This is a genomic window from Coxiella endosymbiont of Dermacentor marginatus (assembly GCF_907164955.1).
Classification (GTDB): domain Bacteria; phylum Pseudomonadota; class Gammaproteobacteria; order Coxiellales; family Coxiellaceae; genus Coxiella.
The window spans coordinates 634,386-692,056 of sequence record NZ_OU015521.1; the positions used below are offsets into that span (position 1 = coordinate 634,386).

A 57,671-nucleotide genomic window follows, 5' to 3' on the forward strand; every position below is an offset into this window, starting at 1 on the left:
CTAATAATAAAAAACTTACACACAAACATAAATAATAATGAAATTCTCCGTGGAGTGAATCTAACCATTAATGCTGGCGAAGTGCATGCCATTATGGGTCCTAATGGTTCTGGTAAAAGTACGTTGGCATCTGTATTAGCTGGCCGAAATAATTATTCCGTTACAGCTGGTGAAGTGACATACTTTAATCAGAATTTACTAGAACTATTACCTGAGGATCGTGCTAAGGCAGGTTTATTTTTGGCGTTCCAATATCCTGTAGAAATTCCCGGTGTAAATAACTTTTATTTTTTAAAAACAGCTGTTAATGGCATTCGAAAAAAACGTGGCGAACCAGAATTAGATGCATTGGACATAATGGCTTTAGTTAAAGAAAAATTAGCCTTGACTGATATGGATGATAAGTTTTTGAAAAGATCAATTAATGAAGGATTTTCAGGAGGTGAAAAAAAACGTAATGAAATTTTGCAAATGTTAATGCTTGAACCCTCACTTGCCATTTTAGATGAAACTGATTCAGGTCTAGACATAGATGCTCTAAAAATGGTTGCTAGAGGAGTTAATAGTTTACGTAGCTCTAAACGAGCTATTTTATTGATTACCCATTATCAGCGTCTTTTGGATTACATTAGCCCAGATTTTGTTCATGTCTTAGTTGACGGACGCATTATTGTATCGGGTGGCCCATCGTTAGCTTGTGAGCTTGAAAAGAAAGGATATAGTTGGCTATGAAAGTGCTTAGTAAAGGCTGGTCTGAATTTTTTTCAAAGAGATTGAAAAATCGAAACAGTACTTCTTTAAAAACGTGGCAGCGTGAGCGATTAAAGATGTTTTTGTTGACAGGATTTCCTAGTTATAAATTAGAAAATTGGAGATATACGGATATTACTCCAATTGCATCTCGCACTTTTTCGTTTGAAGAAATAACTGATTGCGATATAGCCAGTTTTGTTATGGAGGATACCCATCGTATAGTTTTTATAAACGGGCATTTTTCACAAACTTTATCGAACTTAATACACCTGCCGCCGGAGGTTCAATTAACGTCACTAATGGCAACAGAACTAAAAGAAAATGAACAGGAGATTATGAATAATATTACGAGCTATCAAACTCCTTTTTCATTGCTGAATGATGGTCTTTTCCAAGACGGTATTTTCCTTCGTGTCTCGAAAAATTGTCAGCTTAAAAAACCTATTCATCTCCTTTACTTGATGAAATCAAATTTTCCGTTCAAAATGACCCAAACGCGTCATTTAATTTTCCTTGAAGAGAATTCTAACATTACTCTTTTAGAAGAGTATCAAGGAATCTGTCCTACAACTTATTTCAACAACATTGTAACTCAAATAAATGTTGGAGCTTCTGCTAATTTAGTGTTTTATAAATTGCAGGAAGAAAATGACTCTTCTTTTCATATTGCAAATACTCAAATTAGTCAAGCACGAGGCAGCAAAGTGACTTCCTGTTGTTTTTCGTTAGGAGGAGCTATTGGGCGTGAAGATTTGAATTATGCGTTAGAAGGTCATGAAGCTTCATGTCAATTGCTAGGATTTTATCATCTGAAAGGTGGGCAGCACATTGATAATCACACTCGTGTTGATCATAACGTTTCTAGATGTACAAGCCAACAAATTTATAAGGGAATTATTAGTGATAAATCTAGGGCTGTATTTAATGGGAAAATTCTCGTGCATCCAAAGGCTGAGAAAACAGTTGCACATCAGATCAATAAAAATTTAATGTTTTCAGATAAAGCTGAAGTTAACACTAAACCGGAGCTTGAAATTTATAACAACGATGTAAAGTGCACTCACGGCGCTACAGTAGGTCAGTTAGATGATGAAGTTCTATTTTATCTACGTAGTCGCGGCATTGGTAGATCTAAGGCTGAATATTTACTTGCCTATGCATTTGCTAGTGAAATTGTAAAAAAATTACCTCATAAGGTTATTGCTAATCGGATGTATCAACGAATTAAAAAACGCCTAGCGCTGTTGAATTACCTAGAGAACTTATTATGACTAATTCACTCAGTTCTTTGCGTGATGATTTTCCTCTCTTAAAAGAGAGGGTTTGGGGAGAATCATTAGTGTATTTGGATTCCGGGACGACAGCACAAAAACCGCAAGCGGTGATTGATGCTGTAAGTCGTTATTATTGCCATGACAATGCTAATGTACATCGAGGGATTTATACTATCAGTGAGCGTGCAACAACCGCTTATGAAAATACTCGCAAAAAAGTTAAAGCATTTATCAACGCTGCTCACTTACACGAAATTATTTTTACGCGGGGGGCTACAGAGTCAATTAATTTAGTTGCTGCGAGTTTTGGAACACTGCAAGTTCAGTTGGGTAACGAAGTTTTAATTTCAGCAATGGAGCATCATTCCAATATTGTGCCATGGCAACTATTATGTGAGCGAGTTGGGGCAAAGTTAAAAATAATTCCGGTGCATGATGATGGGACTTTAAATTTAGATGAATATCAAAGTCTTTTAACTACACATACTAAAATTGTAGGATTAATTCATGTTTCTAATGTATTGGGCACAGTTAACGCGGTTAAAAAAATGATTCATTTGGCGCATCAAAAAAATATTCCAGTTTTATTAGACGGCGCGCAAGCGATTCCTCATATGGCAATAGATGTTCAAGAGTTAGATTGCGATTTTTATGTTTTTTCCGGACACAAATTGTATGGCCCTACTGGGATCGGTGTCCTTTACGGAAAGACTACATGGTTAGAAAAAATGCCCCCATATCAAGGGGGTGGGAATATGATTCGCCAAGTCACTTTTGAAAAAACAGAATATAATTCGTTACCTCATAAATTTGAAGCAGGTACGCCTAATATAGCAGGCGTTGTTGGTCTTGGAGCAGCCATTGATTATCTCATGGCAATTGGTTTTGAAAAAATTAATATTCATGAAAAAGCCTTATTAAATTATGCGACGGAAAAATTACAGAAGATTTCTGGGTTAAAAATTATAGGTAACTCTCCGCATAAAATTGGTGTAATTTCTTTTATTATGAAGCAGGCTCATCCTCATGATATTGCTACTATTTTAGATAGCAAAGGTATTGCTATTCGAGCAGGTCATCATTGTGCGATGCCTTTAATGAAACGATTTAATTTACCTGCAACAGCGCGAATTACGTTGGGTGTTTATAATACGTTCAACGATATCGATAGATTGATTGATGGTTTAATTCAAGTGAATCAAATATTTAATGAACGCTTTTTAGCAGATTAAGAAATGAATGATTTACGTGATTTATATCAAGAAATAATTATTGATCATGGTCGGAAACCTCGACATTTTGGTCAATTAGCGAATCCAACGCATGTACATGATGGCTATAATCCATTGTGCGGGGACCGATTAACTATATATTTTCGAGAAGAAGAAGGTGTAGTAAAAGAAGCAACTTTTGAAGGCAGTGGTTGTGCTATATCTATTGCTTCAGCTTCACTAATGATGGAAACCTTAAAAGGCAAAACCATTAAGCAAAGTGAAGCTTTATTTTCTCAATTTCATGACTTAATGACAGGAAAAAGTTCTAATGTAGAAGAATTGGGGAAATTGGCTGTCTTGTCAGGTGTGGCTGAGTTTCCTATGCGAGTGAAATGCGCTACTTTATGTTGGCATACTATGCTTTCAGCTCTGCGTGTTCAGACTAATTTAGACTCCTATCCATGAGGATTGATAATGCATGAGGTAAAAATTATCGAGCTGACAGATACAGCTTATAAACATCTTCAGTCGTTAACAAAAAAACGTGGTAAAAAATCGCAATTTCGGTTGTCGGTAAAAAAAACAGGTTGTTCTGGCTACATGTATCAACCTGAGGTTGTAGAAATACCAAAAGAGGGTGACATTCTTCTTAAAACAACGTTAGGATTGATTATCCTAATTGATTCTCAATGTGTGCCTCTTATTAAAGGCACTCTAGTAGATTATATAAAAAAAGATTTTGGACAATATCAGTTGCATTTTAATAATCCAAATGCAATTAGTTCTTGTGGATGCGGAGAAAGTTTTTATTTAAGAGAAGATAAAGACACTGATGGTAATAAATAGTAAAAATGAAAAAGAGATTGTTGTATTAAATCGTGATACGACAGCGATGCTGATACCATTTGGGACGCCTATTAGAGTTCCTCAAGGAACCGAGGTAACTATTGTGCAAAGTTTAGGCGACACGTTTACGGTAAACGTTTTTGGAAATCTGGCTAGAATTGAAGCGAGGGATGCTGATTCTTTAGGAAAATCAGCTAAAAATCCTCTGGAATATTTATCATCTGATGCTACTGTGAAAGATAAAGTATGGGCTCAACTTAGTACTGTATTTGATCCGGAAATTCCTATCAATATTGTAGAATTAGGGTTGATATACACTTGTGATATTGAAAGATTAGCAAATGATATTTTTTGTGTGGTCATTGAAATGACTTTAACAGCGCCTGGTTGTGGAATGGGGTTGATATTGGTAGAAGATGTTAAACGTAAAATTTTAGCCATTCCCGAGGTAAATGATGCAAAAGTGGAAATTGTCTTTGACCCACCTTGGGACAGAGAAATGATGTCTGATGTTGCTAAATTACAATTAGGGATCTTTTATTAGTAATTAGCTAGATTGATAATAATAAAAAGTAAATTCTAGCTTCGAGCGAGCAGCTTTTAATTTTTGGAGATTAGAAAAATATAAATTTAAATTTTTAATCTGGAAATTAGTTGCAGTCAATAGGATCACTGAGATTATTAATCTCAGTGATCCTATTGACGCATAATTCTTGCTATGAATCTTTATATAGTTGTGCATCCGATTTCAAATTTCAAACGGTGGTTCTATTCAGAAAGATTTTAGCAAAGTAGAAATTTTTACAGGACAAATAGACCTTGTTATTTCCAATATGGTCCCAATATTTCAGGTATGAAGAGTTTTGATCAACTGAAGTCATGCATTTGGTTAAATTGTAGTGGAATTGTATTTAAAGATTTTTTATAACAGAGGAAATTCTTGACTAAAGTTTTCCGAGTCTACAGTTTGGTATTTGTCGACGGGTTGCGTCCATATTTTAAGCATGTCAGACTCTATTAAACCGATTGCCTCACGAGCTAGATCGAGTGAGTTATGTTGTACCCCCGCCAACTACGCTTCTGGGCTGTAATCAGCAGGTATGAGTAAAAATGAGGTAACACCTTGAATAGTATGATCAAAAATTTATTGATTTGGTTAGTCATTGCAGTAGTTCTTATAATGGTCTTTAGTAATTTTGGTACACGACAACTCGATGTTCAGCCTTACAGCTATTCACAATTTATCCAAGCAGTTAATGCTGACAAAATCAGCAGCGTCGTGATCCAGGGTCATGAGATTAAAGGTCTAACTAAAGATAACAAACATTTTACTACATATTTACCTATAGAAAATCAAGCTTTACTTAATCAATTAATAGCTAAGAGTGTGAATGTGAAAGGTGAACCACCAAAACAGCAAAGTATGTTTTTGCACGTACTTATCAGCTGGTTGCCTTTCCTTATTTTGATTTTTGTGTGGATTTTATTTATGCGCCAGATGCAAGGTGGGGGTCGTGGTGGTGGTCCCATGTCGTTTGGCCGTAGTAAAGCTCGTCTGCTTAATCAAGATCAAGTTAAAGTAACTTTTGATGATGTAGCTGGTGTAGAAGAAGCAAAAGAAGAAGTTAAAGAATTAGTCGACTTCCTGCGCGATCCAGGTAAATTTCAGCGCTTAGGTGGAAAAATGCCCTGTGGTGTACTGCTTGTTGGCCCTCCTGGGACAGGTAAAACCCTATTGGCTAGAGCTGTTGCTGGAGAAGCCAAAGTCCCGTTCTTTACTATATCTGGTTCTGACTTTGTGGAAATGTTTGTGGGTGTTGGTGCTTCTCGTGTTCGCGACATGTTCGATCAGGCAAAGAAGCAAGCACCATGCATTATCTTTATTGATGAAATTGATGCTGTAGGTCGTCACCGTGGTGCAGGTTTAGGTGGTGGGCACGATGAGCGAGAACAAACCCTCAATCAGCTCCTAGTGGAAATGGATGGTTTTGAAGGAAAAGAAGGTATTATTGTAATGGCGGCAACTAACCGGCCTGATGTACTCGATCCTGCTTTATTGCGTCCCGGCCGCTTTGATCGTCAAGTAGTGGTGCCACTGCCAGATATTAAGGGACGTGAACGTATTCTTCAAGTGCACATGAGTAAATTGCCTTTGGCATCTGACGTCAAAGCTTCTGTTATTGCTCGAGGTACTCCGGGATTTTCTGGGGCAGATTTAGCCAATATCGTTAATGAAGCTGCTTTATTTGCGGCACGTGAAAACAAGAAAGACGTTGGAATAGCTGAGTTTGAACATGCAAAAGATAAAATCATGATGGGAGCCGAACGGCGCTCAATGGTAATGAGTGATGAAGAAAAAAAATTGACAGCTTATCACGAAGCAGGTCACGCTATTGTAGGATTGCATATGCCTGAGCACGATCCTGTTTATAAAGTCACGATTATTCCAAGAGGTCGAGCGTTAGGGGTGACAATGTTCTTACCAGAACAAGATCGCTATAGTATGAGTAAGTATCGTTTAGAATGCCAATTAGCTGGACTGTTTGGTGGACGAGTTGCTGAAGAGCTTATTTTCGGTGAGAAACGAGTAACTACAGGTGCATCCAATGATATTGAAAAAGCGACTGAGATTGCGCGCAGTATGGTAACAAAATGGGGATTGTCGCCTAAAATGGGACCATTGACTTATCGAGAAGAAGAAGGTGAAGTTTTCCTCGGACGTTCTGTAACACAGCGTAAAGATATCTCTGACGCAACTAGTAAACAAATTGACTCTGAAGTGCGCCGTATTATTGATGCGGCTTATGACGAGGCGAAGAGAACGCTTGAAGAATATATGGATCAGCTTCACCTTATGGCTAATGCATTAATCAAATATGAAACTATTAATGAAGTTCAAATTAAGGAGATCTTAGCTGGTAAAGAACCTTCTCCACCACCTGGGTGAAAAGAGGACAATGAAATTGCTTTCTCTTCCCAGAACATACAAAAAAATTCGTCCTGCTGAAAGATGGTCAACTGTTATTAATTTTTATATTTCCCCTTTAATGAAAGGGCATCAATTTAAGGAGGGTACTTCATGTTAGAAGTGCAATTTCGTCTGGATCTAAGAGAAAATCGAACAGTCACCTTTTCTGGTCCTGCCATTATGGGAGTGATTAATGTTTCTCCTAATTCTTTTTATAATCCGCATCTCGATTTAAATTCTACTTTCTATACAGCAGAAAAAATGGTTCGTGATGGGGCTGATATATTAGATATTGGTGGTGAGGCTACAAATCCTTTAGTAAACGTTGATACAGATTCTCCTTCTCTTCAGGTAGAGCTTAATCGATTGATTCCTGCCATCGAAGGAATAAAAAAACGCTTTGATATTTTAATTTCTGTTGACACTAGCCGTCCTCAAGTTATGAAAGAAGCAATAAATTTTGGAGCAGATATTATTAACGACCAAAGGGCCTTGCAGATTGAAGGTGCATTGACAGTCGTGAAGGAGTTAAAAACTCCAGTATGTTTAATGCATTTCCCTAATTCAAATCGAAAGCCGGATTCTACTTCATGTGTTCATCTTTTAAAAACTATAAAGCAGGATTTACAATCCGCTATAGAACGTTGTGAAAGTCAAGGACTTTCACGAAATCAGATAATCATTGATCCTGGTTTTGGTCAAGGTAACTACGGAAAAAACTTGAATGAAAATTTTTATTTATTAAATCACTTTTCTGAATTCTTATCTTTTAAGTTACCTATATTATCAGGGTGGTCGCGCAAATCGATGATCGGTGATGTCTTAAGCCAATTGCCAGAAGACCGGTTATTTGGAAGTATTGCCGCTGATGTGTTAGCTGTCTATCAAGGTGCTTCTATTATTCGTACCCACGATGTTAAAGCCAGTAAGGAAGCAGTTCGTATCGCTGCCTATGCTCGCAAGGTTAATCTGATCACATGAGAATGAAAAAATAAGGAAATGAAAAAAAAATATTTTGGAACTGATGGAATTCGAGGACAAGTTGGAAAATCACTGATTAACGCTGAGTTCATGTTGAAGCTCGGTTGGGCAGTAGGGAAAGTCTTAGCGAATAGTCATCCGGCGACTGCTTTAATTGGAAAGGATACACGTATTTCAGGTTATATGATTGAATCGGCTTTGCAAGCAGGGTTATCTGCTGCCGGGGTCAATATTAAATTAACAGGTCCTATGCCTACTCCTGCCATTGCATATCTGACCCATTCTGTTCGTGCCGATGCGGGAATCGTAATTAGTGCTTCACACAACAGCTACCTTGATAATGGGGTAAAATTTTTTAATAAGGATGGTTATAAACTATCCGATGAACTGGAGTTAGCTATTGAAGAGCATATTAATAAACCAATGCGTACTATGTCAGCTAATTGTTTAGGAAAAGCAGCACGAATGAGTGAAGCTCATGGTCGGTATATTGAATTTTGTAAAAGTACCTTTCCCTCCAATTTGTCTCTGAAACAATTAAAGATTGTAGTCGATTGCGCTAATGGTGCTACTTATTCTGTTGCCCCCAGTATTTTTCATGAATTGGGTGCGGATGTGATCGCTATTGGTGATGAGCCTGATGGATTTAATATTAATCATAAATATGGAGCTACTGATACTCAAAAGCTTCAAAACAGTGTTCTTGAGCACAAAGCTGATGTTGGTATAGCTTTCGATGGTGATGGCGATCGTCTAATTATGGTAGATCATCATGGTATTAGAGTAGATGGAGACGAATTATTATGTGTTATAGCTATCGATCGTTTCCATTTCAAAGAAAGTTGTTCTTTAGGGGTGGTGGGTACTGTGATGAGCAATTTAGGATTAGAGCAGACATTAAAGCATCATCATATTGCGTTTGAACGTTCGCCAGTGGGTGATCGTTACGTTTTAGAATTAATGCAACAGAAAGGTTGGCTATTAGGAGGTGAATCTTCCGGCCATATTGTTGATCTTGGTTTTACCACTACAGGGGATGGTATTATCACCGCTTTACAGATACTAAGAATCAGACAACAAACAAATAAACCTCTAGCAGAGCTTAAAAAAGTAATGATTAAATATCCACAAATACTAATTAATGTTCCCATTAACGGTGTGTTTAATATGCAACATCTGACTATTAAAAAAGCATTGTTAGAAGCAGGAAAACGATTAAATGGTAAGGGTCGCGTGTTATTACGTCCTTCTGGGACAGAACCTGTAGTACGAGTGATGGTAGAAGGGCATGATGAAGAAATTATAAGAAAGACAGCTGAAATGTTAGTAATGGTAGTAAAGCAATCAATTACTTTACATAAAACTGGATGAAATGAATATTTTATGCTTAAAGTTCAAAATATTTTTACTTCTCTTTTGAGAGCTCCTATCATATACATATTGTATAAATAATGTCTTGTGCAGGTGCTAAATACATCAAGTTTAATAGATTAACCGTCATTTTAGCACTTGCTTGCAAATAAAAAGTTCTAATGAAGGTTCGGATTTACTAAGTTAATGAGTTTATGCAGTAGAGTCAGCGAACATTCGGTATATTTTAGTTTATCAGTGGTTAATCGCAGGATGGGTTTTCTGCGGATAATATACGAAATTTGCTGGTAATAGTCTTGCTTAGTGACTCATTAATTTTATTTTTTACCTTTATATGATCTTTTCTTATATAATCATTTTCTGCAAACATAAATAATTTGTAAACAGCTTATCCACGAGTGGTGTTCATTACGCTTTATTATTATTGTATTTACAGATCTTTATTAATCTCTATTACTTTACAGAGAAAAAAATCAGTTTGATAGATGAAATGCTAAGTGTTTGATATATTTTTAATGCTTATCACTCATATTAGATGCTTCTGATATTGTCATAGAAGTAATAATTTGTTTATTTTAAGACCATCTGCGATTTATCTTGTACTTTACAAGATATGTTAGGTAGATTCTCGTTACATTAAAACTCTCAATAAAAAAATCCAATCAGTTATGAGTAGTTAGAGTCCTATAATGGGGAGTCTTTTCAGATTTTTAAAGATGTTATAAATGATATTGAAAGAAACTTTAAGGAAAATCAATACTTGAAAATTTTGGGATTATAGTTCAAGTGAAAATTACCGGGACTACAGAGAATTCCACTTTATGTCAATAGCTGTTAATACATAAAATTAGCAAGAAAAAGTTTTAGTTCTATTTAATCTATATCGGTTCTCACACTGAACTGTTTTAATAGAATTTTTGATAGAATAAAAGCCAAGCTGTTTATCCCTTCCTGTTCTATTGGTTTGAAAATAGATTATTTTCTGGATGACGTCTAGATCCATATCCTCATTCTGAAGAAGCTAAATTCATTAAATCGGCTTCTGCTCGACAAATTGCTAAGAAGCGTCTACACTCCCAGGCTTATTGAAGGAGTACAATTATGATGAGGATTAACGAGGAAGCTATGACCTTTGATGACGTCTTGTTATTACCTGGCTACTCAGAAGTTTTGCCAAGAAATGTCTCGCTCACTACTCGTCTGACTCGCAATATAACTCTTAATATTCCTATTTTATCTGCTGCTATGGATACCGTGACCGAAGCACAATTAGCTATTGCATTAGCTGAAGCGGGCGGTATCGGGATTTTACATAAAAATATGAGCTTGGAATGTCAAGCGAACGAAATCCGAAAAGTAAAAAAGTTTGAAAGCGGTGTCGTGTTTGATCCTATAACTGTTTCTCCAGCTAGCACTATTGGGGAACTTAAAAAAATAACGAGTGAATATAATATTTCAGGGCTTCCTGTTGTAGAAGGTGAACAGCTTGTTGGCATTATAACTAATCGTGATATTCGTTTTGAATCAAATATGGATCAAAAAGTCGCTAATTTAATGACTCTGAAAAAACACCTTATTACCATTAAAGAAGGTGCTACACGTAAAGAAATTATTAATCTTTTCCGTCAATACCGCGTAGAAAAACTACTTGTTATCAATGATCATTTTGAATTGTGTGGATTAATTACAGTAAAAGATATTCTGCGCTCAGAACAAAATCCAAATGCTTGTAAAACTGTCTCAGGACAATTACGAGTGGGTGCAGCCGTTGGTACAGAGGGCGAGACTTCTAATCGGATAGCCGCTTTGGTAGCGGAAGATGTTGATATTTTAGTAGTGGATACCGCGCATGGTCATTCGGAGAGAGTTATTAAGCAAGTAAAATGGATTAAGAAACATTATCCAGACGTACCTGTTATTGCTGGTAATATAGCCACTGCCTCGGCAGCAAGAGCATTAGCTGATGCGGGTGTTGATGCAGTTAAGGTAGGAATGGGGCCCGGGTCAATTTGTATTACTCGTATTGTAGCGGGTATAGGCGTTCCACAAATTACTGCCATTGCGCAAGTGGCTTCCGAATTAAAAAATGATGATATTTATATTATTGCGGATGGTGGAATCCGATTTTCTGGTGATATTTGTAAAGCCATTGCAGCCGGTGCACATACTGTGATGATTGGTGGACTATTTGCAGGTACTGAAGAAGCACCAGGTGAAGAAGTGTTATATCAAGGTCGTTCCTATAAATCTTATCGAGGGATGGGTTCTACAGGGGCTATGTTTGGAGCTTATAATTCATCTGATCGGTATTTTCAAGAAACACAAGAGAAGCAAGAGAAATGCATACCCGAAGGCATTGAAGGTCGTGTCCCTTATAAAGGTCCTTTACGAGGAGTTATTCATCAATTGATCGGTGGTTTGCGTTCCGGAATGGGCTATACTGGTTGTAAGACAATTGAAGAAATGCGAACAAACACTCAGTTTGTTCGGGTAACAAGTGCAGGGGTTCGAGAGAGTCATGTCCACGATGTAATTGTAACAAAGGAATCACCTAATTATTCATTAGAAAAGTAAAAAAAGAACAAATTATTTCTCTGTTTTTCCTGAAGGAAGGAGAATAATAAATACAATAAGAATATGTCAAAAAATATCCGTCGTCATCAAATTTTGATCCTTGATTTTGGTTCACAATATACGCAATTAATCGCCCGTCGGATACGTGAGATTGGAGTATATTGTGAATTAATGTCGTGTGAAGTAGATGAGCAAACTATTCGTAATTTCAATCCCCACGGTATCATCCTCTCAGGAGGACCAGAAACGGTCACATTAAATCACACTTTACGCGCTCCTGCCATCGTTTTTGGAATTGGTTGTCCAGTACTAGGAATTTGTTACGGTATGCAAACGATGGCCTATCAATTAGGTGGAAAAGTGGGAATGACCACTAAGGCTGAATTTGGTTATGCGGAATTGCGAGTATTAAAGCCTGAATTACTGTTTGAGTTTGAGAATATCGATGATCATATCTCCGCTGAAGGTATGCACTTATTAGACGTTTGGATGAGTCACGGTGATATTGTTACAGAATTACCTCAGGGATTTGAAGCAATTGCCAGTACCGATAATTCTCCTTACGCAGCAATGGCTGACTTTAATCGACTGTTTTTTGGCTTACAATTTCATCCTGAAGTTACTCACACACTTCAGGGAAATAGTATCTTAATGCAATTTGTTAAAGGTATTTGTCAATGTCAAGCTACGTGGACGACGAAAGATATTATTGAAGACAACATTTGTGAAATTCGCAATAGAGTAGGCAAGGGAAGGGTAATTGTAGGATTGTCCGGTGGCATAGATTCCGCTGTGACAGCAGCTATTGTACACAGAGCGATTGGTGATCAATTAGTATGTGTGCTAGTAGATACTGGTTTACTTCGTTTAAATGAAGCTGTTGAAGTACTACGTGTATTCAAAAAGCACATGGGTATAAAAGTTATTTGCATTAATGCGAAGGAACGTTTTATGAGAGCTTTAAAAGGTGTATCAGATCCTGAAGAAAAACGTAAAATTACAGGTGAACATTTTATTCGAGTTTTTGAAGCAGAGGCTAAAAAATTAGATGTCAATTGGTTGGGTCAAGGGACAATTTATCCTGATGTAATTGAATCTGCAAAAACAAAAACTGGAAAAGGCTGTGTGATTAAAACGCATCATAATGTAGGAGGATTACCGCTTCAAATGGATTTACAACTTATTGAGCCATTGCGAGAATTGTTTAAAGATGAGGTTTGGAAACTGGGTGTAGCATTAGGTTTACCTTATAACTTAGTGTATCGTCATCCTTTTCCAGGGCCTGGATTGGCTATTCGTATTGTAGGAGAAATTAAAGCTGAATATGTTGATATATTACAACGTGCTGATTCAATTTTTATTGAAGAATTAAAAAAACACGATTACTACGAATCAGTGAGTCAGGCCTTTACTGTTTTTATGCCAATAAAATCGGTTGGAGTTAAAGGAGATGCACGTCATTATGGTTACGTAATAGCGTTGCGAGCTGTAAGAACTGTGGATTTTATGACGGCACAATGGGCAGAATTACCTCATGAATTTTTAGCGAGAGTTAGCCAGCGTATTATAAATGAAATTAAAGAAATTTCGCGTGTGGTTTATGATATCACTAGTAAGCCACCCGCGACGATTGAATGGGAATGAAAGAACAGGAAGAAGTCTTTTAGATTATCCTAGGTCTTTATAATTATTTTTTATTTAAAAAGGTTGATTAAAGGTATGTATAAACAAATTAACGTTGAAAACGTTAAAGAGGGAAATAAGAGGTTGTTTTCGATCCTAAAAAATCCTTAGGGATTATCGATCTAAAAAAATTAAACGAAGAAATCAGAAAGAAATCATAAGCCCTTATAATCTCAAATTATAAGGGCTTATGTTATCGCAAGTATTGATATTAGTAAAATTAATTGCTTGAATATTTTAAAATAAGTTTGTTAGCTAATGAAGTGACAGGTAAAAATCGATTAAATTTTTACCTGTGTTAGTAATGGATTGGAGTGTTTATTTACTCCTAAATTGAACTATTTTGGTAACAAGTTTGCGGTGGTGCAATGTTCCACATCAGAGGCTGAAAGACTTTTCTCATAAATACGGATAAAAAAGCTTGCAAAAAATTTTAAGGAATTATGATAATAAAAAATTACTGGTTCCATAGCCATCTGAAATCTTACTTTCTGACTCATTATAATGACAGAAGAATATTACCAATGTTATTTAGAAATAGTGTATTTTATTCAATAAAATTTTTAACTGACAACAATTTTGCAAATTGCCAATCAATTTCCTATTATCTTTACAATTGACTATTGAGATTCAAAGAATCTATGAAAAAAAGAACATCTGTTTCAGTACTTTGTGGTGGTCGCTCTACTGAACATGAGATTTCTGTTCAATCAACCAGAAACGTTGTGGCAACCTTGAACACCGATAAATATAAAGTTTCTATAGTATTTATTGATCAGGATGATAGATGGTATCTTATTGATGATAAATACCATTTTTTAACTCAGACACCTCAGGCTTTAGTTGCTGCTCAAAAAGCTATTCCTATTACCGTTGTATTGGGAGAGAAAATGAGACCCTGGCAAGCGCTTAATGGGGAAAAGAACTCTTATAAAGTCGATTGTGTTTTTCCTATGATTCATGGAACTCAAGGCGAAGATGGTTCTCTCCAAGGACTTTTGGAACTTTTGAATTTACCTTACGTGGGCTCCGATGTTCAAAGTTCTGCCGTTTGTATTGAAAAAGATGTTATGAAAAGCGTATTAAGAACAGCAAAAGTACCAGTATCGGATTGGTATACATTGTGGTCTTATGATCGACTGGACGAAATTTATGCAAGCCTTGTTAATCAATGGAAAACCACTGAGTTTTTCATGAAAGCTGCAAGCTTGGGTTCTTCTATAGCTACTTTCCCTGTCAGAGATTCAAAAGAATTTCAAAAAGGAGCTGAGAATATTTGTTTTTATAATGATCGACTGATCGTTGAACCCCGAATCCGTGGACGGGAAATTGAATGCGCTGTATTGGGCAATAGACATCCAAAAGCTTCTTTGCTTGGTGAAATCATATCCAATTACGATTTTTATTCCTATGAAGCAAAGTATATTGATCCCAATGGCGCAACTACGACAACCAATGTAAATCTTCCGAAAGAAATAATTGAGAAGATCCAACAAATAGCTATTGATGCTTTCAAAGCTGCCCGTTGTTCTGGAATGGCACGGGTGGATTTTTTTGTGACTCCTCAGAACCAAATTATGGTGAATGAAATAAACACAATTCCAGGATTTACTAACATTAGTATGTACCCAAAAATGTGGGAAGCAACAGGTTTATCTTGTTCTGCATTATTAGATCGATTAATTGAATTGGCGTTGGAGCGTCATAAAGATCAGAAAAAATTAATCCATCGTTATCAAATTGAATAAATAGTGATAGGGACAATGAAGAGTTCTAGTGATCGCTTAAGATTAAAGTCAAGTATTGGAGAATAGCTGAGTATTAATTAGTGAGTTCATTTATTCATTTAAAAGTTCATAGTGAATATTCGATGGTTGATAGCGTAGTACGCGTTGATCAGCTTTTACAACGCGTCGTAGATTTAAAGATGCCTGCTGTGGCTTTAACTGATGAAAATAACCTTTTTGCACTTATTAAATTTTATCGCGGGGCTCTAAATAAAGGAATAAAACCTATTATTGGATCTGAATTAATATTAGCTGAAAAGAAAGAACTATTTCGTTTATCAGTGCTTTGCAAAAACCAAGTTGGTTTTCATCATCTTATTCAATTGTTATCTCGATCTTATATTGAAAGATATCAACGTGCACAAGCTCTCATTCAATGGGAGTGGTTAATAGAGTTAAAAGAAGGATTGATTATTTTATCGGGGGGACGGCAAGGTGATATTGGACAAGCATTATTGCAGGATCGATATGCTTTAGCAGAAGAACGATTAACACGATGGTTAAAATATTTTCCTAATCGATTTTATCTGGAATTACATCGAACCCAACGAGACCAAGAAGAGGAATATATTCATTCTGCTGTTAAATTAGCTTTGGATTACAACGTTCCTGTTGTGTCGACGAATGATGTCCGTTTTTTATATCAAGAAGATTTTGAAGCGCATGAAGCTCGAGTGTGTATTCAACAAAGGTGTTTATTAAATGATCCTAATCGGTCTCGCTGTTATAGTAATCAGCAATATTTAAAAAGCACTGACGAAATGAAAACACTTTTTTCCGACATCCCCGAAGCATTAGAGAATACACTGGAAATTGCTAAACGCTGTAATGTTCAAGTCTCTTTAGGTAAAGTTTTTTTACCTAAATTTCCTGTCCCAATTAATCGAACTGAAGAAGATTTTTTTCGTGAACAAGCACAAAAAGGTTTAGAACAGCGTTTAGATAAATCTAAAATAAATAGAGCCTACAAAGAACGATTAAAGATGGAGATCGATGTTATTATAAAAATTGGATTTTCAAGCTATTTTTTAATCGTTGCTGATTTCGTCGCGTGGGCAAAAAAAGATGATATTCCTGTAGGTCCTGGGCGTGGTTCAGGAGCTGGATCCTTAGTGGCCTATTCATTAGGAATCACGGAACTAGATCCTTTAGAACATGAATTATTATTCGAGCGATTTTTGAATTTAGAGCGCATCTCTATGCCCGATTTTGATATTGATTTTTGTATGGAAGGGCGAGATCGCGTTATCAATTATGTAGCAGAACGCTATGGTCATGATGCTGTGGCACAAATTATTACCTATGGTACCATGGCTGCACGAGCGGTGTTACGTGATGTAGGTCGTGTGCTTGGATTACCTTATGGATATGTCGATAAAATCGCAAAACTTGTTCCTTTTGAATTTGGAATGACATTAAAAAAAGCTTTAAAGCAAGAGGAAATTTTATTAAAACGTTATACAGAAGATGACGAAGTTAAAAACCTTATTGATCTTGCGATGAAATTAGAAGGACTTGCGCGTAATGCAGGAAAACACGCAGGGGGCGTGGTAATTGCACCAACTAAATTAACAGACTTTGTTCCGCTGTATTCGGAACCTGACAGCCATCATGTAATTACCCAATTTGATAAAGACGATGTAGAAGCGGCAGGTCTTGTAAAATTCGATTTTCTAGGATTGCGTACGTTAACGATTATTAAATGGGCAATACAAAATGTAAATACGAAACGAAAAATGCAAAAAGAACCTTTTTTGGATATTGGTTCTATTCCATTAGATGATAAAAAAACCTATGGGCTTTTAAAAAGCTGCGCGACTATCGCTGTATTTCAACTGGAGTCACGAGGTATGAAGGATTTAATTCGTCGACTTCAACCTGATAGTTTTTCTGATATCATGGCGTTAGTTGCTTTATTTCGTCCCGGACCCTTACAATCAGGGATGGTAGATACGTTCATTGCTTGTAAACATGGTAAACAAAATGTTTATTATCTTCATCCTGCTTTAGAACCCATTTTGAAATCGACTTATGGAGTTATTCTCTATCAAGAGCAAGTTATGCAAATTGCCCAGGTATTGGCAGGTTATTCGTTAGGAGCTGCTGATGTCTTGCGTCATGCGATGGGAAAGAAAAAATTAGAGGAAATGGCCAAGCAACGAGAAGTTTTCATAAAAGGTTCTATGGCTTGTGGATTGAGGGCTGATTTGGCAAATCAAATTTTCGATTTAATGGAGAAATTTTCAGGTTATGGATTTAATAAATCGCATTCAGCGGCTTATGCTTTGATTGCTTACCAAACAGCTTGGTTAAAAGCTCATTACCCTGCTGAATTTATGGCCGCAGTTTTATCTTCGGATATGGATAATACTGATAAAATTGTTGGTTTAATCAATGAGTGTCGAGATATGGGTTTAGAATTATTGCCACCTTCTATTAATCGTGGACGGTATCATTTTGCAGTCAATGCTAATGGCCAAATTGAATATGGTTTAGGTGCAATTAAAGGGGTAGGTGAAGTTGCTGTTTTACATATTATTGCTTGTCGCGAAACAAAAAGCGAATTCAAAGGACTTTTTGACTTTTGTCATCGAGTGGATTTGCGAAAAGTTAATCGACGTGTAATAGAACCTTTAATTAAGTCAGGTGCCATGAGTGATTTTGGAATTTCGTGTGCTTCTTTAATAAAATCCTTAGATAAAGCGCTTCATTCAGCCGAGCAAAAAAATCGTAATATTCAATTAGGACAAAATGATTTATTTGGTCATTGGTCAGATTTGAAACAGGAAGAGAATTATGAGCAAGTGTCGGAATGGAATGATAGCGAGCGGTTACGATGGGAAAAGCAAACACTCGGACTTTACTTAAGCGGTCACCCATTGCAAGCCTATGAAAAGGAAGTGCAAACAGTAAGAGCTGTTCCCATTAATCAGTTGTTAATTGCTTCAGAGAAAAACTCAGTGGTGATTGCTGGTATTTTGTTAACGATACGCAATCTAGTAACTCGAAATGGCAAGCGAATGGCCATTCTTAAGATTGAAGATCGAACCGGAATCATAGAGGTTACTTTGTTTAGTAATCTCTATCAGCAAGTAGCAGGAATTTTGGATAAAAACATCATGTTAGTTATTCGTGGAACGATAGGAAAAGACGATTTTATGGGCGGATTAAAGATGGTGGCAGATCTCATTTACACACTGGATAAAGTGCGAGAACAGGCTAAACGGCTACTAATTCGAGTCACAGCAAAAGAAGATGTTAATCGATTACTGATCGAGCTGCCTACTGTAATTAAGAAACATTTAAAAGGACCATGCTCAATTGCCATTGCTTACCGTGGAGAAACTGCATCAGCTGAATTAATGTTAGGGAAAACTTGGAGGATTAAACCTAATCAAGAGCTTTTAAATCAACTTAGCCAATTGTATGGTAAAGAAAAAGTTGAATTAGAATATTAAAATCCACCTCTAATTCTAAATAAAAGATAAAGATCATTTGTATGGTAAATCTGGATATTACTCAATTTACATTTTTAGGTTGCCCATTTTTTTAATCTAGTATTATGGTAGTAGACTTTTTACCTATCAAAGGTTTTGTTAGTATCAATTATCGAAATAAGACATTTATCATGATAAGACAATTTATATTTAACTTTTCAAAGTGATATGTGTATTTTCCCGACTTTATGGATTAAGAAAACCAGTTTGCATTCTTAAAAATAGTTCAAGAGTATAGGGATAGGGTGGTGAGTGTGGTGGCGTAATAGTGCTTTCTTCTTGCACTAATTGCAAACTGGTTTTCTTAGAAAGAAACTATGAAAGGTTGATTTTTTTGGCAGGGGACTTTATCTTAACCAATATAAAGCCTCATGTTAACTTTAGGGATATTGTTGGATTCTCACTTGTGTTTTTTTCTATGCCTATTATATTTTAATATCTCTGCAAGCATTCTCTAAAAAAAATTAGAGCTAGAGGTATTGGTTTGGTTTTAAGTTATCAAATTGTCTTTCCATTATTTTGCTTTATTAATTTTCTCATATAAAAATATTGGAACAATTGTATCGTAGTCTGTTATTATGCTCGTCCTATTTTGCTCGCTTTTTGTCGTACAACTTCTGTCTGATATCTCATTTTTAATTGTGATATAGGGATATGTACCTGTGAGCAAGATGGTATTAATTTTATGTCTTCTAAACAATTTTACTAAGATTTTTTATCCTCTCAATAACGAAAAAATTTATTTGATACAGTCAAGAGGCTCTTTGATTTTAATTAACCTTCGAGTTTTTGAATTAGCTTGTTTACAAACATTACGAATTGTAGCACTCAAAAATTGATTTAGTAATTATGTAATCATGTATGACGAAGATTTTTTACAATAAATTAAATGCCATGGTTAAGAATTTATCCGGAGAGCGTATCATTGCGAGTTTTAAGACTGCATTGGCCTGTTTGATAGGTATTCTTATCGGAGAAATATTCTATTTGGCAATGCCACAATGGATTCTAATTACTATAATTGTAGTTATGGCCACGAATATTCGAATTGGCGGGACGATAAGAAAATCGTATTTTCAGCTTCTAGGAACAATTATAGGCGCATTTTTAGCGGCTATAGCTTTATTTTTTATAGGAAATCATCTTGACATAATTCACCTCTTATTAATTTTGCTAATAGGAATTTTTGCTTATTTAGCTTCTAGCTCAACGGATATAGCTCAATTTGGTTTACTTGGTGCTACAACGATGGTTATGATATTGGATGCGCGAGCGCCCACATTAAAAACAGCTATTGATCGAACCTTAGAAATTTTCTTGGGTGTTTTGATTGCTATCATTGTTAGCCGGTTTGTTTTTCCTCGACACGCTAAAAAACTTCTTCGTGCAAGTATTACTCATACCTTAAAACAATTCCAGGCACTTTTCGAATTCTTTGTTACTAAAGAATTAACTCCTAATTCTTTAAGAGAGCAAGAAAAAATTGAAAATAATATGATTATTGATATTCTGAAGCAGAATACTTTATTGCAAGAGGCTATAAATGAAGACCCTCGAGTAAAAAAGAAACGTTTTATTTATCAAGCTATTTTCTTGCTCGAAAGAAAGTTATTAAGAAGTATCTATGTGCTTCGTCAAACTATTCTAGCAGAGTTGATACAAATCCGATGTTTCTCCCAAAATAAAGAGTTTACTGAGCTTCATCGTGGAATATTAAATTTATTTGACTTTTTAAATGCTCTTTCGTCAAAACAAACACCTACCAATACCTTGCCTTCTAAAGAAGAAATTCACAAGGTGATTGATGAAGTAATACGATTTCTCTTTAAGTCTACGGGAAAAGCTTATCAAATTATTAACATTTATGCCTTTGAATTTTGTTTAGAGCATTTGGTAGAAATATTATATAAATTGGAAAAATGGCTGCACAGGCTCGATTCTAATCAGAATTCGACAGAGGATTAAAAATCCTACAATATCAAATAAAATGGCAAACAAGTTTGTGTATACAAATTTTAATTGAAATTATAGTAATGTTATGCTTATAGAGCAAGATAACACAAATACATATCTCCTCGACGATGCCAGACTATTGTCTAAAAAACCAAGATAATACACTAATCAATAAACTAATTAGAACCGATGTGAGGATTGGAAAGTAAAAATTAAAATTTTTTTTTCGAATGATAATATCACCAGGCAGGTGTCCTAATCCAATTCGAGAGATTATAGGCCATAGCAAACCAATAGAGATTAAAATAAGTCCGACAAAGATAAATGTTTTATGGAATTGATTCATTTTTAAAAACTTAATTTAAAATTAAATAACTACAACTTCCTTCAAGCAAACTGTGACTTAGTTAGATTTTTTTGCATTTTTAGTAAAAAGATGATCTTTAAGGAAGCAGTACACCGAATCCGATGACTCAGTTTCTTTGTATCAGTTAAGAACGGTCACATTTACCAGTTGAATTTGCGTCCTCCTAAAAATAATCACTACTATTTTTAATATGAAAAATAATTCTATTAATCAATACAACCAATGCAAAATCACTATTTAATGAGATTAAAATAGCTTGGTATTCAAGATCTATAATTATTTAGATATTTTTCGATAAAAACATTTGATACCATTTTCTAAGCAACACTATTGTGATATCTATAACTGATTTTATCAACCAAAAATTCTATCATATGTTACTATAACGAGGATAAACTTTGTGCCTTTTTATATAATATTCCTACCAACAAAATAATTATTTTAATATAAAGATACTACTAGCAGTTTTGAAAAGCGTCTTCAGCATCCTTTCTAGTGACCAGTTATAGAAGCACTTCCTTTAATTTTGGAACAAATGACAAAAAGCCATCTCTACTAAATAAAAATTTTTGAATAAAATTTGAAAAATTCTTCAACCTATTAATTTATTTTTGCCGAGGGAGGGACTCGAACCCTCACAGTGTTACCACTACCTGATTTTGAGTCAGGCACGTCTACCAATTCCGCCACCTCGGCTTAAGAAGAAGTGATTAGTGTATTTGTGTTATTAACTTAATTCTTAATTAAACTTAAAAATTCAATACGAGTCCGCTCATCTTTACGGAAAGTACCTAACATTGTAGAGGTTGTCATGTCAGAATTTTGTTTTTCTACCCCTCGCATCATCATACAAAGATGTTTTGCTTCAATAATAGTGCCAACTCCTTTAGCATCCGTAACTTTAGCGATAGATTCCGCGATTTGCTTAGTAAGATTTTCTTGAACTTGAAAACGTCTGGTGTACATATCCACAATACGAGCAATTTTTGATAGTCCAATGATCTTACCATTAGGTAAGTAAGCCACATGGCATTTTCCAATAAAAGGTAGAAGATGATGTTCGCATAGCGAATAAAGTTCAATATTTTTAACAATAACCATCTCATCCATATCAGACTGAAAAATAGCATCGTTGACAATCTCATGTAATTTGTCTTGGTATCCAGATGTAAGATATTCTAGGGTTTTCTGGAAGCGATGCGGAGTTTCCTTCAAACCTTCTCGATGAACATCTTCTCCTAGGTAGACTAGAATAGCTTCAATATGTTTTTTGACTGTATCACTCATCTTTTTTAATTTCCGATTGGTTTGTTGAGCTAAAATAGCGCTGAAAGATGCTGTTTGATCAATAAGTCAATCCGGTGGCCACTTCATTTGCTGACCTCCGAGTAGGTGAAGATGGATATGATATACGGCTTGTCCTCCACCCCGATTACAATTAAGTATGAGGCGATAACCTGTATCTGCAATGTTATTACGGTGAGCCAGTTGAGTCGACGTTATTATCATGTGTCCTAAAAGTTGCTCGTCTAAATGAGATGCGTCATTAACTGTAGCAATGTGACGACGAGGAATAATAAGAATATGGATAGGAGCCTGAGGTGTAATATCGTGAAAAGCTACCGTTTGGTTATCTTCGTAAATTAGCTCACCAAGTTTACCTTTAGCAATTTCGCAAAAAATACACTCCATCTTTTTGCCTTTTCTTAATCTGAAACAGCGGTGGTATCATCGCTGCATAATTTAATAGTCTTTAAAGTAAATAGTAATGGTATCAACAAGATAAAGACAATAGTAATGGCTCTAAAACCATCTAAAAAGCCGATTAAGCTTGCCTGTTGTTGCACAATTAGCCCCAAGCGTTTAATCTCCAGAGAGCTCAGCAAGGATAATTGTCGCGAGTTAATCCACTGATGAAGATTAGGATTATAAATAGTAATGTGATTTGATAAGGAATTCCAATTAATTTGGATGGTACGACTGACGAGAGTATTCAAGAGAGAAATTCCTATCGACGTTCCAAGCATTCGTGAATAACTATATAAACCAGCACCCTCTGTAATGTCCTTTTTAGGTAAAGTAGCTAAAGAATAAGTAGAAAGTGGTACCATTAAGAACCCCATACCAAAACCAAGAAAAGTGTTATTCATTAAAAATTCCTGTATTGGTAGGTTTAAGTTTATGTTTGCAAATCGAAGTGCACCGCAAATACAAAACAACATACCTGTGGTCAAAATAATTTTGACATTAATGTGTTTCATTAATTGAGGCACAAATATCATAGCAACAGCACTAGCAATTCCTAAAGGCGCCATGGTCCATCCTGCAGTTAAAGCTGTATAATTAAATAAGCGTTCTAATAAAATAGGTTCTAGGGTAATTAAGCCAAATAAAGAGCCTGAAAGTAAAGCAAACACAAGGCATGAAATTCTGAAGTTACGATTTTTAAAAATTTTTAATTTAATTACGGGAGAAAGATGGGTTAGACTTCGAATGACAAAATAGATTGTGCAAAAAACAGCTGACACAAAGAGTATCAAAATTGAATTGGAATTTAACCAATCGTTTTCGTTACCCTTATCGAGAAAAACTTGCAAAGCACTACTGCCAATGATCATTAAAATTAATCCCAGCCAATCAATACTTCGATACCGGCGTTCTGTCTCAGAAATTACAAATAGCGCCAATAATAAACCCAATAAGCATATCGGAAGATTAATATAGAAAATCCATCGCCAACTCATATGTTCTGTAATAAAACCACCTAAAGTGGGTCCAAATATTGGTGCAGCCATAATTCCAATTCCCCAAATAGCCATCGCCTTACTTTGTTCTTCTAAAGGAAAAGTTTCTCGTAAAATTGATTGAGATAAGGGGATGAGAGATGCTCCAAAAAGTCCTTGAAAAACTCGAAAAATTACGATTTCTGTTAAAGATTGTGCAATTCCGCATAAAACGGATGCTATCATAAAACCTGTAATATTTATTAAAAGTAATTGCTTTTGGCCAATGCGACTACTAAAAAATCCTGTTAGAGGTAACATGATGGCTGAAGAAACTACATATGAAGTTAATATCCAAGTGATTTGATTTTGATTAGCTCCAAGTGAAGGCATCATGTGAGGTAAAGCGACATTAACAATGGTAGAATCTAGAACTTCTAAGATAGCAACCATCATAATAGTGATAATAATAAGCCACCTTCGGGAATAGAGATTATTGTTATTTAGTGGGATGATATCTTTCATAATTATGAAACAGCAATTGTGTTAATAGTAACAGCACTGCTTGCACCTAAACGAAAAGGATAATTAGGTTTGCGATCTGTAATAATAATTTTTACAGGAAATCGTTGAGTCACCTTAACCCAATTGCCGCTAGCATTCTCTGGTGGGAGTAAGGAAAAACTCGTTCCACTATCTTCGCTAATACTCGCAACATATCCAAGAAAGACTTGACTTGGGTACATATCAATTTTAATGGTAGCCAGTTGGCCTGGGCGGATATTTGCAAGTTGTGTTTCTTTGAAATTAGCTATAACCCACCATACTTTATCTTCGATTAAAGCGAATAAAACTTGATAAGCGTTAACGTTATCGCCTCGGCGCAGGCTAAAATTAGCTATGAATCCATTGGCTGGCGCAATAACATGGGTGTATTCTAAATCAAGTTGTGATTTTTTTATGGCCGCTTCAGCTAATCGCAATTGCGCATTTTTATCATCAATTTGTCCACGTTTTTCAATTAATTCTTGTAGTTGGTTTTTAGCCGCAATTAACGCGGCTTTAGCTACATCTAAATTTTTGATGGCAAGGTCACCATCTGCACGGGAAACAAATTGTCTTTTCATTAAAGACAGCATGCGATAGGTAACAAGACGAGCATGGACAAGCTCAGCTTTCTTTTCAGCTATCACAGCCTTAGCTGATTGCACAGCCATGTTAGCAGCTTGAATTTTTTGTTTGGTTTCATCGAGTCGCGCGCTGGCTTCGATAAATTCGATAGTAAATAAAGCCGGATCGATATCAAAGAGAGGTTGTCCCTTTTTGATGTGCTGGTGGTTATGAACGTATACTCTAACAACGGTGCCATTAATTTGAGGAGCGATATTAATTACATTTGTTTGAACATATGCATTATCGGTACTTGGATAATATTTTTCATGACGCCAGTAAAAGTAACCACCAATAAACAGCATGGCAGCAACCGAAAGAGGCAGAACAATTTTAATAATCTTCTTCATCATAATGCCAGATTATCTTAGCATAAACTAAGCCAGTTTAGCATAAGAGGAGGATTATTGTGATAAGTGAAATTACTCTCCCATGGAAAGAAGATTTTTTTAGTTAGGGTGTTCTAAGATTTTAGTTAGAGGTGGAATTAAATTTACTTATGGCAAGATTAAGAAATTAAATTAATATCAAAAATTAAATTAATACTATTTAGAATCTATTTAAAGAATAAGTAGAGGTTAATTGTGAAATATTTGCAATTGATGGGTGTTGATGTGTGGCATTTTCGCACACCTAATTCATATGAATACTACCGTTATGACTTATTTAATTTCCAGAATCAGAAAGTGGGAACTTTATTAGCTGATGCGGTATTGAAAAATAAAGCTGAGGCTCAATTAGTGGAAAAAATTGCAAAAGCTACGAAAAAGCAATTTAAAGGCAGTCTTCGATCTGGCCTCTTAGAGTCTAATGAATTAGGAAAATGTGTTATTTTGCTAGGTTCTCAAGTGACCCGTTTGATTAGCTCGCTAGAACAATCTCAAATAATTAAAAGCTATTCTCCATCAGATTTATTACAAAATACAACATTAAAAGTTCAAACATGGAACGACTTAAAAGCAGCTATGCAGTTGATGCAAGAATGAAAATCTATTTCTTGAGTGGTACATATTGCACATTGAAATCGTAAAATGAACATACCATATCTCTGTGGTCTAGAAGAATTTTTTATGATTTTTTATTTAAAGACTATTACTATTTGAATGAGCACATGATTTGAATTCATTTTCAGATACCCGTACTTCTAAATGAAGTACGGGTATCTGAAGCAACTGTTACTTTTGTAAAAAATTGGTACTGCTAAGATTGGAATCCAGAAAATTATTATTTTGTATCAATAGGCTATCTTGTATTAACATAGTTAAAAAAGAAGATCTTATAACCTTTTTAATCAATTTTAAATGATTTAAATGAAAACAATTTAGTAAATTACTTATATCCTCATTTCTGCAAAATTACAGATTTACCTATAATAATAAGGGAAATGAAATTATGTTAGATAGGTAAGGAGTGTTAAAGAAATAAAGAGTAAAAGTAACTAGTATTTAAATTTACTAAGTAATGCGAAGAGTAAAAGGAATACATAAAATTTAGTAATTTCGATTTTAGTGAAGATGGTTTCATTTTCCTTAGACATAGCGATGTTATGAATGCATACAAGTGGAATATCAGATTATTCGGGATTGCATCGTACGAAAGCAAAATTACTTTGAGAAGAAATTTTTAAAAAACTATAAAAAGAAAGAATGTGTAGTAGTTTTTGTCTAAGGATTAATTCAAGTTATTGAGTGAGGAAAGTTGAACTGATATTAAAATCCTCAATGAGGAAGAAGAGCGGAAGCTTAAAAAATTCTTTAACAGCAAGGGTCATTTGATCAACATTTTAACATAATTTCTGATGTATATGAAATATGTCGGACAATTAACGAGAAGTTCTGGTTTAATCAGTCGGTGGAAATTTCTTTTAATAAGAAAAAAAATGACTGGTTTTACATGTTGTATAACAAAAAGACAAAAATAACTATCACGCAGCCTATAGATTTTACCCACTAAGAAAAAATTTCAGTACCAAGATGGTGTCAAATTGCATGGGTTTTTTGCTAGTCTGATCATTTTTAAAAAGAGACTGAAGTTTTACTACGTTAATCGATATATATTGCAAGAATTATTACCTGCTATATCCGTCTTACGCGTCTATATCAATTGCTTGTTTTTTCAACATACTCGATGACAGTTGATAATTTGGACAAAGCTAAATGACTCATTTTCTGTTCATTTCTGTGAAAAAGGATTGTAAGACAATATATTTTGAATAATCTTTAAATAAATTTGAAGATGTGACGAGGATATATAAATTCTTTAGAGCCTATATTAATTAGGCTCTAAAGAATTTCAGTTATAAAATGGATGTTTGAAGCATCTGAAAAGAAAATAGTAGAGAGATGGAAATCCAATTATACTCAGCAACTTTATGTTGTGACAGTAAAATGAGTATTATTTATGTATAAATACTGGAAAATTTTAGGTGTTTACTTCTTGTTTAGCTCTATGTAGGCTCAAGCCGTTAAGTCCTTGTCTTTGGAGTTAAAGTTACAGCCTATTTTAGTAAATGTAGCACAAGTCAAAATGGCTGATATCCCTAATATGGTCAGTGCCTTAGGCAGTTTGTCTGCAGTACAAGTAGTCACAATTAGTGCTGAATCAGACGGGCGAATAGCAGAAATTCATTTTAAACGCGGTCAGGAGGTGGACCAAGGAATGTCAATTGTGGGACTGGATAAATACGCAAGTACAAGCTGATTATCAATCAGCGGTAACTAATATGAAGTTAGCTCGAACCAAATATGAACGTTCTAAATTGTTGTTAAACCAAGCGGTTTCTCAGCAAGAATTAGCTACCTTGAAAGCAGATATGGAAGGTAAGGAAGCGACAGTAAAAAGCAAGTTATCTTATTTAAATCAAAAAGTTATAACTGCACCGTTTCCTGGTGTATTGGGGGTTTTTCATGTCCAAGTGGGAGATTATGTAAAAGCTGGAGATTCTTTGGTTACTTTAAATAAATACAACCCAATTACGAGCAGACTATCAATTGCCAGAAAGTTTTTTACCTAAATTAAAGTTGGGCCAGTTTATTACTATCACTAGTAGCACTTATCCTAAAAAAGTTTTTTATGGCACAGTGAGTTTTATTTCACCAACGATTAATCCCGATGCACGTTCGATCTCTATCCAAGCACTAGTCCCTAATGATATGAAATTGTTGTCACCTGGTATGTTTGTTCATGTTGCTCATCAGATTTCGATTTCTAAAAATACAGTAGTAATTCCAGAAGAAGCTATTCAAGCTGATATAAAAGGATACTACGTTTACAAAGTGGCAGACGGTAAAGCAAGTCAGATCTATATCAAAATCGGTACTCACTTAGGCAATCAAGCACAAGTGTTAAGCGGTTTGAAAATTGGAGACGCTATAGTGTGGGTAGCGGGGCAGCAGAAACTAGACGATGGGAGTTTCGTGAAAGTAGTGAAAAAAGAAACATAATGTTTTATCAAAGTGAATGTGAATAGTAAGTGGTTGAAATGAGGTTGTTTGAGATTTGTATTCATCATCCAGTCCTGGCTATTGTTTTAAGCTTAATTTTAGTTGTTTTGGGAATTATTTCATTCAACATCTTGAGTTGTGTTTCTTTCCTAAGTCACAATTTCCAATAGTGACAGTGGCTACTTTCTATGAAGGCGCAAGTGCTGAATTAATGGAAAATCAGGTTATGACTCAAATTGAAAATGCACTATTAGGCATCGATCACGTGGCGGCTATTAATTCGGTGAGTTATTCAGGTAGCAGCTATATGACTGTTTTATTTCGTCTGGGGGAAATTTTGAAGAAGAAGTAAGCGTTATTAGAGATAAGATATTTAGTATTCGTGATAAATTACCTCCAAATACTAATCCTTCGACCATCATGATAGGAAATAAAGAAACCCCGGTTTTAGGAATAGGGTTTACTGATCCTCAAAAATCATCTGCAGATATTCGAGATTATGTAAACGTACGGTCCAACCTACTCTGCAGCAATGACCTGGTGTAGGTAAAGTCGATATTTTTAGGTGCGAGCGATTATGCCTGCGCATATGGTTAGATGCCTTAAAGATGGTTGCTCATCAAGTGACCGTAACGGATGTCAAAAATGCGTTGATCGCTAATAATATATATTTTCCTGCAGGCTCTATTCAAGAATCTAAAAGAAATTTTAGTATTGTGTCGCACACTCAATTAAAAGATGCAGCAGCTTTTGGCAATATAATTATTAAAAACACCGATGACAGTATGGTTCGCTTAGATGATATTAGTCATGTGAAGTTAGACTATCTCAGCTTATATCAAGCACCCATGCGTATTAATGGCCGAAATGGTATTGAAATCTTAATTGAACCTTTGCAAGAAGCTAACCCAATTACAGTGGCTTATAAAATAAGACAAGCTATATCTCAAATTCAGGAGGATTTACCGATAGGGTATGCATGTCAGCGTGAATTACGATACTTCTACGTTTTTAAAATCTTCCATAGAAGAAATATTTTATACGATGGGTGAAGCGGTAATTTTAGTTATTCTGATCGTATTTTTATTTCTAGATTCAGTAAGGGCAGCAAGTATTCCAATTACTATTATTCCAGTGAGTTTGATTGCAGTATTTTCTTTTATTGCACTACTAGGTTTTACTATAAATACCATGTCATTACTTGGTAATGTATTAGCTATTGGCTTAGTAGTTGATGACGCTATCGTGATGTTAGAAAATATTCATCGTCATCTCGACGATGGAATGACATCAGTACAAGCAGCAATTAGAGGAAGCTATGAAATTACTTTTTCTGTTATTACGATGGCTCTTACATTGGTAGCTGTCTGTATATGCCCCAATTGGATTTATCCAAGTTTTACAACGGAGTTATTTAAAGAATTTGCTTTTACCTTATCTGCTGCAGTAATTATTTCATCTTTTGTTGCATTAACATTATTGCCAATGATGTGTTCAAGAATATTAAGGCACGTACCCACAACAGTCGATTAGTTGAGATTATTGATCAATTGTTTTCCAAAATGGAAAATTATTGTCAACGTCTCTTAAAATTTGCTTTAATTAAACGTCGATTTTTGATCATTGCCTTGTTATTTATTGCAGGCTTGGGTTATTGTGCTCTTTATGAGTTTGCCTTCAGAATTAATACCAAAAGGAAGATATGGTTTAATTCAAGTAAGTGCGACTGCACCCTCAGGCGCTAGTCTAAATTATACTGATCAATATGCTAAACAAATTGAAAATATTATTCAGCAGAATTCTGCTGTTTCCAGTGTTATTAGTCAGGTATCTACCAGTAATGTAAATATCCGCATTACGTTAAAACCGTGGGGTGAGCGAAAAAAAACGGCTAAACAAGTAATCACTGAATTAAACCCAAAATTAGCCGCCATACCTGGAATCGATGCAACAGCCTATATTCCAGTATTATTAATTATGGATTAGAAGGAAACGATATCAATTTAAATTTCATAACAGCTGGAGATTATATAGATTTATTAGATCCGATTAATAAAATGCTTAAAATTTTAAAGCAGTACCCAGGAGTAACGGATGTCCATACCATTTGAAATATAATACTCAGCAATACGCTATTACTATCAAACGTGATTTAGCAGCGGTGCTGGGTGTAGCTATTCAAGATATCGCAGATACGGTAAGTGTAATGATGAGCGGAAATCATTGGACAGATGTTCAAGCAGGTAATAAAACTTATGAAGTTATTGTCCAAATGCGAAAGGATGATCTATCCAATTTTAATGCACTTAAAAAGCTATATGTACGAAGCAATTCACGTTCTTCATCATCCCGTAATAAAGAAAATATGATTCCTGTCTCAAGTTTAATTAACTTGATTCCAGCCATAGGACAGGGAAATTTCACGCATTATGATCGTTTTCGTTCAGGAACCATTTCTGCTCGTCTTTCATCAGGGTATTCCGAAAGCCAGATAATTAATTATATTAAAGTTCATTTACCCTCTGTATTAACCTCAAACGTACATGCTGTCTTTTCAGGAAAAGCAGCACAATTTTTAGAATCATCAAAAAATATTGCTAGTATCGTTGTTATGTCACTCATTTTCATTTATTTATTGTTGTCAGTGCAATTTGGTAGTTTTATTGATCCATTGATTATCTTATTAACTGTTCCTTTGAGTATTATTGGCGGTTTATTTTCCTTAAAATTATCCGGAGGGACTTTAAATATTTATTCGCAGATTGGGTTAGTTACATTAATTAGCATGATTACTAAATATGGAATTCTAATTACGCAATTTATAAATGACTTACGCAAAAAAAGTATATCTACGCAAGATGCTATTATTAGAGGAGCAATGATTCGATTGAGGCCTATCTTAATGACAACAATGGCTATGGTATTTGGTGCACTTCCTTTAGTCTTATCTACAGGATCAGGCTCTATTAGTCGCCATCAAATTGGTTGGGTGATCATAGAGGGCTTATTATTTGGCACTTTTTTTTCTCTCATTGTGGTATCCATTACTTATTTGTATTTTGTTAGATTTAAGAAATCCTTAATTTCCTCTGTAAGTACGAACTAATTCTTTAACGATTCTTTTATTTAGAGCTATATTTATTTCATAGCTAAGAGCAGTATCTTTAGATCTTTCTTTAAATCTAGTATAGTTCTTATATGAAATCAATCGATATCATGAAATATAATTTACCTGGAGCGATCTTAAGTATATGTAAAACGGAAAATTGTATTCGTCATTATTGTGCAGGTTACGCCGATGTAGAAACTCGTGAATCTTTGTCCGCAGAACATATTTTCCAGAGTGGAGAAATCACTCGAATGTTTACTGCAGCTCTTATTTTAAAACGGGTTGAGGAGGGTGTATTGGATTTAGATTCACCTTTGGCTGTTTTAAGCAATCAACATCGCCTGGATGGTGGTCGCTTAAAGCTCATCGTTGACCTCTATCCTTGCTTAAAACCAGTAACTTTGCGAGCTCTGCTAAATAATACTTCAGGTCTTCCATCTTATGATAGAACTGTAACTTATCAAAAAGCATTTTCTGATAAGCCTCAGAGGGTTTGGCAAGCTGAAGACTATTTGGATTTAATTACAGGTTCTAATGTACGATACCGTTTAGGGTATGTATTACCGGTTCGAGGAGTTTTCAGTGATTCTGCAACTAATTACATTATTGCTGGTTTGGTTTTGGAGGCTTCAACAGGTCGTAAATCTTCTCTGCAAATGCAGGAATTGTTTAATTCGATAAGTTTAAGATCAACATATTATTGCCCTTACGGTGTGTTAGAAAAAGACTTATTGCCTAAATTGGCACATGGTTATTTACCAGTTTCTCATCTTTATGCCAGTAGTTTTAGTCACCGAAAATTAGTAACTTACAACAATGATTGCAAATTAAAAGTTTATGATGTTACAGGTGCTTATAATTTTGATGGATTAGCTGGTACGGCTAGTTTATCTAACACTAATGATCTTATTTGTTGGATGCGAATGTTGTTAGAAGGGCGAATTTTAAATGGTTCCTTGAAACAATTATTTGATGGAGTTCCAATAGACATCAAAACTAGTTCTCGAGAAAATCAAGACTTTTATGGTCTTGGGATATACAAAACAAAGTCTCGACAATCGGGTGATGTTGTCTGGAGTGCTGGTAATAATTTAGGATACGGTGTGTTGGTAGCTCACATTATAGAGAGAAATATCACTTTTGCTTTATCCGTCAATATAAGTTGCAAGATTATTAATTTCCACGAACCCACATTAGTAGTACCTATTTTCCAGAAATTATTAAAGTAATACAGGAAACATCAGAGACCTAAAAGTACTACAACTCTGAAAGTACTACAACTCTGAATTAATTTAGATTACTTTGTGTATTATAGATTTTCAATCTTCGAGTATTGTAGTCGTAATTTTCTTAGAGTTTTTTGTATTGCTTCTAAAAGCAGGCATTCTCTTTCTACAATTTCTTTAGGAGCTTTTTCTATATAATTAGGATTATCCAATTTTTTTAGAGAGTTTTCTTCTTTTCTTTCAAGCTTGTTAATTTCCTTTTTTAGTCGAGCAAGTTCGGTTTTTTTGTGAATTAATCCTGATAAGGGAATATGAATTTCAAGGTTTCCTAAAATATTTGTGGCACTGAGAGGTAGTAATTCATCAGCATCAGCCCATCGCCATTGGGCAATTTTTCCTAGTGATTTTATATATCGTTCATTTTCTCTCAGACGTTTTTTGTCATTTTCTTTTCCTTTACTAAAAATAACTATGATAGTTTTGGCGGGAGAAATATCTATCTCAGCTCGTAAAGTTCGAATGGCGGTGATGATATTTTTAAGCCATTCAATTTCTGCATTTACCTTACTATCAAGCTCGAACTTATTAAATTCGGGATAAGATTCGATCATAATACTGTTGCCGTTTTTCTCTACGAGCGGTGCTACCATATGCCAAATTTCCTCTGTGATAAATGGCATAATAGGATGGAGCAACCGTAATAAGGTTTCTAGTATTTCAAGGAGGGTTATCCGAGTTCCACGTTGCTGAGAGGGTTTGGTATGCTTATTGTAGAAAACGCATTTAACGAATTCTGTATACCAATCGCAATATTCGTTCCAAACGAACTCATACAAAATTTGAGCAAGCAAATCAAAACGATAATGATCTAAAGCCTTTCTAGCTTCTTTCACAGTTCGTTGTAAACGGCTTCGGATCCAACGGTCAGCAATACTATAGGTTAAAGGTTTTTCAGGATTTAAATCTTTGCCTTTCGTATTCATAATGACAAAACGAGCCGCATTCCAAATTTTATTGCAAAAATTGCGATAGCCTTTAATACGACGCATATCAAAGTTAATATCACGTCCAGTGCTTGCTAAGGCACAAAAAGTAAACCGTAAAGCGTCTGTGCCATAGCTGGCTATACCTTGTGGGAATTCCTTGCGTGTTAGTTTTTCAATTGCTTTAGTCATCTTAGGTTGCAATAAAGCATGGGTTCGTTTTTTAATAAGCTCTTCTAAAGAAATTCCATCAATAACATTGATTGGGTCGATAACATTACCTTTTGATTTAGACATTTTCCTTCCTTGGCTGTCAAGAATTAGCCCGTGAATATAAACTTCGTGAAAAGGAATTTTTCCAGTGAGCTTTAATCCCATCATTACCATTCGAGCAACCCAAAAGAAAATAATATCAAAGCCGGTGACTAAAACTTGAGTAGGATAAAAAGTTGTATAGGCTTTGGTTTTTTCAGGCCAACCTAGAGTAGCAAATGGCCACAAACTGGCCGAAAACCAAGTATCGAGAACATCAGTTTCTTGCTTTAATTTTGTTTTGGTTCCTAAATGATATTTTTTTTGAATTTCTTCTTGTGAGAATCCAACGTAGTAATTCTTTTCTTCGTCGTACCAGACAGGTAAACGATGCCCCCACCATAATTGTCGACTGATACACCAATCTTGAATATTGGTTAACCATTGTAAATAAGTTTTTTTCCAAGTAGCTGGAATTAACTTTAATTCTCCTGATTGGACGACAGCCATGGCTGGCTCTGCAAGCGACTCCATTTTTAAGAACCATTGATCAGTTAAAAAAGGTTCAATAATAGTTCCAGAGCGTTCGCCTCGAGAGACAAGAACACGATGAGATTCTATTTTCTCGATCAAGTGGTTTTCTTCAAGATGGGCTACTATTTTTTTTCGAGCATCAAAACGGTCTAAACCTTGATAAGAATGAGGCACATTTTTATTTAACCGTCCTTCAGGAGTGAAGACATTAATTAAAGGCAATCGATGACGTTGACCTATTTCATAGTCATTAAAATCATGTGCAGGCGTAACCTTTACGCTACCTGTACCAAATTCCCGATTTACAGCAATATCTGCAATGATAGGAATAGTACGGTCAGTCAAAGGCAAATGAACTTCTTTTCCAATATAGCGTTGATAATTTTCATCATGGGGATGAACAGCGATTGCTACGTCACCTAATAATGTTTCAGGTCGAGTGGTGGCAACTGTAAGATGCCCGGTTCCATCAGTTAAAGGATAGCGAATATACCACAGCGATCCATAAACTTTTTTGGCGGTTACTTCGAGGTCGGATATGGCAGTGTTTAAGATAGGATCCCAATTGACGAGTCGTTTTCCTCGATATATCAAGCTTTCGTGGTAAAGACGGATAAAAGCTTCAGTGGTAGCTTGAGAAAGGCCTTTGTCCATACTGAAGCGTTCTCGTGACCAATCGATTGAGACACCCAAACGACGCATCTGGCGAGTAATGTTATTTCCAGAACGATCACGCCACTCCCATACTCGATTAATAAAAGATTCCCGTCCTAAGTCATGCCAAGTAAGTCCTTGTTGAATAAGTTGTTGCTTAACCACCATTTGGGTAGCAATTCCTGCATGATCCGTTCCCCCCTGCCACAGGGTTTGATAACCCTGCATCCGGTGGTAACGAGTTAAAATATCCATGAGAGTTTGCTGAAAACCGTGACCCATATGAAGTGTGCCTGTTATATTAGGCGGAGGTAACATGATGCAATAGGGAGTTCCTGAGCCAACAGGGCGATTTAATTGATGTTTTTCCCAATAATCTATCCATTTTTTTTCAATGAGTGTGGGATCGTAAGTTTTTTCCATGTTGTATTGTGCTTTGGTAAAATGCAAGTAATTATTAATGGGAAGTATTGTATTCAACCATAAAAGGTTTGATTTGTCAGTGATTATCTTTCGTTATTTGAGTAGAGAGATTCTCAGCACTTTGTTAACGACGATGTTAATCTTATTAATTATTTTTATCACTAATCAATTTATCCATTATCTTAATGATGCTGCTGCTGGTAAGATCACTGTTAAAGCAGTAATGGAGATTATGTTATTGCAAATACCTTTGTTATTAAGTTATTTGCTGCCTTTAAGCTTGTTCCTTAGTGGTTTGTTAGTTTTAGGACGGATGAGTATGGATCACGAAGTGATCATTTTAACTGCTTGCGGAGTAAGTCGTTCTCAAATTGTGATCATGATTATGGTATTAGCCACCTCTATTACTCTGATAGAAGGTTGGTTAATGTTGTCGGTTGAACCGCGAATAGAGTGGTATCGCACTAAAGTTCTTAACGAGGCTTTGGCAACGGCTTCTCTAGAAAAGATTATCCCGCGTCGGTTTCAACTTCTAGGTAATGGCAGAAAGGTTTTTTATGCTGGTAATGTCAATAATCATTATAAGATAATGACTAATGTTTTTTTAGCAGAAAGTGAGCAAACTGTAAGAAAAAAAGAGCTATGGAGTATTATATCAGCTGCAGAGGCTTGTGAATATAAGAGATTTAATCATAACTTTGTTTTTTTAAAAAACGGATTTCGCTATATAGGGATACCGGGAGATTTAAAATTCGATGTTATTAAATTTGGCCGGTATGGAATTCGGCTTGAATCGCCAAAAATAGACATTACTGAGAAAGTACAAGCTATGTCTACAACTGCACTATGGAGATTAAGTAAAATGGATTTAAAGGCGGCCGCTGAATTTCAGTGGCGGTTGATGATACCTGTTTCTGTTTGGATTTTTGCTTTATTACTTGTACCTCTAAGTGAAATTAATCCTCGAAAGGGTAAATTTGCTCAAATATTGCCAGCTATTCTGATTTACATTGTTTATGTTAATTTAATGTTCTTAGGTCGAGTCTGGATTGAAAAAGGAGTAGTTAGCCCAATAATCGGATTAGAATGGATAAATGGATCTCTTTTGTTTCTAGCGTGTACTTTATTCTTTTTTCAATCACATTTCTGGCACCGGCTTCATTCGAGCCGGAAAGATTTCTCATGAGGTTGCTAAATCGTTATATCCGTGAGGCTGTTATTAGTGCGACTGGGTTAGTTGTTCTTATCCTAATGGGTATTGAAATTTTTATGGAATTTATTGGCCAGTTATCCAAAATTGACTCAACCAATTATGGTTTGGAACAAGCTTTTTTTTATGTCTTGACTCAATTACCTCTCAATTTATATCAATTATTTCCAATGGCTGGATTTTTGGGTTGTTTGATTGGCTTAGGTAGATTAGCCTCTAGTAGTCAGTTAATTGTAATACAAGCAGCAGGAGTTTCTATTGCTCGTGTAACAGGATCAGTTTTAAAAGCAGCATCACTTATGATTATAGTAGTGACGTTTATTGGTGAATTTGTTTCTCCTCGATTAGAATCAAAAGGGGCGTTAATAAAATCTCTTACGCTCTCAAAGGCTATCGGTTATCAAGCCTTAGGTGGGGTGTGGCTACGGGATAAGTACTCATTCATCCATATTGGTTCTATCGATTCAAAAAATAAAATTAGGAATGTAAGTCGTTTTCAATTTAATCAACATCAATTATTGTCAGCTGCTTTTGCTCCAGAAGGTTCCTATTCAAGAGGAAATTGGGTACTTTATCATGTTAAACAATCTCTCTTTACACCCACTCGAATAAAAAAAATTAAAATAAGTCATTTGCCGCTGCAGATTGTGTTTGATCCTCAGCAACTGCAGCAAAGTCAAAAGACGGTTGAGGAACAATCAATTGTTAGCCTTTACCATAAGATTCAATATTGTGTTCAATCAGGACTTCAAACTAATTCGTTTGTTTTTGCCTTTTGGCAGAGAATTATTCAGCCTTTTACTACTTTAGTAATGATTTGTTTAGGGGTGCCATTTATTTTTAGTTCATTGCGTCAGGCTAGCATAGGACTTAGAATTCTGACCGGCGTTATTGTTGGTTTTGCTTTTTATATGCTAAACCAGTTTTTTGGACCCTTTGCTGTGGTTTATCAGTTACCTCCAGTGTTAGCAGCATTAATGCCCACTATGTTATTTGCCGTTGCTTGTGTTATTCTGCTCCGTTATTCACGGCGATAGAATATTAAAGATAATCATGTGAATTAGTCAAAATGTCTTTAGAAAAAGAAATCACCAAACGTCGGACTTTCGCAATTATTTCGCATCCGGACGCAGGAAAAACCACTCTAACAGAAAAGTTATTACTTTTTGGTGGTGCTATTCAATTAGCTGGAACAATTAAGAGTCGTAAATCAGCTCGTCATGCTGTATCCGATTGGATGGAGTTAGAAAAAGAGCGAGGAATTTCCGTTACCACTTCCGTCATGCAATTTCCTTATAAGAATTATTTGATCAATTTATTAGATACGCCAGGTCATGCGGATTTTACAGAAGATACTTATCGAACTTTGACAGCGGTAGATTCGGTATTAATGGTAATTGATGCAGCAAAAGGAGTGGAGCCACGTACCATTAAGTTAATGGAAGTTTGTCGGTTAAGAAACATGCCGATTATAACATTTATTAACAAAATGGATCGTGATTCTCATCATCCCGTGGATCTATTAGATGAAATCGAATCAGTTTTAAAAATTTACTGCACTCCTATTACCTGGCCAATAGGAGCTGGCAAAAGTTTTAAAGGAATATATCATCTACCTGAAAACACAGTATATCTTTATCAGCCAGGAAAATACAAACGCGTTAATGAGCGCTTACAGATAAAAAATATTGATAATGTTAATCTGGATAAAACATTGGGTGATCTTATATGGAAATTGCGCAGTGAAATTGAATTGATAAAAGGGGCAAGTCATATCTTTAATCGCATCCAATATTTAAAAGGGATTTTAACACCGATATTTTTTGGATCCGCTATAAATAATTTTGGTGTATACGAGTTATTAAATGCTTTTATAAAAGAAGCACCTGCGCCGAAATCACGAGAAACCGATGTCCGATTGGTTAAACCAGAAGAGAAAAAATTTAGTGGATTTGTCTTTAAAATTCAGGCCAACATGGATCCGGGCCATCGTGATCGCATCGCTTTTTTACGAATTGCCTCAGGTCGATATCAAAAAAGAATGAAAATTTATCATGTACGACTTGATAAAGAAATTCAAGTCAAAAACGCGTTGATATTTTTAGCGGGTAAACGTGAGAATATAGATACAGCTTGGCCGGGAGATATTATTGGCCTACATAATCACGGAACAATTCAAATTGGAGATACCTTTACGCAAGGGGAAAAATTCAAATTTATTGGTATTCCGAACTTTGCACCTGAACTTTTTCGATTGGTGCAGCTTAAAGACTCTCTTAAACAAAAAGCCTTATTAAAAGGATTAACGCAACTATCTGAAGAAGGTGCCGTCCAGCTTTTTCGACCCATTGATAAAAACGATTTAATCCTAGGAGTAGTAGGTCTTTTACAATTTGATGTAGTTTCTTATCGGTTAAAAAATGAATATAATGTCAAGTGTGTTTATAAACCTGCTAATGTCACTGCTGCTCGATGGGTTGTTTGTAGTGATAGGACTATTATGGAACAATTTAAGAGAGAACAATTTTGCAATTTAGCCTATGATAGTGCAGAATATCTGACTTATTTAGCATCATCCCGAGTTAATTTGAAAATTACTGTAGAGAAATGGTCTAAGATTTCATTCAGTGAAACTCGCGAACATTAAAATTTCTTCTTAAAAAAAACGTAGGGACCTGTTCTGTATTAATGTTTTAATTTTATTATCTTTCTTGTTTATCATCAAAAGAAATTTAAAGCTATGGAAATTTTTATCTGAATTAAACAGGATTTATTTTGTTCTACAATGAAGTTTATTAGTTAAAACAAGCAGTTTGATTGGAACTTGTTTGAATTTGAAGGGATTTGAAGGAGGTATCTCTTTGAAAAATGAGAAAATCTCGTTAATACCTCGATTTTCAAATACAGCAATCTTGAATAAGAGACTTTATTAATCGCATTTTCTTCGATAAGGCAAGTAATGAGGTTCCCAGATGTGTTGTGCTACAAGAGCTTCTGCGGATTGACCGTTAGAAACTCCCGCTACACCTTCTTCAATAGCGGTTTTTGCTACTGCAATAGCTACATGATACGACGCTTCTTGCGCTTGAGGAATGCTAGGTAGCAAACGATGAGTAGTTTCTTCTGCATATCGACTTAAGGCTTTACTAGCACTCCAAAGCATATTGTCAGTAACTCGCTTGACTTTAACAGCAATAATACCAAGACCAATTCCCGGAAAAGCTAAATAATTATTACATTGATTTACAGGAAATTTCTTATTTTTAAAAATAATGTCTTCAAAAGGACTACCAGTTGCAATTAATGCTTTTCCCTGAGTCCATTGGAAAAGATCAATAGCTTCAGCTTCACATTTTTCTGTTGGATTAGACAAAGGAAAAATAATAGGTTTGGCTACATACTTTAACATCTTTTTCACGATGGTCTGATTAAATGCATGCCTGCGTGCAGAAGTGCCAATTAAAATTGTCGGTTTTACATTTTCAATTACGTCTAACAACGAAATTTGGTGAAGATTTTCAATTTTCCAGTTTTTAGTTTCATCTTTCGTTCTTAGATAAGGTTGTTGTGCTGGAGTTACATATCCACTAAACTCAGTTAATAATCCAGGTTGGTCTACTAGCCAAAAAAGTTTTCTTGCTTCAGCTTCAGAGAAACCGTTTTGAGACACAGCGCGAAATATGGTATCCGTAATTCCCATTCCAGCACTCCCAGCACCATAAATTACTATTCGTTGTTTACTAAGAGTAGAATGAGTAATCTTTAAGGCAGCTAAAATAGCTCCTAAAGTCACAGCACCTGTGCCTTGAATATCATCGTTAAAGCTGCATATGACGTCACGATATTTAACTAAATTTCGATAAGCATTTGTACGCCCGAAGTCTTCCCAATGTAACAATACGTGAGGAAATTTTTCTTGGATGGCTTGAATAAATTTTTCGATAAATTCGGCGTATTGGCCTCCTGTTAAGCGTTTGTGGCGCCAACCTAAATAAAGAGGATCATTTAATAATTCTTTGTTGTTAGTGCCTGCATCAAGCATGATGGGCAAAGTCCGTAAAGGGTTAACACCGCCAACAGCAGTATACACCATGAGTTTTGCTACAGGAATAGCCATGGCTCCCACTCCTTGATCTCCAATCCCCAATACACCCTCGCCATCGCTCACAACAATAAGATCAATGAGAGGGTTAGAGCGATTATCTAAGATTTCTGCAATATTATTTCGGTCTTCGTAGGAAATGTAAAGACCTCTTGGATGCATAAATTTTTTATTAAATGCACGTACAGCGTTTCCTACTATAGGAGTATAAATAGTTGGCAGCATTTCTTGTAAGTGGTCCTGAATTAAACGATAGAATAAAACTTGATTAGTATTTAGTAGTTGATTTAAATAATTATTTCGATTGATTTGAATATCAAATGATTTGTATTGCAAATAAGCACGAATGACCTGATCATCAAGGCTTTCCACTCTGTTTGGCAATTTTCCTCTTAAATTAAAAACTTTTCGTTCTTCTTTACTAAATGCAGTTCCCTTATTTAATTGAGGGATGGTTAATAAAGCTTTACCAGAAATGTTAGTTTCGATATAGGACTGGCCGTTTTCATCGATTTTAAATAAAAAATCTAGCATGGTAAACTACCTTTTATTTTAATAAAATTAATTCCATTTAAAATTTCGGACTTTTTTTGCTAGTGACGGAGCGAAACCAATATAATTACTGGGGGTTAAGGATTGTAAGTATTCTTTTGCTTTTTTAGGAAGAGATAACTTTTCAACAAAGTCTCTTAGTTGATTTTCATTAATCGATTTATCCTGAGTTAGTTCTTTTAGTTGCTCATAAGCATTTGATATTCCATATCGACGCATGACAGTTTGAAGTGCTTCTGCAAGGACTTCCCAATGACAATTAAGGTCTTCCTTAATTCGACTTTCGTTAGTACTTATTTTTGTAAGCCCTTTTAATAACGACTCATAAGCAACAAGAGAGTAACCAAATACGCATCCTAAATTTCGCATCACTGTGGAATCTGATAAATCTCTTTGCCAGCGTGATATCGGAAGTTTATTTGCCATATGATTAGCTAATGCGTTGGCAATTCCTAAATTGCCTTCAGCATTTTCAAAATCAATAGGATTTACTTTATGGGGCATCGTTGAGGAACCTACTTCATTTTTTATAGCTTTCTGATAAAAATAGCCAAGACTGATATATCCCCATATATCTTGGCAAAAATCGATTAGAATGTTATTAAGACGAATTAGTGATTGTAAGAGTTCACTCAGCCGATCATGAGGTTCAATTTGAGTGGTATATGCATTGAGCTTTAATCCAAGTGATTCGACAAAGCATTTGGCAAAGCTAGGCCAGTCAAAATCAGGATATGCTGCTTGATGAGCATTGAAATTGCCAACAACACCGTTTATTTTAGCTAACAATTTTATGTTTATAAAGTACCGATATTGAATATGAATACGTTCTACTGTATTTGCTAATTCTTTACCTAAAGTCGTTGGTGTAGCCGGTTGACCATGTGTGCGGCTTAGTAAGGGAAGTTCTGCATAGTCTTTTGCCATAGTCTGCAAATGCAGGCCAATTTTTTTAATGACAGGAGTTAATACTTTCGCGCGAGCTTCATTGATCATGAGAGAATAAGAGAGATTATTAATGTCCTCAGAAGTACATCCAAAATGGATGAAATGAATTAAATCCACAAATTCTTTTTCTTTTTTTAGTTGTTGTTGTAAATAATATTCGACTGCTTTGACATCGTGATTAATAGTTTTTTCAATTTCTTTAATCGATTCCGCGGCCTGCATATCAAAATTTTTTGAAATTGCTTTTAATTTTTCATAATTCAGTGCAGTTAATTTTGGAATTTCTGTAAGAGAACTTTCATAAGATAAAAAAAGTAGCCATTGTATTTCAATTAAAACACGGTATCGAATGAGACCATACTCACTAAAAATCAATCGTAAATTATCCAATTTTTTTTGATACCGACCATCAAGAGGTGATAAGGCTGTGAGGAATGTTAATTTCATGATTGCAAAATCATACACGAGTGATTCTTTAAAATCACCACCGCAATTCTTGAGTTAGACGAATGGGCGATTTGAAATTAAATTAGATAGAGAATATAAAAAACTATTTCGAGAAAAATTTCTTGCTAGAAAAATACTTAATGAAGCTCATGGCTATTGAAGATTGCGGTGGTGATTTGTTTTAGGTTAGTATTTTTTTGTAACAGTGCGAAAAATAAGAAGCATCGGGATATGAGATGAAATTTATTGATTTAAATCAACAATATCGTCTGATAAAAAGCTCTGTCGATAGGAATATTCAGGCTGTTTTGGATCATGGGCAATATATCATGGGTCCAGAAGTAGAGGAATTAGAACACCGCTTAGCTAAATTGGTAGGTGTCCGTCATTGCATTACTATTTCTAGCGGAACAATGGCTTTATTAGTTGCTTTATTGGCATTAAGGATCGGTCCGATGGACGAGGTGATCACCTCTTCATTTAGCTTTTTTGCCACTGCAGAAACTATTATTCTTCTAGGGGCCAAGCCCGTCTTTGTCGATATTGATCCTCGTACATATAACATAGAGACTTCGCAAATTGAGCTTGCAATTACTGAACGAACGAAGGCAATCATGCCCGTTAGTTTGTATGGTCAATGCTCTAATATAGCAGAAATTAATACTATTGCTCATCGTTATAGTCTTCCAGTTATTGAAGATGGCGCTCAAAGTTTAGGTGCCACTCATTGGGGATGTGAATCTTGTGGCCTGACAACCATAGGATGCACGAGTTTCTTTCCTTCTAAGCCTTTGGGTTGTTATGGCGATGGCGGCGCTTGTTTTACAAATGATGATGTTTTAGCTGAAAAGATGCGCTTGATTCTTAATCACGGCCAAAAAAAACGTTATTATCATGTTCAAATTGGTTTAAATGTGCGTTTTGATACCTTAAAGGCAGCTATTTTACTGGCAAAATTAGAAATCTTTTCAGATGAGTTAAAACGCCGTCAACAAGTAGCAAAATGGTATTCTCAAAAATTAAGCAATCATCTGATTACACCTTATATTGAACCTGGAAATATTAGTGCTTTTGCACAATACACTGTTCGAGTGGAACGGAGAGAAGAAGTTCGAGTAGCTCTGATGAACGCGGGCATTCCCACAGCTATTCATTATCCTCAGCCATTGCATAGGCAACCGGTCATCCGCAATTATTTACAGAATGACTACAATCATCCTGAAGCTGAGATTGCAAGCCAGCAAGTTTTAAGTTTGCCATTTCATCCTTATTTGAGTAAAGAGTGGGTTCATCAAATTTGTGAAAAGCTTTTAAATATAACGACTTTTAGCTGAAATATTCTAGATTTTTAAAATACTTTGATATTTTTTGGAATCAGATACACATTACTTAGGAAATGAATACTGGTTATTTCTTTTGTAGAGAAAACTGTTGAGTGAAGTTATTACGATACTTAAAAGTAATAAATTTATAGGAAATTAGTTTCTATTTACGGGAAGAAATAGACAAATGAATCAATTAAAGTTCTGATTATAACCAAACACCGGAGAAAAAATTTAGTTTATAATTTTTCTAAATTTTAGGAATATGAAATGATATTTGTGAATCTAAGTAATCTTAGCAGTATCATTGATATGGGTATTTTCTATTAGCACTTACACACGAAACTAAAAGAAGTAAAACCAAGTGCTTAACTGATTAATAACAACACAGTAAGCACTCATCAGTCTTTATAATATAAGACACTCTATTAAATTAGCAAATAGACATACGTATTAAGCATTAATGATGAAGTAAACATCTAATTAGATATTGGATAAACTGCATGATCAAAGGTCTATTGTCAAAATAAATTGACATATTCAGATTGGGAATTGGTTTCAGGAAGAAATTTTTTTTAATCAAGTTAGATGGGCCTTTTTTATTTAATATCTTAAACAGAGAATTAAACTATCAAGTTAAGTAAAAGTTTGGCAAACAAAGTGTATGAAGCTTACATAACTGGCGACAAAAGTATCTGCAGTAAACTCTCCACAAAGTAATGTTATTCCATTTGAATTCTTTAAAATACATAACCTTCGACATTTAGAGATAAGTGAATAACATATCTTAGTTATAGAAAATAATGGCAGAACCTACATTGGAAATCATTTTCCAAGATTTCAATTTCAGTATCGTAAAGTTTTTATCTTCTTTGGGATCAATGGTGAAATTGTAAATACGCTATTTACATCATAGTTTGATATTCATAAATAAACATATCTACTGCATATGAGTTTTAAAAGTCGAGATAAGTGCATTATTTCTGAAAGTGAGAACCAATATAACAGATTTGATACTTTTTAATAGGACAAGTAGCTATGTGAATTATTTTTTTTAAAGCTTATGTGGATGCCCACATATTTTCCATAAGGTCATCAATATATTGAACCGTTAAGATAACTAGCTAATTATCAAGGTTGTGTTTTTTAGATTAGACACAGTATAATCAAATCTAAATATGACGATCAGCTCAATTCATTAAAACAATTTTCAGACAAGATATTTAGTTGCATTGAGTATTTCTAATTACTTTAGCGGGTTCGATTGTTCGAATATTATCAGAGATCTAAATAAATGCATGGGTATTAGTAATTTCCATAGGCTTGAGTAACAACATTTAAGTGTTTATAAATTGGCATCCGAAATTGCTTAAGCAATCGCTTTAGAGCGAACGATTTTTAGTACTGAGGAGTAGTTTACTTAAAAAAAACAGCTGAAAAACAGCTGAGTGAAATCTATTTACATTTTAGATTACGAAGCAAATTATCACTCAAACAGATTCAAGCCAGGAGAACGTGGTATGATCGTATCCTTTGTAGAATTAAAATAAATCATTGGATTCAAAAATCACAATACTCCCACTTCAAATATTGAACTATATGGTTTCCTTGCATTTATTGGGATTACCAATATGTAGTTTGTTTTCATATAGACACATGTAAAAGAATTTAATGGTTCCTTGAGAGAGCTTACCGCTATTTGCGTTGGATTCTACATCAAGATATAATGCCGTGCTTTTTGCTTTTTAGGTTTGCAGTGTCGCAAATAACGGCGAATGTCTTTCACTAACAAAGAGATAAATATGTCATTAATATTTAAAGAAACAGCTGAAATCTTAAAGAAATATCAAAGAGATAATAACGATACAGGATCTCCTGAAGTTCAGGCAGCTATTCTAAGTGCCAAAATTGCCAAGCTTACTAGTCATTTTAAAATCCATAAAAAAGACCATCATTCGCGTCGAGGTTTATTATGTATGGTTAATCAACGGCGCAAAGTCCTTAGTTATCTAAAGAAAAACGACATAAAGCAATATCATAAACTCATTGAGCAATTGGGATTACGATCATAAATTATAAGGAAAAAAATGGAAAAAATTAGTAAGACTTTCCAATACGGTAAAAATCATGTGACGCTTGAAACAGGAGAGATAGCACGTCAGGCAACAAGCGCAGTGGTAGTTCAAATGGGTGGTACTGTTGTCCTAGTAACAGTGGTTGCAGATCGGAAAGAAGTTGTAGAAAGACGTGATTTTTTTCCGCTAACCGTTAATTATCAAGAAAAAACCTATGCGGCAGGGAAAATCCCAGGAGGCTATTTTAAACGTGAAGGCCGCCCTACAGAAAAAGAAACCTTGACTTCTCGATTAATTGATCGTTCCTTACGGCCTCTGTTTCCTAAGAATTTTACCAATGAAGTTCAAATTATTGCTACTGTACTTTCCATGGATCCGGAAGTTCCTACAGATATTCCTGCTATTTTAGGAGCTTCAACAGCTTTAGGTGTATCTGGTATTCCATGTAACGCGCCTTTAGGTGTAGCCCGAGTGGGTTATCAGAAAGGTAAGTATCTTTTAAATCCTTCTTTTGAAGAATTAAAGGAATCACAGCTTAATCTAGTTATTGTTGGTACGAGAGAGGCAGTTTTGATGGTCGAATCGGAAGCCCAAGAATTGCCGGAATCAATTATGCTAGAAGCTGTGTATTACGGGCATCACATTATGCAGACAGCTATTCAAGTTATTGATGAATTCATTAAAAAATCCGATACTAAGTGGGAATGGCAACCGCCTGTATCCAATAAGAAATTAGAAATTTTGGTGGCTCAAAAGGCCAAAGTCCCTCTTCAAGAGGCCTACCGTATTATAGAGAAAAGTGCTCGACAAAATCGAATTCAAATTATTCGGGATAATCTTTTAGCTGAATTTACTTCAAAAACTGATGAAGAAGGTTCAATTAATTTATACGAATTAACGGCAATCTTTTGCAATCTAGAACGCTGGGTTGTTCGTAATCAAATTTTGTCGGGCCAGCCACGAATTGATGGGCGTGATACTAGAACCGTACGTCCTATCACTATTCGTGTAGGTTTACTTCCGCGTTCTCATGGTTCGGCTTTATTTACTCGAGGGGAGACTCAAGCTCTAGTAGTCACTACTTTAGGAACCGAGCGAGATGCGCAGATGGTAGATGATCTAGATGGAGATCGGCGTGAAAATTTTATCTTTCATTATAATTTCCCACCATTTTGTGTTGGTGAGATTGGTTTCATGAGTGGCCCTAAAAGACGAGAAGTTGGTCATGGACGATTGGCTAAACGAGCAATCGTCCCCGTGATTTCCAATTTAACGGAATTTCCTTATGTAATCCGAGTAGTTTCTGAGATTCTTGAATCAAATGGTTCCAGCTCTATGGCAAGCGTATGTGGAAGTAGTTTAGCACTCATGGATGCAGGAGTTCCCATCAAAGCACCTGTTGCCGGTATTGCTATGGGGTTAATTAAAGAAGGAGAGAAATATGCGATCCTATCGGATATTCTCGGTGATGAAGACCATTTAGGTGATATGGATTTCAAAGTAGCTGGTACAGAAAAAGGTGTGACAGCATTACAAATGGATATTAAGATTGAGGGAATTACCAAAGAAATTATGAAATGTGCTCTCGATCAAGCAAAGAAAGGGCGTCTCCATATTCTCAACTTAATGAATGAAGCTATCGCTCAGCCTCGTTCACAAGTTTCTCAATTGGCGCCTCGCTATATTACTATGAAAATCAACCCTGAAAAAATCCGAGATGTTATTGGAAAAGGTGGAGTAATGATTCGAGAGATTACTGAATCAACAAATTGTATTATCGATATTGCTGATGATGGGACAATTAAAATTGCTGCCCATTCCACGGAAGAAGGTGAGGCTGCGAAAAGACGGATCGAAGAATTAACGGTCGAAATAGAATTAGGAAAAATGTATGAAGGTTCTGTTGTTAAGGTTTTAGATTTTGGAGCGCTAGTTAAAATTCTACCTAATTATCAAGGGTTTATTCACATCTCGCAGTTTGCCTCTGAGTGCGTGAAGAATGTGCGAGATTATCTTCAAAAAGGTCAGATAGTTCGTGTTAAAGTCATCGAAATTGATAAACAAGGTCGAGTTCGCCTCAGCATGAAACAAGTTGATGAGGGGGGGGTTAGTTAGATAATCCTCCTTTACAATCCTGAAATTTCGGTTGACAATTTGCTTAAAAGTTGATGACATTAATTTGTCAAAGGACTGTACTTTTGCCAGAATATTCCATACAACATCTGTAATTAATGTCCAAACTCAAAATAATAGAGCTTGAAAGGAGAGGTTACAGATATTGTAAGGAAAATCAAAATACCGTTATGTATTTTGAATGTTTCGACTCCGATTTAGAGTAGGATCACTTTCTGGATTATTGATTATCATTTTCTAAGAAAGATGATTCTATAAGTTTGTTAGTAACGAACTTGTGTTGAAATGAGTAACTGACGCGATTTGTTTATTAACTGTAAAGATATTTAACTTTTTGAAATGAAAATATATGATTTTAACTAAAGGAAATTGAGATACTTTTTAATAAAAGTGAATAAAATAAGAATAAATCGATTTTAGTTAGAGATACTTAAAAAGGGGATTTCTCTTTTGTTCTAGAAAAAGTTGATACGATTGAGTTCCTCGTTTCAGATTTTAAAAACCCATACTATCCTTAAATAATCCCTAAACATCCTTTTTAAATTGCGTATCCAAAAGAAATAGATCGTTCTGTGTCTTATTACGCTTTCTCTTCCAGGAAAATTTCTTTCCTACTCCTTATCAGAATACCAATCCAGCGATGATAAAGTATAAGTCTATTCAAAATATACAACTTGGTAACTCGTGTTATTAATTTAAATTTTGAAATAGAATTTAAAACTGCTGGTATCCAGGATGGAGAATATGTACAGATTTTTCCATTTGAAAAGTATTTAAAGAATTAAGTTAAGAGAGAACCTTTATAGTTAAGGAAATTAACATTTTGTTAAAAAATTCCAGCACAAAGATGTCGAAGAAGAGTTATTTTATATTTCACGCGATCCACATGTAACTCCAGAAAAACTAAGCAAACTTATGAAGTTTTCAATTTTCTATTTGCCAAGAAATTTCAGGAACTCTACTGCCATTCCGACTCATCAGTTTGATTCCAAAGAAAACTCGTAATTTGGGTGCGACGAAAACTTGATATGATAAGATTATGAGGAGGTACTTACTATTCGAATCTAGAAAAGCTACTAGAATTAAAAAGCACCACGAAGAATGCTTCTGACCTAAATCAGAACTTAGACTTTTTATATTGCAAGGTGCATTTCTATGCTAATTTTAAATATGTATGCTTTTTTCTACTTTGTAATAAGTAATGGTATATCTCGGAAAATGCCTTATGATGTACTTCTAAAATGAATTAAGATCTTGATCTTATTATATCGATTATTACCTTCTGTATTCATTTTATTCAGCGAATCTTTCTAAAAAAACAATTCGCTCTCATTTGCTTGCATTGGTGCAGATAAGCATGCTCTTTATAAATCAGCAGAGTAATCGTCCCCTACTAGTTGAGGAAGTGTATTTTAAAATTAAAGACTTTCAATAGGTTTTTCAAATCTATAGGATTTAATAGTCAATAAAAATGTTGTTTTATGATGTTCAAGGTAAAAGTTCTGTGATGAGTCAGATTTATTTGCATTATTAAAGCAACCACTGTAATAAAAGAGTCCGCCGGTATGAGACTAATAATGCTAAATTGGTTTTTTTTACTCTGACAGTCAGCTCTCAAGATCTTTTCAAAATTTTAAATGGAAAATTTTTTCAAAATAAAAGAACCAATCATTTAGTTTTCACAAACAATCTAATAGTTATTATTAAAATTTCAATAATAACTATTAGAAACTATCAGTTTATCTCTAGCTAGTTGTTTTTAAGTTTTATAGTATTCTTATTACCTATGATATGTATCCCAAAAGTGTTACTGCTCGTTGCTCTTATAACGAATTTGATTACTATTCTTTAAAATTGAAATGATTGTCATCCATTAATGATTGTCATCCATTTTTGTATAATTTCCGTAATCTAACGGTTGATTGTTAATTGAAGTAAGGTGAATGGTATTTTAATTATGTTACCTTTATCATAAGTCCAGAGGATTATTTTAAATAATTATACTTTTTTCTTCATTATAATTTGATATCAGTTTGTATCTTTATCTTTAGTTTTGATTATTTGGTACTAAGATTGTGCTCCTGACTTATACAACTTATTACTTACCAACATTACGAGGAACGATAATCAGCAAATAAGTTAGGTTTTAACTCAGCTTATTTCAACCAGTTTTACCAAGTTATTTTCAAAGATTTGATGGACCACTGACTTCATTATGCTGGAGGAAAAGATCTGGGCACTAAAGCAACAATAATTCAGATACATTAGCACCCATCTGTGATTTTATTATCTGTTGATATTAAGATCTTGAGAAAAAGGTTTCTTACAAAGGAATTCAATTTTCGAGTTATATTTTGTTAATAAACTCGCAGGACAGGACGGAATAAAACAAAACCTCTTTCTATGAAATTCTTTTTTTATGCAGTCCATTTTTAATATACTCTTTTTCCGAGCAGTTATTATAATTGTTGTCATATCCCAAATTATCGAGTGCTAGAAAACGGTATGGCAAGCAAGGATCCAGAACTTGAATACTACCGTAAAAAGGGCTATTTTTATTCGGATTTCCTCCAGACGACAGAATAGTCTTCTGGTCGTTGGAGAACAGAGTTATTTTTGGGTATAAGAGAGGCCCCAAAAGCTGCTGATGAAAAGAGTTAAACAAAAAGGCATTGAAATTTATGGACGCCTTTTGCAAGTCACTAAGCGATACTGTGCAATCTTTATTTTTGGGATTATTGGTACGATAGTAGTCTCGCTGACTGATGCTGGATTTACTTGGTTAATAAAATTGATCATTAATCAAGGATTTATTGCCCGTGATGCTGGTTTTATTCGTTGGTTGCCCTTAATAATTATATTAATTTTCCTATTTCGAGGGATAGCAGGATTTTTATCAACTTATTTTATTAATCGAGTAGCTCGCAATATTGTGATGGATTTTAGACGGATGATTTTTAGTCATTTATTGCGCTTACCTGTCAAGTTTTATGATCAGAACAGTTCAGGTCATTTACTATCCACGGTAATTTACAATGTAGAACAAGTTTCTCAAGCAGGCTCTGATGCTCTAGTTATTACACTTCAAGAATCCTCATTAGTCATTGGCTTACTGATAGTGATGTTTTTAGTCAATTGGGAATTAACGTTATTTTTTTTAATAATTACTCCGATCATTGCCTGGGTAATGAAAATTTGTAGTACGCGATTACGTCGATTGAGTACTAGTGTGCAACGATCTATAGGTGAAGTTACGCATATTGCGAGTGAAACTATAGAAGCTTATAAAGTAGTCCGTCTTTTTGGTGGACAAACCTATGAAAATAAAAAATTTCACCATATCACTAAGGTAAATCAACAGAACGAATTGAAAGTGGTGATAACTAACAGTGTCAGTATTTCATTAATACAGTTACTGATCGCTATTCAGGTTGCCATCATTTTATTTTTTGCTACTCAACCTTCTTTACATGTAACTGCTGGCAGTTTTGCTTCTGTGATCTCTGCAATGATCATGATGCTTAGACCTATACGTCGACTTACTATGGTTAATAATTATATCCAGAAAGGCGTTGCTGGTGCGGAAAGTATCTTTAAGTTATTAGATGAAGACGTTGAAAGGGATATGGGAAGTCGTCATTTGTTACGAGCAAGGGGTACCATAGAATACTCTGATGTTTCTTTTTCCTATGATAAAAGTCCAAAGCCTATTCTTTCGAACATTAATTTAACTATCGAAGCAGGACAAAAAGTCGCATTAGTAGGTCGATCAGGCGCTGGAAAGTCTACGTTAATTAATTTATTACCCCGATTTTACGAAGCTTCAAAAGGGATCATTAAAATTGACGGAATTAATATTAAAGAGTTTCATTTACAAGAGTTACGTAATCAATTTTCTTTAGTGTCTCAAAACACTATCTTATTTAACGACACTATTTTAAATAATATTGCTTATGGCCAATTAGGACGTGTTGATAAGAGAAAAATTATAGAAGCGGCTCAAGCAGCTCATGTAATGGAATTTATCGATCAATTACCGGATGGTTTAAATACTATTGTTGGAGAAAACGGTGTGCTCCTTTCTGTAGGACAATGCCAACGGATCACTATCGCCCGTGCCTTGTTTAAGAACACTCCTATTTTTATTTTCGATGAAGCAACATCTGCGTTAGATACACATGCGGAGAGACATATTCAAGCAGCGTTGGAAAATTTAATGCATGAAAGGACTACCTTAGTAATTGCCCATCGATTGTCTACTATTGAGAAGGTCGATTGGATTATTGTGATGGAGAGAGGGTGTATCGTAGAAAAAGGAACGCATCAGCAACTTTTAGATTTAAAAGGAATTTATGCTGAATTGTATCAAATGCAATTTTCGGAAAACCCTATTTTGATTGATATTGAGAATCAGAAATGATAATAGCACCGCAATTTTGGTATCAATCACGCTCTTGGATAAGTCAGTTTTTAATCCCCTTTTCTTTATTATACCAACTGGCTGTGATTTTCCGAAGAACAATCTATACTATTGGCCTTAAAAAAATCCGACAATTTTCAGTGCCGATTATTGTGATAGGTAATGTTACTGTAGGTGGTAGTGGGAAAACTCCTTTAGCTATTTGGCTTGTGAATCAATTAAAAAAGCAAGGTTTTCGGCCAGGGATTGTTAGTCGCGGTTATGGAGGAAAAAATAAAGATAGACTCCAAATCGTCACACCGAATAGCGATCCTCATCTAGTTGGAGATGAAGCTATTTTATTGGCAAGAACAGGTTTTCCAATGGTGGTGGGCGTCAATCGCCCGGATGCTATAGAATACTTATTAAAAAACTTTAATTGCAACATTATTATCAGCGATGACGGATTGCAGCATTATTCGTTATCACGAGATATTGAAATCGCTGTTATAGATTCTGATCGTCAATTTGGAAATGGATTGTGTATGCCAGCAGGACCCTTGAGGGAACCAAAATCGCGATTAAATTCGGTGGATTTCCTTGTTGTAAAGCAGTTGTACCCTGTGGAAATTTATCAATTAAACAACCCAGAAAAAAAAATAAATTTTGAAGAATTGCATGGGAAAACTATCCATGCAGTTGCTGGGTTAGGGAATCCACAAAATTTTTTTTATCAGCTTGAATTACTAGGAGCAAAAGTAATAAAACACGCATTTCCCGATCATTATTTTTATCAGAAAAAAGATTTTCAATTTGAAGATGATAAAATAATCCTTATGACAGAGAAAGATGCGGTTAAATGCAAAGAGTTTGATGACAAACGACTGTTTTGTTTATCCGTTTCTTTAGAAGTTCCTGAACAATTCTTAAAAAGTTTTTTTCAACAAGTTGAGATAAAAATAGGTCTTAAATATCTTCTGAAAACCCAGAGGTAATCGGATACCGCCGATCTTTACCAAAAGCACGTTCCGTAATGCGGATACCAATAGATGCTTGCCGACGCTTATATTCATTACGATTTATCATTCGAACTACTTTATTAACTATATTAATATCAAAACCAGCAGCTGCAATTGTGTTTGGATCTTCGTCTTTCTCAATATAACGCTCTAAAATTTTATCCAGTATCGGATAAGGTGGTAAGGTGTTTTGATCTTTTTGATTTGGAGCCAGTTCTGCAGAAGGTGCGCGAGTTAAAATACGCTCAGGAATAACAGGTGAAAGAGTATTTCGATATTTACACAAGCGGTATACCATTGTCTTATAAACATCTTTTAGTACACTGAAGCCACCAGCCATATCACCATATAAAGTAGTATACCCAACAGCCATCTCACTTTTATTTCCGGTCGTTAATACAATAGTGCCTTTTTTATTGGAGAGAGCCATTAATAGGGTACCCCGAATACGCGCTTGCAAATTTTCTTCAGTGACGTCTTTAGGAAACCCTCTAAACTCTGATGCTAGACTTCGAATAAGAGCTTCGAAGATAAAATTAATATTAATAATAGATGTTGAAACTTTCAATGCTTGGGCTTCTGACTTCGCGTCTTCAATGCTCATTGAAGAGGTAAAAGCGGAAGGCATTAGAATACCACTCATTCGTGATGATCCAATGGCATCAACAGCAATAGCTAATGTTAAAGCAGAGTCAACACCTCCAGAAAGGCCGATAATAGCACCGGGAAAATTATTTTTATTAATATAATCGCGAATGCCTAATACCAGAACATTGTAAATTTTTTCTTCATCTAAAGGCTCAGGTGGCAATGGGCGTTTGATTTTTATATCTAATTGATGTTCAAGGTCAAATTCAATGGTCATTAACTCTTCTTTAAAATAAGTACTTTGTTGAATATGCTCCCCATTTTGATTAAATACCATAGAACCGCCATCAAAAACGAGCTCATCTTGCCCCCCAATTAAATTCAAATAAATAATGGGAACACGATATTTCTGAGTACGTTTTGTTAACAAAACACGCCGAAGATGTGATTTATCTTGAGAGAAAGGAGAAGCATTAATGCAGGCGATTAATTGTGCTCCTGCTTTGACAGTGTCCTCTAAAGGCATTTCTAACCATAAATCTTCACAAATCAATAAGCCAATTCTTATTCCTTTAACTACGATGATGCAGAGTTGATCTCCAGATGAGAAATAACGTTTCTCATCAAAAACCCGATAATTAGGTAGTGCATGTTTTCCATAGGTTGCAACTATTTTTCCTTTAGTAATCACAGCCGCTTTGTTATAGTAACGCTTCTCTTGGAAATCCGGGTATCCTACGATAACAGTAGTATACTTAACTTCCTTGGCGATTCGTTGGAGTGCGCGATGAACACGCTGATAAAGTACAGGTCGAAAGAGTAGGTCCTCGGGTGGATAACTTGTAATAGCTAATTCTGGAAATAATACGACATCAGCTCTGCTTTTACGATAGGCGCGGTTGGCTGTATCAACGATGAGTTGAGTATTTCCTTCGATGTCTCCAACCAGTAAATTAATCTGTGCAGCTACAATAATTAATTTTTTCATGAATTATTCCACGAATTGTTATTTATAATTAGTGCTGCCACTATTTTCCGCCCTTCGGACATTAATGCTGTATAAGTACGACAGGCGGCACCTGTATCCATAGATTCAATTCCAATTCGTTTTTGGAAAAGCGGCCTAAGCTTTTCTTGAACTGGGAAAATAAATTTTTTTCCAGTCCCAAAGATGACCACCTCAGGATTTAAAGATAACACAACTTGGAAATGTTCAGACTTTAATTCTTCTAAAGACTTCGGCGCCCAGTCACTAATGAGCTTAGAGGGAGAAACAATTACACTTGATGTATAAAGCGTTTCATTAATCGTAACCGATACGGCATCATAAGCTCGAATTTGGTAATGTTCAATACTAATATCTTCAGTAATTAGCATATCTTCTTAATTCTCATGCTTACTTAAGCATAGCATGAATCTTATATGAACTTAAACCTTATCTTATTTTGATTGTTCAAAACCTGCTGCTAATCTATCCATACTCTCACCCTTAGATAGTAAGAAAATGAATCTGCGTATGTTTTGGATTAAATTTGATATCCTTCATGGGATTAGTTAGAATACCGCGTCTGTCCCTGTTCCACCGATTTAATCTCGGGGGATTTATTAAGCCAAGTCAGGAGGAAACTGTTAATGCGACATTATGAAGTCATAATCTTAGTCCATCCCGATCAAAGTACGCAAGTATTGGCGATGATTGAACGCTACCAGCTGATGATTAAAGAAGGCGGGGGCAAGATCCACCGATTAGAAGACTGGGGACGCCGTCAACTAGCTTATTCTATCAAAAAAGTATACAAAGCTCATTATCTTTTAATGAATATTGAATGTGATAAGGCTGTTTTGGATGAGCTTAAAAATGCTTTTCGCTATAACGATGCTGTGATTCGTAATTTAATTTTAAAACGCAATCATGCTATTACCGAGCTTTCACTCATTATGCAAGGCGCTGAACAAACGAAATTTTTGAAAGAGAAGCTAAAAGTCTTCGTTGAAGAAAGGACTGTTGAAAAACTTGAAGAAACCTAAGAGGAATATATGTCATTTCATCGCAAAAAATTCTGTGCTTTTAAAGCAAAAAATATTCGAGAAATCGATTATAAGGATATCGATACGTTAAGAGACTACGTTATGGAATCCGGCCGCATAGTTCCAAGTCGTATCACAGGAACAAGCGCTAAGTATCAACGCCAATTATCTCGTGCTATTAAGCTGGCTCGTTATCTAGCTTTATTACCGTATTGCGATGCGCATCGATAAAAGAAATTTAATCTTTTTCCTATTGTGAGTAAGTAAGCAGACGAGAGTGATGATTTTGGTAACTTAATGAAAAGCTTTGGAAAATATTTACTGGCCGATAACATTCGTGCAGCTATAGCTGCGCTGAGTTTTTCATTATTAGCTTTTTTTCTGCCTGTAGGATTTTTTACCACTTTAATTTTAGGATTGGTTACCCTCCAAAAAGGCTATAAGGCGAGTTTAGTTGTTTTAGCTTTTGTTCTTTTACCCGCCATTGCTTTGGTGATCACTCGACATTTTAGCTTTTTTTATCGATTTGATCTATTACTTGCCCAATGCAGTTTAGTATTTATATTTGGTTTAATTCTACGCTATGCTACTTCTTGGCAGTGGGTATTAGAAGCTGCTTCTGTAATGGGAACATTGGTAGTTAGTATGGTGCATCTTATTTTTCCAAACATTCGGAAAATATGGATAGGTTTAATTAATAATTACTTACAATTTAATGATTGGGCCTTAACTTTTCATTTAGGTACTGATCGTTCTGCAGAATTTGTCCAACATCTTGTTTCCATTGCTACGGGAAGCTTTATTTTTTTTGTTTTATTTGGAACAATTATCTTGTTAATTTCAGCCCGTTGGTGGCAAACAGCTCTTTTTTCTCCTGGACGATTACAGTTTGAATTTACGAAAATCCGTATTAGTCAAGTAAGTGCGAGCTTGTTAATCATCGCTAGTATTGGTTTAATTTGGCAGCCAAGTTGGCTCGTGGATACCTATCCTGTATTATTATTTCCGTTTATGATTGAGGGATTTAGCATCCTTCATTGGTTAGTAATGAATCGGAAAGAAA

Annotated in this window: 42 protein-coding genes, 1 tRNA gene and 2 pseudogenes (2 of these 45 cut by a window edge); 34 read left to right on the plus strand and 11 right to left on the minus strand. The window is 35.2% G+C overall.

The annotated features are described in order from the left end of the window. The 14 genes and pseudogenes from sufC to ONG85_RS02540 form a co-directional block, all read left to right on the plus strand. Positions 1 to 732: the 3' portion of a Fe-S cluster assembly ATPase SufC gene (gene sufC, locus ONG85_RS02475; protein WP_264435363.1), read on the plus strand. Its footprint begins 3 nt before the window's first position; only the last 732 of its 735 coding nucleotides appear in the window; the start codon falls outside the window, past its left edge; it ends in the stop codon at positions 730 to 732. Continuing rightward, positions 729 to 2,024 carry a Fe-S cluster assembly protein SufD gene (gene sufD, locus ONG85_RS02480; protein ID WP_264435364.1) on the plus strand — a complete coding sequence of 432 codons (1,296 nt, stop codon included), beginning with the start codon at positions 729 to 731 and terminating at the stop codon, positions 2,022 to 2,024. The genes sufC and sufD overlap by 4 nt, the downstream gene beginning before the upstream one ends. Further along, on the plus strand, positions 2,021 to 3,259 hold the full coding sequence (locus ONG85_RS02485) for a cysteine desulfurase (protein WP_264435365.1): 1,239 nt from the start codon (positions 2,021 to 2,023) through the stop codon (positions 3,257 to 3,259). Before sufD ends, ONG85_RS02485 begins: the two co-directional genes overlap by 4 nt. Positions 3,260 to 3,262: 3 nt before the next feature. After that, on the plus strand, positions 3,263 to 3,706 hold the full coding sequence (gene sufU, locus ONG85_RS02490) for a Fe-S cluster assembly sulfur transfer protein SufU (protein ID WP_264435366.1): 444 nt from the start codon (positions 3,263 to 3,265) through the stop codon (positions 3,704 to 3,706). Between the two features lie 9 nt (positions 3,707 to 3,715). Beyond that, positions 3,716 to 4,087, plus strand: a complete 372-nt coding sequence (gene sufA, locus ONG85_RS02495; protein ID WP_264435367.1) for a Fe-S cluster assembly scaffold SufA — start codon at positions 3,716 to 3,718, stop codon at positions 4,085 to 4,087. Next, positions 4,074 to 4,631 (plus strand): putative Fe-S cluster assembly protein SufT, encoded by a 558-nt coding sequence (sufT, locus tag ONG85_RS02500; protein WP_264435368.1) that lies wholly within the window; start codon positions 4,074 to 4,076, stop codon positions 4,629 to 4,631. Before sufA ends, sufT begins: the two co-directional genes overlap by 14 nt. A 579-nt stretch (positions 4,632 to 5,210) precedes the next feature. Further along, positions 5,211 to 7,028: pseudogene (ftsH, locus tag ONG85_RS02505) on the plus strand (ATP-dependent zinc metalloprotease FtsH); the annotation flags it as partial. A 138-nt stretch (positions 7,029 to 7,166) separates the two neighbouring features. Then, the gene (gene folP / locus ONG85_RS02510) at positions 7,167 to 8,036 is read left to right on the plus strand and encodes a dihydropteroate synthase (RefSeq protein ID WP_264435370.1); all 870 of its coding nucleotides are present in this window, start codon (positions 7,167 to 7,169) and stop codon (positions 8,034 to 8,036) included. Positions 8,037 to 8,054: 18 nt separating this feature from the next. Next, positions 8,055 to 9,407 (plus strand): phosphoglucosamine mutase, encoded by a 1,353-nt coding sequence (gene glmM / locus ONG85_RS02515; RefSeq protein WP_264435371.1) that lies wholly within the window; start codon positions 8,055 to 8,057, stop codon positions 9,405 to 9,407. Positions 9,408 to 10,511: 1,104 nt separating this feature from the next. Next, positions 10,512 to 11,981, plus strand: coding sequence for an IMP dehydrogenase (guaB, locus tag ONG85_RS02520; protein ID WP_264435885.1), 1,470 nt, complete (start codon positions 10,512 to 10,514; stop codon positions 11,979 to 11,981). A gap of 63 nt (positions 11,982 to 12,044) precedes the next feature. Beyond that, the gene (gene guaA / locus ONG85_RS02525) at positions 12,045 to 13,625 is read left to right on the plus strand and encodes a glutamine-hydrolyzing GMP synthase (protein WP_264435372.1); all 1,581 of its coding nucleotides are present in this window, start codon (positions 12,045 to 12,047) and stop codon (positions 13,623 to 13,625) included. Positions 13,626 to 14,305: 680 nt separating this feature from the next. Continuing rightward, positions 14,306 to 15,412 (plus strand): D-alanine--D-alanine ligase family protein, encoded by a 1,107-nt coding sequence (locus tag ONG85_RS02530; protein WP_264435373.1) that lies wholly within the window; start codon positions 14,306 to 14,308, stop codon positions 15,410 to 15,412. A gap of 80 nt (positions 15,413 to 15,492) precedes the next feature. After that, a complete protein-coding gene (dnaE, locus tag ONG85_RS02535; protein ID WP_264435374.1) occupies positions 15,493 to 18,909 on the plus strand; it encodes a DNA polymerase III subunit alpha in 3,417 nt (1,138 codons plus the stop codon). Positions 18,910 to 19,809: 900 nt separating this feature from the next. Continuing rightward, the gene (locus tag ONG85_RS02540) at positions 19,810 to 20,913 is read left to right on the plus strand and encodes an FUSC family protein (protein WP_264435375.1); all 1,104 of its coding nucleotides are present in this window, start codon (positions 19,810 to 19,812) and stop codon (positions 20,911 to 20,913) included. Positions 20,914 to 21,037: 124 nt separating this feature from the next. Here ONG85_RS02540 and ONG85_RS02545 read toward each other — a convergent pair whose 3' ends face one another. The 6 genes from ONG85_RS02545 to ONG85_RS02570 all read right to left on the minus strand — a co-directional run bounded on the left by ONG85_RS02545 (position 21,038) and on the right by ONG85_RS02570 (position 25,514). Next, entirely contained in the window at positions 21,038 to 21,247 is a 210-nt protein-coding gene (locus ONG85_RS02545; RefSeq protein WP_264435376.1) for a DUF2905 domain-containing protein, read from the minus strand. Between the two features lie 633 nt (positions 21,248 to 21,880). Next, positions 21,881 to 21,964, minus strand: a tRNA-Leu gene (locus ONG85_RS02550). 36 nt (positions 21,965 to 22,000) lie between these two features. Further along, positions 22,001 to 22,555 carry a GTP cyclohydrolase I FolE gene (gene folE, locus ONG85_RS02555; RefSeq protein WP_264435377.1) on the minus strand — a complete coding sequence of 185 codons (555 nt, stop codon included), beginning with the start codon at positions 22,553 to 22,555 and terminating at the stop codon, positions 22,001 to 22,003. A gap of 66 nt (positions 22,556 to 22,621) precedes the next feature. Next, entirely contained in the window at positions 22,622 to 22,960 is a 339-nt protein-coding gene (locus ONG85_RS02560) for a histidine triad nucleotide-binding protein (protein ID WP_264435378.1), read from the minus strand. A gap of 14 nt (positions 22,961 to 22,974) precedes the next feature. After that, on the minus strand, positions 22,975 to 24,516 hold the full coding sequence (locus tag ONG85_RS02565; protein ID WP_406566706.1) for a DHA2 family efflux MFS transporter permease subunit: 1,542 nt from the start codon (positions 24,514 to 24,516) through the stop codon (positions 22,975 to 22,977). 2 nt (positions 24,517 to 24,518) lie between these two features. Next, positions 24,519 to 25,514, minus strand: coding sequence for an HlyD family secretion protein (locus ONG85_RS02570; RefSeq protein WP_264435379.1), 996 nt, complete (start codon positions 25,512 to 25,514; stop codon positions 24,519 to 24,521). A gap of 231 nt (positions 25,515 to 25,745) precedes the next feature. On the opposite strand from ONG85_RS02570, the gene ONG85_RS02575 reads away from it, so the two are divergent. The 9 genes and pseudogenes from ONG85_RS02575 to ONG85_RS02615 all read left to right on the plus strand — a co-directional run bounded on the left by ONG85_RS02575 (position 25,746) and on the right by ONG85_RS02615 (position 32,942). Continuing rightward, entirely contained in the window at positions 25,746 to 26,147 is a 402-nt protein-coding gene (locus tag ONG85_RS02575) for a hypothetical protein (protein ID WP_264435380.1), read from the plus strand. A 1,492-nt stretch (positions 26,148 to 27,639) separates the two neighbouring features. Continuing rightward, positions 27,640 to 27,861 (plus strand): biotin/lipoyl-binding protein, encoded by a 222-nt coding sequence (locus ONG85_RS02580; protein ID WP_264435381.1) that lies wholly within the window; start codon positions 27,640 to 27,642, stop codon positions 27,859 to 27,861. Continuing rightward, a complete protein-coding gene (locus tag ONG85_RS02585; RefSeq protein WP_264435382.1) occupies positions 27,827 to 28,174 on the plus strand; it encodes an efflux RND transporter periplasmic adaptor subunit in 348 nt (115 codons plus the stop codon). Before ONG85_RS02580 ends, ONG85_RS02585 begins: the two co-directional genes overlap by 35 nt. Then, complete coding sequence (locus ONG85_RS02590) at positions 28,152 to 28,604, plus strand: efflux RND transporter periplasmic adaptor subunit (protein ID WP_264435383.1); 453 nt, start codon at positions 28,152 to 28,154, stop codon at positions 28,602 to 28,604. The genes ONG85_RS02585 and ONG85_RS02590 overlap by 23 nt, the downstream gene beginning before the upstream one ends. 136 nt (positions 28,605 to 28,740) lie before the next feature. Then, positions 28,741 to 28,956, plus strand: a complete 216-nt coding sequence (locus ONG85_RS02595) for an efflux RND transporter permease subunit (RefSeq protein ID WP_264435886.1) — start codon at positions 28,741 to 28,743, stop codon at positions 28,954 to 28,956. 235 nt (positions 28,957 to 29,191) lie between these two features. Further along, the gene (locus ONG85_RS02600; protein WP_264435887.1) at positions 29,192 to 29,656 is read left to right on the plus strand and encodes an efflux RND transporter permease subunit; all 465 of its coding nucleotides are present in this window, start codon (positions 29,192 to 29,194) and stop codon (positions 29,654 to 29,656) included. Next, positions 29,580 to 30,590: pseudogene (locus tag ONG85_RS02605) on the plus strand (efflux RND transporter permease subunit). Before ONG85_RS02600 ends, ONG85_RS02605 begins: the two are co-directional and overlap by 77 nt. A gap of 121 nt (positions 30,591 to 30,711) precedes the next feature. Further along, positions 30,712 to 31,710: an efflux RND transporter permease subunit gene (locus tag ONG85_RS02610; RefSeq protein WP_264435384.1), complete on the plus strand. Its 999-nt coding sequence runs from the start codon at positions 30,712 to 30,714 to the stop codon at positions 31,708 to 31,710. A gap of 110 nt (positions 31,711 to 31,820) precedes the next feature. Continuing rightward, positions 31,821 to 32,942, plus strand: a complete 1,122-nt coding sequence (locus ONG85_RS02615) for a serine hydrolase domain-containing protein (RefSeq protein ID WP_264435385.1) — start codon at positions 31,821 to 31,823, stop codon at positions 32,940 to 32,942. 80 nt (positions 32,943 to 33,022) lie between these two features. Here the strand turns inward: ONG85_RS02615 and ONG85_RS02620 are convergent, their stop codons facing one another. Beyond that, the gene (locus tag ONG85_RS02620) at positions 33,023 to 35,785 is read right to left on the minus strand and encodes a valine--tRNA ligase (RefSeq protein WP_264435386.1); all 2,763 of its coding nucleotides are present in this window, start codon (positions 35,783 to 35,785) and stop codon (positions 33,023 to 33,025) included. Positions 35,786 to 35,822: 37 nt separating this feature from the next. On the opposite strand from ONG85_RS02620, the gene lptF reads away from it, so the two are divergent. Genes lptF through ONG85_RS02635 form a run of 3 tightly spaced genes read left to right on the plus strand, consistent with a single transcriptional unit; the run spans position 35,823 to position 39,642 of the window. Next, positions 35,823 to 36,971: an LPS export ABC transporter permease LptF gene (gene lptF / locus ONG85_RS02625; RefSeq protein ID WP_264435387.1), complete on the plus strand. Its 1,149-nt coding sequence runs from the start codon at positions 35,823 to 35,825 to the stop codon at positions 36,969 to 36,971. After that, entirely contained in the window at positions 36,968 to 38,032 is a 1,065-nt protein-coding gene (lptG, locus tag ONG85_RS02630) for an LPS export ABC transporter permease LptG (RefSeq protein WP_264435389.1), read from the plus strand. Before lptF ends, lptG begins: the two co-directional genes overlap by 4 nt. Before the next feature lie 32 nt (positions 38,033 to 38,064). Beyond that, a complete protein-coding gene (locus tag ONG85_RS02635; protein ID WP_264435390.1) occupies positions 38,065 to 39,642 on the plus strand; it encodes a peptide chain release factor 3 in 1,578 nt (525 codons plus the stop codon). Between the two features lie 282 nt (positions 39,643 to 39,924). Here the strand turns inward: ONG85_RS02635 and ONG85_RS02640 are convergent, their stop codons facing one another. Together ONG85_RS02640 and purB are read right to left on the minus strand one after the other, a co-directional pair. Beyond that, positions 39,925 to 41,631: an NAD-dependent malic enzyme gene (locus ONG85_RS02640; RefSeq protein ID WP_264435391.1), complete on the minus strand. Its 1,707-nt coding sequence runs from the start codon at positions 41,629 to 41,631 to the stop codon at positions 39,925 to 39,927. A gap of 27 nt (positions 41,632 to 41,658) precedes the next feature. Continuing rightward, positions 41,659 to 43,044 carry an adenylosuccinate lyase gene (gene purB / locus ONG85_RS02645; RefSeq protein WP_264435888.1) on the minus strand — a complete coding sequence of 462 codons (1,386 nt, stop codon included), beginning with the start codon at positions 43,042 to 43,044 and terminating at the stop codon, positions 41,659 to 41,661. Positions 43,045 to 43,280: 236 nt separating this feature from the next. Between purB and ONG85_RS02650 the strand changes: the two genes are divergently transcribed. From ONG85_RS02650 to lpxK, 5 genes are all read left to right on the plus strand, one after another. Beyond that, positions 43,281 to 44,378: a DegT/DnrJ/EryC1/StrS family aminotransferase gene (locus tag ONG85_RS02650; protein ID WP_264435392.1), complete on the plus strand. Its 1,098-nt coding sequence runs from the start codon at positions 43,281 to 43,283 to the stop codon at positions 44,376 to 44,378. A gap of 1,790 nt (positions 44,379 to 46,168) precedes the next feature. Continuing rightward, entirely contained in the window at positions 46,169 to 46,438 is a 270-nt protein-coding gene (rpsO, locus tag ONG85_RS02655; RefSeq protein ID WP_264435393.1) for a 30S ribosomal protein S15, read from the plus strand. Between the two features lie 15 nt (positions 46,439 to 46,453). Continuing rightward, on the plus strand, positions 46,454 to 48,556 hold the full coding sequence (gene pnp, locus ONG85_RS02660; RefSeq protein WP_264435394.1) for a polyribonucleotide nucleotidyltransferase: 2,103 nt from the start codon (positions 46,454 to 46,456) through the stop codon (positions 48,554 to 48,556). Positions 48,557 to 51,221: 2,665 nt separating this feature from the next. Next, positions 51,222 to 52,994: a lipid A export permease/ATP-binding protein MsbA gene (msbA, locus tag ONG85_RS02665; RefSeq protein WP_264435395.1), complete on the plus strand. Its 1,773-nt coding sequence runs from the start codon at positions 51,222 to 51,224 to the stop codon at positions 52,992 to 52,994. Continuing rightward, on the plus strand, positions 52,991 to 53,968 hold the full coding sequence (gene lpxK / locus ONG85_RS02670; protein WP_264435396.1) for a tetraacyldisaccharide 4'-kinase: 978 nt from the start codon (positions 52,991 to 52,993) through the stop codon (positions 53,966 to 53,968). Before msbA ends, lpxK begins: the two co-directional genes overlap by 4 nt. Here the strand turns inward: lpxK and ONG85_RS02675 are convergent. Then, positions 53,940 to 55,568, minus strand: a complete 1,629-nt coding sequence (locus tag ONG85_RS02675) for an NAD+ synthase (RefSeq protein WP_264435397.1) — start codon at positions 55,566 to 55,568, stop codon at positions 53,940 to 53,942. The two genes, lpxK and ONG85_RS02675, sit on opposite strands and share 29 nt — an antisense overlap. Next, on the minus strand, positions 55,565 to 55,957 hold the full coding sequence (locus ONG85_RS02680; protein ID WP_264435398.1) for an Mth938-like domain-containing protein: 393 nt from the start codon (positions 55,955 to 55,957) through the stop codon (positions 55,565 to 55,567). Before ONG85_RS02680 ends, ONG85_RS02675 begins: the two co-directional genes overlap by 4 nt. A 255-nt stretch (positions 55,958 to 56,212) precedes the next feature. Here ONG85_RS02680 and rpsF point away from each other — a divergent pair, with 255 nt between their 5' ends. From rpsF to ONG85_RS02695, 3 genes are all read left to right on the plus strand, one after another. Next, positions 56,213 to 56,608, plus strand: coding sequence for a 30S ribosomal protein S6 (gene rpsF, locus ONG85_RS02685; protein ID WP_264435399.1), 396 nt, complete (start codon positions 56,213 to 56,215; stop codon positions 56,606 to 56,608). A gap of 9 nt (positions 56,609 to 56,617) precedes the next feature. After that, complete coding sequence (gene rpsR / locus ONG85_RS02690; RefSeq protein ID WP_264435400.1) at positions 56,618 to 56,839, plus strand: 30S ribosomal protein S18; 222 nt, start codon at positions 56,618 to 56,620, stop codon at positions 56,837 to 56,839. A gap of 66 nt (positions 56,840 to 56,905) precedes the next feature. Continuing rightward, on the plus strand, positions 56,906 to 57,671 hold the 5' portion of the coding sequence (locus tag ONG85_RS02695; protein ID WP_264435402.1) for a hypothetical protein. Its footprint extends 134 nt past the window's final position; the window shows 766 of its 900 coding nt (coding positions 1–766); it begins with the start codon at positions 56,906 to 56,908; the stop codon falls past the right edge of the window.

Excerpts from the sequence above, each read along its gene's own strand:
- sufD (WP_264435364.1), top strand. The coding sequence starts at position 729 with ATGAAAGTGCTTAGTAAAGGCTGGTCTGAATTTTTTTCAAAGAGATTG.
- ONG85_RS02485 (WP_264435365.1), top strand. The coding sequence starts at position 2,021 with ATGACTAATTCACTCAGTTCTTTGCGTGATGATTTTCCTCTCTTAAAA.
- sufU (WP_264435366.1), top strand. The coding sequence starts at position 3,263 with ATGAATGATTTACGTGATTTATATCAAGAAATAATTATTGATCATGGT.
- sufA (WP_264435367.1), top strand. The coding sequence starts at position 3,716 with ATGCATGAGGTAAAAATTATCGAGCTGACAGATACAGCTTATAAACAT.
- sufT (WP_264435368.1), top strand. The coding sequence starts at position 4,074 with ATGGTAATAAATAGTAAAAATGAAAAAGAGATTGTTGTATTAAATCGT.
- folP (WP_264435370.1), top strand. The coding sequence starts at position 7,167 with ATGTTAGAAGTGCAATTTCGTCTGGATCTAAGAGAAAATCGAACAGTC.
- glmM (WP_264435371.1), top strand. The coding sequence starts at position 8,055 with ATGAAAAAAAAATATTTTGGAACTGATGGAATTCGAGGACAAGTTGGA.
- guaB (WP_264435885.1), top strand. The coding sequence starts at position 10,512 with ATGAGGATTAACGAGGAAGCTATGACCTTTGATGACGTCTTGTTATTA.
- guaA (WP_264435372.1), top strand. The coding sequence starts at position 12,045 with ATGTCAAAAAATATCCGTCGTCATCAAATTTTGATCCTTGATTTTGGT.
- ONG85_RS02530 (WP_264435373.1), top strand. The coding sequence starts at position 14,306 with ATGAAAAAAAGAACATCTGTTTCAGTACTTTGTGGTGGTCGCTCTACT.
- ONG85_RS02540 (WP_264435375.1), top strand. The coding sequence starts at position 19,810 with ATGACGAAGATTTTTTACAATAAATTAAATGCCATGGTTAAGAATTTA.
- ONG85_RS02545 (WP_264435376.1), bottom strand. The coding sequence starts at position 21,247 with ATGAATCAATTCCATAAAACATTTATCTTTGTCGGACTTATTTTAATC.
- folE (WP_264435377.1), bottom strand. The coding sequence starts at position 22,555 with ATGAGTGATACAGTCAAAAAACATATTGAAGCTATTCTAGTCTACCTA.
- ONG85_RS02560 (WP_264435378.1), bottom strand. The coding sequence starts at position 22,960 with ATGGAGTGTATTTTTTGCGAAATTGCTAAAGGTAAACTTGGTGAGCTA.
- ONG85_RS02565 (WP_406566706.1), bottom strand. The coding sequence starts at position 24,516 with ATGAAAGATATCATCCCACTAAATAACAATAATCTCTATTCCCGAAGG.
- ONG85_RS02570 (WP_264435379.1), bottom strand. The coding sequence starts at position 25,514 with ATGATGAAGAAGATTATTAAAATTGTTCTGCCTCTTTCGGTTGCTGCC.
- ONG85_RS02615 (WP_264435385.1), top strand. The coding sequence starts at position 31,821 with ATGAAATATAATTTACCTGGAGCGATCTTAAGTATATGTAAAACGGAA.
- ONG85_RS02620 (WP_264435386.1), bottom strand. The coding sequence starts at position 35,785 with ATGGAAAAAACTTACGATCCCACACTCATTGAAAAAAAATGGATAGAT.
- lptF (WP_264435387.1), top strand. The coding sequence starts at position 35,823 with ATGGGAAGTATTGTATTCAACCATAAAAGGTTTGATTTGTCAGTGATT.
- lptG (WP_264435389.1), top strand. The coding sequence starts at position 36,968 with ATGAGGTTGCTAAATCGTTATATCCGTGAGGCTGTTATTAGTGCGACT.
- ONG85_RS02635 (WP_264435390.1), top strand. The coding sequence starts at position 38,065 with ATGTCTTTAGAAAAAGAAATCACCAAACGTCGGACTTTCGCAATTATT.
- ONG85_RS02640 (WP_264435391.1), bottom strand. The coding sequence starts at position 41,631 with ATGCTAGATTTTTTATTTAAAATCGATGAAAACGGCCAGTCCTATATC.
- purB (WP_264435888.1), bottom strand. The coding sequence starts at position 43,044 with ATGAAATTAACATTCCTCACAGCCTTATCACCTCTTGATGGTCGGTAT.
- ONG85_RS02650 (WP_264435392.1), top strand. The coding sequence starts at position 43,281 with ATGAAATTTATTGATTTAAATCAACAATATCGTCTGATAAAAAGCTCT.
- rpsO (WP_264435393.1), top strand. The coding sequence starts at position 46,169 with ATGTCATTAATATTTAAAGAAACAGCTGAAATCTTAAAGAAATATCAA.
- pnp (WP_264435394.1), top strand. The coding sequence starts at position 46,454 with ATGGAAAAAATTAGTAAGACTTTCCAATACGGTAAAAATCATGTGACG.
- msbA (WP_264435395.1), top strand. The coding sequence starts at position 51,222 with ATGAAAAGAGTTAAACAAAAAGGCATTGAAATTTATGGACGCCTTTTG.
- lpxK (WP_264435396.1), top strand. The coding sequence starts at position 52,991 with ATGATAATAGCACCGCAATTTTGGTATCAATCACGCTCTTGGATAAGT.
- ONG85_RS02675 (WP_264435397.1), bottom strand. The coding sequence starts at position 55,568 with ATGAAAAAATTAATTATTGTAGCTGCACAGATTAATTTACTGGTTGGA.
- ONG85_RS02680 (WP_264435398.1), bottom strand. The coding sequence starts at position 55,957 with ATGCTAATTACTGAAGATATTAGTATTGAACATTACCAAATTCGAGCT.
- rpsF (WP_264435399.1), top strand. The coding sequence starts at position 56,213 with ATGCGACATTATGAAGTCATAATCTTAGTCCATCCCGATCAAAGTACG.
- rpsR (WP_264435400.1), top strand. The coding sequence starts at position 56,618 with ATGTCATTTCATCGCAAAAAATTCTGTGCTTTTAAAGCAAAAAATATT.